General features: G+C 46.7%; 59 protein-coding genes, 1 tRNA gene and 1 other RNA gene (2 of these 61 cut by a window edge). 34 read left to right on the forward strand and 27 right to left on the reverse strand.

Going from position 1 to position 56,120, the window contains the following annotated elements:
• On the forward strand, nt 1-464 hold the end of the coding sequence (gene pyrC / locus CP950_RS00905; protein WP_096671984.1) for a dihydroorotase. 595 nt of this gene lie to the left of the window's left edge; 464 of the gene's 1,059 nt are visible here — the last part of the coding sequence; the start codon falls outside the window, past its left edge; the stop codon is at nt 462-464.
• Nucleotides 465-529: 65 nt separating this feature from the next.
• An RNA gene (rnpB, locus tag CP950_RS00910) (RNase P RNA component class A) lies at nt 530-836 on the forward strand.
• Here rnpB and CP950_RS00915 read toward each other — a convergent pair.
• The gene (locus tag CP950_RS00915; RefSeq protein ID WP_096671985.1) at nt 837-1,259 is read right to left on the reverse strand and encodes an OsmC family protein; all 423 of its coding nucleotides are present in this window, start codon (nt 1,257-1,259) and stop codon (nt 837-839) included.
• A gap of 406 nt (nt 1,260-1,665) precedes the next feature.
• On the opposite strand from CP950_RS00915, the gene rplM reads away from it, so the two are divergent.
• The 4 genes from rplM to erpA all read left to right on the forward strand — a co-directional run bounded on the left by rplM (nt 1,666) and on the right by erpA (nt 4,181).
• A complete protein-coding gene (gene rplM / locus CP950_RS00920; RefSeq protein ID WP_096671986.1) occupies nt 1,666-2,094 on the forward strand; it encodes a 50S ribosomal protein L13 in 429 nt (142 codons plus the stop codon).
• Between the two features lie 9 nt (nt 2,095-2,103).
• Nucleotides 2,104-2,505, forward strand: a complete 402-nt coding sequence (gene rpsI / locus CP950_RS00925; protein WP_096671987.1) for a 30S ribosomal protein S9 — start codon at nt 2,104-2,106, stop codon at nt 2,503-2,505.
• A 148-nt stretch (nt 2,506-2,653) separates the two neighbouring features.
• Nucleotides 2,654-3,712: an N-acetyl-gamma-glutamyl-phosphate reductase gene (gene argC / locus CP950_RS00930; protein ID WP_096671988.1), complete on the forward strand. Its 1,059-nt coding sequence runs from the start codon at nt 2,654-2,656 to the stop codon at nt 3,710-3,712.
• A gap of 94 nt (nt 3,713-3,806) precedes the next feature.
• Nucleotides 3,807-4,181 carry an iron-sulfur cluster insertion protein ErpA gene (erpA, locus tag CP950_RS00935; RefSeq protein ID WP_096671989.1) on the forward strand — a complete coding sequence of 125 codons (375 nt, stop codon included), beginning with the start codon at nt 3,807-3,809 and terminating at the stop codon, nt 4,179-4,181.
• Between the two features lie 23 nt (nt 4,182-4,204).
• Here the strand turns inward: erpA and CP950_RS00940 are convergent, their stop codons facing one another.
• Nucleotides 4,205-5,335 carry an anhydro-N-acetylmuramic acid kinase gene (locus CP950_RS00940; protein ID WP_096671990.1) on the reverse strand — a complete coding sequence of 377 codons (1,131 nt, stop codon included), beginning with the start codon at nt 5,333-5,335 and terminating at the stop codon, nt 4,205-4,207.
• A gap of 102 nt (nt 5,336-5,437) precedes the next feature.
• Between CP950_RS00940 and tyrS the strand changes: the two genes are divergently transcribed.
• The gene (tyrS, locus tag CP950_RS00945; RefSeq protein ID WP_096671991.1) at nt 5,438-6,670 is read left to right on the forward strand and encodes a tyrosine--tRNA ligase; all 1,233 of its coding nucleotides are present in this window, start codon (nt 5,438-5,440) and stop codon (nt 6,668-6,670) included.
• Here the strand turns inward: tyrS and ruvB are convergent.
• The 10 genes from ruvB to CP950_RS00995 form a co-directional block, all read right to left on the reverse strand.
• Nucleotides 6,667-7,671, reverse strand: coding sequence for a Holliday junction branch migration DNA helicase RuvB (ruvB, locus tag CP950_RS00950; RefSeq protein WP_096672387.1), 1,005 nt, complete (start codon nt 7,669-7,671; stop codon nt 6,667-6,669). The two genes, tyrS and ruvB, sit on opposite strands and share 4 nt — an antisense overlap.
• Nucleotides 7,672-7,772: 101 nt before the next feature.
• On the reverse strand, nt 7,773-8,354 hold the full coding sequence (ruvA, locus tag CP950_RS00955; protein WP_096671992.1) for a Holliday junction branch migration protein RuvA: 582 nt from the start codon (nt 8,352-8,354) through the stop codon (nt 7,773-7,775).
• A gap of 25 nt (nt 8,355-8,379) precedes the next feature.
• Entirely contained in the window at nt 8,380-8,907 is a 528-nt protein-coding gene (gene ruvC / locus CP950_RS00960; RefSeq protein ID WP_096671993.1) for a crossover junction endodeoxyribonuclease RuvC, read from the reverse strand.
• A gap of 15 nt (nt 8,908-8,922) precedes the next feature.
• On the reverse strand, nt 8,923-10,503 hold the full coding sequence (gene purH, locus CP950_RS00965; RefSeq protein WP_096671994.1) for a bifunctional phosphoribosylaminoimidazolecarboxamide formyltransferase/IMP cyclohydrolase: 1,581 nt from the start codon (nt 10,501-10,503) through the stop codon (nt 8,923-8,925).
• Nucleotides 10,504-10,559: 56 nt separating this feature from the next.
• Nucleotides 10,560-10,799, reverse strand: coding sequence for a helix-turn-helix domain-containing protein (locus CP950_RS00970; RefSeq protein WP_096671995.1), 240 nt, complete (start codon nt 10,797-10,799; stop codon nt 10,560-10,562).
• Nucleotides 10,800-10,816: 17 nt separating this feature from the next.
• On the reverse strand, nt 10,817-11,833 hold the full coding sequence (dusB, locus tag CP950_RS00975; RefSeq protein ID WP_096671996.1) for a tRNA dihydrouridine synthase DusB: 1,017 nt from the start codon (nt 11,831-11,833) through the stop codon (nt 10,817-10,819).
• Between the two features lie 106 nt (nt 11,834-11,939).
• Nucleotides 11,940-13,109, reverse strand: a complete 1,170-nt coding sequence (locus CP950_RS00980) for an FAD-dependent monooxygenase (RefSeq protein ID WP_096671997.1) — start codon at nt 13,107-13,109, stop codon at nt 11,940-11,942.
• A gap of 18 nt (nt 13,110-13,127) precedes the next feature.
• Entirely contained in the window at nt 13,128-14,492 is a 1,365-nt protein-coding gene (locus CP950_RS00985; RefSeq protein WP_096671998.1) for an aminopeptidase P N-terminal domain-containing protein, read from the reverse strand.
• Complete coding sequence (gene murU / locus CP950_RS00990) at nt 14,485-15,204, reverse strand: N-acetylmuramate alpha-1-phosphate uridylyltransferase MurU (RefSeq protein ID WP_096671999.1); 720 nt, start codon at nt 15,202-15,204, stop codon at nt 14,485-14,487. Before murU ends, CP950_RS00985 begins: the two co-directional genes overlap by 8 nt.
• The gene (locus CP950_RS00995) at nt 15,191-16,201 is read right to left on the reverse strand and encodes an aminoglycoside phosphotransferase family protein (protein ID WP_096672388.1); all 1,011 of its coding nucleotides are present in this window, start codon (nt 16,199-16,201) and stop codon (nt 15,191-15,193) included. Before CP950_RS00995 ends, murU begins: the two co-directional genes overlap by 14 nt.
• A gap of 33 nt (nt 16,202-16,234) precedes the next feature.
• On the opposite strand from CP950_RS00995, the gene CP950_RS01000 reads away from it, so the two are divergent.
• Genes CP950_RS01000 through rsmA form a run of 4 tightly spaced genes read left to right on the forward strand, consistent with a single transcriptional unit; the run spans nt 16,235 to nt 21,969 of the window.
• Entirely contained in the window at nt 16,235-18,757 is a 2,523-nt protein-coding gene (locus CP950_RS01000) for an LPS-assembly protein LptD (RefSeq protein ID WP_096672000.1), read from the forward strand.
• Nucleotides 18,754-20,199, forward strand: coding sequence for a peptidylprolyl isomerase (locus CP950_RS01005; protein WP_096672001.1), 1,446 nt, complete (start codon nt 18,754-18,756; stop codon nt 20,197-20,199). The genes CP950_RS01000 and CP950_RS01005 overlap by 4 nt, the downstream gene beginning before the upstream one ends.
• Nucleotides 20,174-21,193, forward strand: coding sequence for a 4-hydroxythreonine-4-phosphate dehydrogenase PdxA (gene pdxA, locus CP950_RS01010; RefSeq protein ID WP_096672389.1), 1,020 nt, complete (start codon nt 20,174-20,176; stop codon nt 21,191-21,193). Before CP950_RS01005 ends, pdxA begins: the two co-directional genes overlap by 26 nt.
• Nucleotides 21,193-21,969: a 16S rRNA (adenine(1518)-N(6)/adenine(1519)-N(6))-dimethyltransferase RsmA gene (gene rsmA / locus CP950_RS01015; protein WP_096672390.1), complete on the forward strand. Its 777-nt coding sequence runs from the start codon at nt 21,193-21,195 to the stop codon at nt 21,967-21,969. Before pdxA ends, rsmA begins: the two co-directional genes overlap by 1 nt.
• On the opposite strand, the gene CP950_RS01020 is transcribed toward rsmA, so the two are convergent.
• The 9 genes from CP950_RS01020 to CP950_RS01060 are packed head-to-tail and all read right to left on the reverse strand — an operon-like array spanning nt 21,966 to nt 31,994.
• The gene (locus tag CP950_RS01020) at nt 21,966-22,703 is read right to left on the reverse strand and encodes a lysophospholipid acyltransferase family protein (protein WP_096672002.1); all 738 of its coding nucleotides are present in this window, start codon (nt 22,701-22,703) and stop codon (nt 21,966-21,968) included. The genes rsmA and CP950_RS01020 overlap by 4 nt on opposite strands.
• Before the next feature lie 6 nt (nt 22,704-22,709).
• Complete coding sequence (gene gmhB / locus CP950_RS01025; protein ID WP_096672003.1) at nt 22,710-23,282, reverse strand: D-glycero-beta-D-manno-heptose 1,7-bisphosphate 7-phosphatase; 573 nt, start codon at nt 23,280-23,282, stop codon at nt 22,710-22,712.
• Nucleotides 23,279-25,417 carry a glycine--tRNA ligase subunit beta gene (gene glyS, locus CP950_RS01030; protein WP_096672004.1) on the reverse strand — a complete coding sequence of 713 codons (2,139 nt, stop codon included), beginning with the start codon at nt 25,415-25,417 and terminating at the stop codon, nt 23,279-23,281. Before glyS ends, gmhB begins: the two co-directional genes overlap by 4 nt.
• A complete protein-coding gene (glyQ, locus tag CP950_RS01035) occupies nt 25,414-26,319 on the reverse strand; it encodes a glycine--tRNA ligase subunit alpha (protein WP_096672391.1) in 906 nt (301 codons plus the stop codon). Before glyQ ends, glyS begins: the two co-directional genes overlap by 4 nt.
• A gap of 57 nt (nt 26,320-26,376) precedes the next feature.
• Nucleotides 26,377-27,942, reverse strand: a complete 1,566-nt coding sequence (gene lnt / locus CP950_RS01040; protein ID WP_243391875.1) for an apolipoprotein N-acyltransferase — start codon at nt 27,940-27,942, stop codon at nt 26,377-26,379.
• Between the two features lie 8 nt (nt 27,943-27,950).
• Nucleotides 27,951-28,790, reverse strand: a complete 840-nt coding sequence (locus tag CP950_RS01045) for an HlyC/CorC family transporter (RefSeq protein ID WP_096672005.1) — start codon at nt 28,788-28,790, stop codon at nt 27,951-27,953.
• Nucleotides 28,791-28,844: 54 nt separating this feature from the next.
• Complete coding sequence (gene ybeY / locus CP950_RS01050) at nt 28,845-29,327, reverse strand: rRNA maturation RNase YbeY (protein ID WP_243391876.1); 483 nt, start codon at nt 29,325-29,327, stop codon at nt 28,845-28,847.
• The gene (gene miaB / locus CP950_RS01055; protein ID WP_096672007.1) at nt 29,320-30,663 is read right to left on the reverse strand and encodes a tRNA (N6-isopentenyl adenosine(37)-C2)-methylthiotransferase MiaB; all 1,344 of its coding nucleotides are present in this window, start codon (nt 30,661-30,663) and stop codon (nt 29,320-29,322) included. Before miaB ends, ybeY begins: the two co-directional genes overlap by 8 nt.
• Before the next feature lie 41 nt (nt 30,664-30,704).
• A complete protein-coding gene (locus CP950_RS01060; RefSeq protein WP_096672008.1) occupies nt 30,705-31,994 on the reverse strand; it encodes a putative Na+/H+ antiporter in 1,290 nt (429 codons plus the stop codon).
• Between the two features lie 82 nt (nt 31,995-32,076).
• On the opposite strand from CP950_RS01060, the gene CP950_RS01065 reads away from it, so the two are divergent.
• The 3 genes from CP950_RS01065 to CP950_RS01075 all read left to right on the forward strand — a co-directional run bounded on the left by CP950_RS01065 (nt 32,077) and on the right by CP950_RS01075 (nt 34,872).
• The gene (locus tag CP950_RS01065) at nt 32,077-32,481 is read left to right on the forward strand and encodes a rhodanese-like domain-containing protein (protein ID WP_096672009.1); all 405 of its coding nucleotides are present in this window, start codon (nt 32,077-32,079) and stop codon (nt 32,479-32,481) included.
• A 100-nt stretch (nt 32,482-32,581) separates the two neighbouring features.
• Nucleotides 32,582-34,486 (forward strand): molecular chaperone HtpG, encoded by a 1,905-nt coding sequence (gene htpG / locus CP950_RS01070; RefSeq protein ID WP_096672010.1) that lies wholly within the window; start codon nt 32,582-32,584, stop codon nt 34,484-34,486.
• Complete coding sequence (locus CP950_RS01075) at nt 34,483-34,872, forward strand: OsmC family protein (protein WP_096672011.1); 390 nt, start codon at nt 34,483-34,485, stop codon at nt 34,870-34,872. Before htpG ends, CP950_RS01075 begins: the two co-directional genes overlap by 4 nt.
• 31 nt (nt 34,873-34,903) lie before the next feature.
• On the opposite strand, the gene CP950_RS01080 is transcribed toward CP950_RS01075, so the two are convergent.
• Together CP950_RS01080 and CP950_RS01085 are read right to left on the reverse strand one after the other, a co-directional pair.
• Nucleotides 34,904-35,191 carry a glycine zipper domain-containing protein gene (locus tag CP950_RS01080; RefSeq protein ID WP_096672012.1) on the reverse strand — a complete coding sequence of 96 codons (288 nt, stop codon included), beginning with the start codon at nt 35,189-35,191 and terminating at the stop codon, nt 34,904-34,906.
• Nucleotides 35,192-35,238: 47 nt separating this feature from the next.
• Nucleotides 35,239-35,598: a Rap1a/Tai family immunity protein gene (locus CP950_RS01085; RefSeq protein ID WP_096672013.1), complete on the reverse strand. Its 360-nt coding sequence runs from the start codon at nt 35,596-35,598 to the stop codon at nt 35,239-35,241.
• Nucleotides 35,599-35,735: 137 nt separating this feature from the next.
• Between CP950_RS01085 and CP950_RS01090 the strand changes: the two genes are divergently transcribed.
• The 3 genes from CP950_RS01090 to CP950_RS01100 all read left to right on the forward strand — a co-directional run bounded on the left by CP950_RS01090 (nt 35,736) and on the right by CP950_RS01100 (nt 38,723).
• Entirely contained in the window at nt 35,736-36,260 is a 525-nt protein-coding gene (locus tag CP950_RS01090) for a gamma carbonic anhydrase family protein (protein ID WP_096672014.1), read from the forward strand.
• Between the two features lie 39 nt (nt 36,261-36,299).
• Nucleotides 36,300-36,929, forward strand: a complete 630-nt coding sequence (locus tag CP950_RS01095) for a trimeric intracellular cation channel family protein (protein ID WP_096672015.1) — start codon at nt 36,300-36,302, stop codon at nt 36,927-36,929.
• A 123-nt stretch (nt 36,930-37,052) separates the two neighbouring features.
• Nucleotides 37,053-38,723, forward strand: coding sequence for an MFS transporter (locus CP950_RS01100; RefSeq protein WP_096672016.1), 1,671 nt, complete (start codon nt 37,053-37,055; stop codon nt 38,721-38,723).
• Nucleotides 38,724-38,794: 71 nt separating this feature from the next.
• On the opposite strand, the gene CP950_RS01105 is transcribed toward CP950_RS01100, so the two are convergent.
• Nucleotides 38,795-39,340 carry a GNAT family N-acetyltransferase gene (locus CP950_RS01105; RefSeq protein WP_096672017.1) on the reverse strand — a complete coding sequence of 182 codons (546 nt, stop codon included), beginning with the start codon at nt 39,338-39,340 and terminating at the stop codon, nt 38,795-38,797.
• Nucleotides 39,341-39,448: 108 nt separating this feature from the next.
• Complete coding sequence (locus CP950_RS09895; RefSeq protein WP_165766385.1) at nt 39,449-39,610, reverse strand: hypothetical protein; 162 nt, start codon at nt 39,608-39,610, stop codon at nt 39,449-39,451.
• Between the two features lie 209 nt (nt 39,611-39,819).
• Between CP950_RS09895 and CP950_RS01110 the strand changes: the two genes are divergently transcribed.
• From CP950_RS01110 to CP950_RS01185, 16 genes are all read left to right on the forward strand, one after another.
• Nucleotides 39,820-40,065, forward strand: coding sequence for a hypothetical protein (locus tag CP950_RS01110; protein ID WP_133092074.1), 246 nt, complete (start codon nt 39,820-39,822; stop codon nt 40,063-40,065).
• A complete protein-coding gene (locus CP950_RS01115) occupies nt 40,065-40,754 on the forward strand; it encodes a CDP-diacylglycerol diphosphatase (protein ID WP_096672019.1) in 690 nt (229 codons plus the stop codon). The genes CP950_RS01110 and CP950_RS01115 overlap by 1 nt, the downstream gene beginning before the upstream one ends.
• A 175-nt stretch (nt 40,755-40,929) precedes the next feature.
• On the forward strand, nt 40,930-41,727 hold the full coding sequence (locus CP950_RS01120) for a bacteriorhodopsin-like (protein WP_096672020.1): 798 nt from the start codon (nt 40,930-40,932) through the stop codon (nt 41,725-41,727).
• 68 nt (nt 41,728-41,795) lie between these two features.
• Nucleotides 41,796-42,764 carry a polyprenyl synthetase family protein gene (locus CP950_RS01125; protein ID WP_096672021.1) on the forward strand — a complete coding sequence of 323 codons (969 nt, stop codon included), beginning with the start codon at nt 41,796-41,798 and terminating at the stop codon, nt 42,762-42,764.
• Between the two features lie 11 nt (nt 42,765-42,775).
• A complete protein-coding gene (gene crtI / locus CP950_RS01130) occupies nt 42,776-44,251 on the forward strand; it encodes a phytoene desaturase family protein (protein ID WP_096672393.1) in 1,476 nt (491 codons plus the stop codon).
• Nucleotides 44,248-45,192, forward strand: coding sequence for a phytoene/squalene synthase family protein (locus tag CP950_RS01135; protein WP_096672022.1), 945 nt, complete (start codon nt 44,248-44,250; stop codon nt 45,190-45,192). Before crtI ends, CP950_RS01135 begins: the two co-directional genes overlap by 4 nt.
• Complete coding sequence (locus CP950_RS01140; protein ID WP_096672023.1) at nt 45,182-46,327, forward strand: lycopene cyclase family protein; 1,146 nt, start codon at nt 45,182-45,184, stop codon at nt 46,325-46,327. Before CP950_RS01135 ends, CP950_RS01140 begins: the two co-directional genes overlap by 11 nt.
• Nucleotides 46,328-46,352: 25 nt before the next feature.
• The gene (locus tag CP950_RS01145) at nt 46,353-47,213 is read left to right on the forward strand and encodes a Brp/Blh family beta-carotene 15,15'-dioxygenase (protein ID WP_096672024.1); all 861 of its coding nucleotides are present in this window, start codon (nt 46,353-46,355) and stop codon (nt 47,211-47,213) included.
• A 122-nt stretch (nt 47,214-47,335) separates the two neighbouring features.
• Nucleotides 47,336-47,412, forward strand: a tRNA-Met gene (locus tag CP950_RS01150).
• Between the two features lie 53 nt (nt 47,413-47,465).
• Complete coding sequence (locus CP950_RS01155) at nt 47,466-47,999, forward strand: DUF2878 domain-containing protein (RefSeq protein WP_096672025.1); 534 nt, start codon at nt 47,466-47,468, stop codon at nt 47,997-47,999.
• Between the two features lie 123 nt (nt 48,000-48,122).
• The gene (gene recA / locus CP950_RS01160) at nt 48,123-49,208 is read left to right on the forward strand and encodes a recombinase RecA (RefSeq protein ID WP_419185564.1); all 1,086 of its coding nucleotides are present in this window, start codon (nt 48,123-48,125) and stop codon (nt 49,206-49,208) included.
• A gap of 4 nt (nt 49,209-49,212) precedes the next feature.
• Nucleotides 49,213-49,752, forward strand: coding sequence for a RecX family transcriptional regulator (locus tag CP950_RS01165; RefSeq protein ID WP_096672027.1), 540 nt, complete (start codon nt 49,213-49,215; stop codon nt 49,750-49,752).
• A gap of 166 nt (nt 49,753-49,918) precedes the next feature.
• Nucleotides 49,919-51,088 (forward strand): ADP-forming succinate--CoA ligase subunit beta, encoded by a 1,170-nt coding sequence (gene sucC, locus CP950_RS01170; protein ID WP_096672028.1) that lies wholly within the window; start codon nt 49,919-49,921, stop codon nt 51,086-51,088.
• Nucleotides 51,089-51,103: 15 nt separating this feature from the next.
• A complete protein-coding gene (gene sucD, locus CP950_RS01175; RefSeq protein ID WP_096672029.1) occupies nt 51,104-51,997 on the forward strand; it encodes a succinate--CoA ligase subunit alpha in 894 nt (297 codons plus the stop codon).
• A gap of 67 nt (nt 51,998-52,064) precedes the next feature.
• A complete protein-coding gene (locus CP950_RS01180; RefSeq protein ID WP_096672030.1) occupies nt 52,065-52,769 on the forward strand; it encodes a TerC family protein in 705 nt (234 codons plus the stop codon).
• A gap of 121 nt (nt 52,770-52,890) precedes the next feature.
• On the forward strand, nt 52,891-53,394 hold the full coding sequence (locus CP950_RS01185; RefSeq protein WP_096672031.1) for a pilin: 504 nt from the start codon (nt 52,891-52,893) through the stop codon (nt 53,392-53,394).
• 79 nt (nt 53,395-53,473) lie between these two features.
• On the opposite strand, the gene moaC is transcribed toward CP950_RS01185, so the two are convergent.
• The gene (moaC, locus tag CP950_RS01190; RefSeq protein ID WP_096672032.1) at nt 53,474-53,950 is read right to left on the reverse strand and encodes a cyclic pyranopterin monophosphate synthase MoaC; all 477 of its coding nucleotides are present in this window, start codon (nt 53,948-53,950) and stop codon (nt 53,474-53,476) included.
• A 29-nt stretch (nt 53,951-53,979) separates the two neighbouring features.
• Here moaC and CP950_RS01195 point away from each other — a divergent pair, with 29 nt between their 5' ends.
• Nucleotides 53,980-55,692, forward strand: coding sequence for a M48 family metalloprotease (locus CP950_RS01195; RefSeq protein WP_243391877.1), 1,713 nt, complete (start codon nt 53,980-53,982; stop codon nt 55,690-55,692).
• Here the strand turns inward: CP950_RS01195 and CP950_RS01200 are convergent.
• Nucleotides 55,689-56,120, reverse strand: the 3' portion of a protein-coding gene (locus tag CP950_RS01200; RefSeq protein WP_096672034.1) for a DUF2946 family protein. It continues 183 nt past the right edge of the window; only the last 432 of its 615 coding nucleotides appear in the window; its start codon lies beyond the right edge, outside the window; it ends in the stop codon at nt 55,689-55,691. The genes CP950_RS01195 and CP950_RS01200 overlap by 4 nt on opposite strands.

Here is a 56,120-nt window from a genome sequence, read left to right on the forward strand (position 1 = left end):
CTTTAGCCGCAACACTTACACCACAGCATTTACTTTTGAACCGCAATGACATGCTTGTTGGCGGTATTCGTCCGCATCATTATTGTTTGCCTGTACTCAAGCGTGAGAAACATCGAGTGGCTTTACTTGAGGCAGCGACTAGCGGTAATCCTCGTTTTTTCTTGGGCACAGATAGTGCGCCGCACGCCAAGGGCGCAAAAGAGACTGCGTGTGGATGTGCTGGTTGCTACAGTGCCTTTAACGCTCTAGGCTTGTATGCCGAAGCTTTTGAAAGTGTAGGTAAGTTAGATAAATTAGAAGGCTTCGCAAGCTTCTTTGGCCCTGATTTTTATTCTTTACCGCGCAACACCAAGGAAATTACTTTGCTCAGGCAGACTCAAGCCGTGCCGCACGAGCTTCCCTTGGGCGGAGATACGATCGTACCTTTGCGTGCTGGTGCAACTATCGCGTGGTCGCTAGTCTAAAGTTTCACGACCTATTTAATTCAATTCTGAGCCAAATTTCTGTGACTGCGTTAGACTTGCGTCGCAGAGTCAATTAGGCAATCGCCGCCTCTTTATTGAGGGGGAGGAAAGTCCGGACTCCACAGGGTAGGGTGTTGGCTAACAGCCATCCACGGCGACGTGCGGAATAGGGCCACAGAGACGAGCGTATTTAGTTACGGTGAAACGCGGTAACCTCCACCCGGAGCAATCCCAAGTAAGCAGACGATGAGGCGACCCGCTGAGTCTGCGGGTAGGGAGCTTGAGCCGTCAGGTAACTGCCGGCCTAGAGGAATGATTGCCCCTAGATGAAAATCTGGGCGACAGAATCCGGCTTATCGATTGACTCTGCACTTATTCTGCAATGACTTCCACGCTGTAAGTCAGTTCCGCTGTTTTAGACAGCATCATGGTCGCTGAACAGTACTTTTCATGAGAAAGCTTGACAGCGCGGTCTACCTTGGCGGGGTCGAGGTCTTTACCTTTTACTTGGAAATGCAAATTAATCTTGGTAAACACTTTAGGGTCTTCGCTAGCTCGCTCCGCTGTAAGTTGAACCTCACAGCCAGTAATGGCTTGCCTAGAGCGCTGTAGGATTAAAACCACATCAAATGCGGAACAGCCACCAGCCCCGGCTAAGAGCAATTCCATTGGTCTAGGGGCTAAATTTCTGCCGCCTGCCTCTGGTGCACCATCCATATTGACCAAGTGGCCACTGCCTGTTTCAGCCGAAAAAGCCATCCCATTACTACCTAACCAACTCACTTTACATTCCATCGGCTTAAATCCTATTTAGACAAATTATCAATAATATCAATAGTTTACCAACATTTTAATAAGCTCTTGAATGATTTGATGCTGAGAATTATTGATTTAGATCAATTTTCTTGCATTGCACCATATTGTGTGTAAGAATGACCATATAGACAGTCAGCCCAATACATAAGCTTTGACTTGTCGCCCAGTGTCTCCTCCACTTAAACATCAGTGGATTCCAACCCAGGACTCGTTCCTGGGTTTTTTTTGGGTTACAATTCAAGGCTTTACTGAATTACCGACTTAGTCAGCGGTAGTTGCTTTACCAGTCGATTGCAGAATCTGCGAGCTTGCAAACATAAGCAGGGCCAAGGTGGACGTAGTTTGATTGGGGTACTTTTTTTTGACTATAACAATTTGAGAAATCATGAAAACTTTTTCTGCAAAATCCCATGAGGTAACGCATGAATGGTTCGTGATTGACGCTACGGACAAAGTCCTCGGTCGTGTCGCCAGTGAAGTGGCACACCGTCTACGCGGCAAGCACAAACCCGAATTCACGCCACACGTTGATACAGGCGACTTTATCGTTGTCATCAACTCATCTAAGCTGCGTGTCACAGGCACAAAAGGCTTGAATAAAATTTACTACCGTCACAGTGGATACCCAGGTGGTATTAGCTCGACTAACTTCGACAAGATGCAAGACCGTTTTCCTGGTCGCGCATTAGAGAAGGCTGTCAAAGGTATGTTGCCTAAAGGCCCACTCGGCTACGCTATGATTAAAAAATTAAAAGTCTATGGCGACGCTACTCATCCACACTCGGCTCAACAGCCTAAAGTGCTAGAGATTTAAGGAATTCATATGGCTATTAATTACGGAACTTGGAATTACGGTACGGGACGTCGCAAGAGTTCAGTTGCGCGCGTATTTATTAAATCTGGCAAAGGCGAAATTACTGTAAACGGTAAGCCTATTGACGCGTATTTTGCTCGTGAAACCTCACGCATGATCGCGCGTCAGCCTTTGGCTCTCACAGCCCACTTAACGACCTTTGATATCAAAGTAAACGTTTCTGGTGGCGGTGAAACTGGTCAAGCTGGTGCGGTTCGTCATGGCGTTACACGCGCTTTGATGGATTACGACATTACTTTGAAGCCAGCCCTGTCTAAAGCAGGTTTGGTTACACGTGATGCACGTGAAGTTGAGCGTAAGAAGGTTGGTCTGCACGGCGCGCGTCGTCGTAAGCAGTTCAGCAAGCGCTAATTTCTTTCAGTCGCTTAGTAATATTGAAAAAGGTCGCGCAAGCGGCCTTTTTTGTTTCTACAATCTAGGTTGTGAGTAGATGTTGCTAAGGCGCTGCTGAGGTCCTGAAGCAATGCGTAATAAGTAATTCGTAATTTTGGAGAATGAAATGATCAAGGTTGGTATTGTTGGCGGAACGGGATACACAGGAGTGGAGCTTTTGCGTTTGCTGGCGCAACATCCTGAAGTCAAAATCCAGGCAATTACTTCTCGTACCGAGGCGGGCATGTCGGTCGCTGAAATGTTCCCTTCTTTGCGTGGTCGCATTGATCTGAAATTTACAAGCCCTGCTGAAGCGAAGTTACAGGAGTGCGATGTGGTTTTCTTTGCCACTCCCCATGGTGTCGCTATGGCGCAAGCAAAAGAACTGTTAGCCGCAGGCGTCAAAGTATTGGATCTCGCTGCGGACTTTCGCCTAAAAGATACTGCCGAGTTTACAAAGTGGTACGGCATGGAGCATGCTTGCCCGGAAATTCTTGCTGAAGCGGTTTATGGTTTGCCTGAGATCAATCGCGAGGCGATTAAAAAGGCCCGCGTGGTTGGTCTTGCAGGTTGTTATCCCACTTCTGTGCAATTAGGTCTTGCGCCTCTTTTAGCCTCCGCATCTACCGGCGGAAAAGCGCTGATTGATGGCACACATATTATTTCTGATTCCAAATCGGGAACCTCAGGGGCTGGTCGTAAAGCCGAAATCGGCACGTTACATGCGGAGTCGAGTGATAACTTTAAGGCGTATGGCGTCAAAGGACACCGTCACTTACCTGAGATTGTGCAAGGCTTAAAAGCGATTGCAGGCCATGACCAGATTGGTTTAACCTTTGTGCCGCACCTCACGCCGTTGGTGCGTGGCATTCATTCGACCTTGTATGTGCGCTTAACTGAGGCGGGTTTAGGGGTGGATTATCAAAAGCTCTATGAAGATTTTTACCAAAATGAACCGTTTGTTGATGTGATGCCTGCAGGTAGTCATCCTGAAACTCGTTCCGTAAGGGGTAGCAATGGTTTGCGAATTGCCGTACACCGTCCCGGCAATGGCGACACCTTGGTGATCTTGGTGGTAGAAGACAATTTGGTCAAAGGCGCTTCTGGTCAAGGGGTTCAGTGTATGAACTTGATGTTTGGGCTGCCGGAGACTACTGGCTTGACTCAAATCGCCTTGTCCCCTTAATTGGGTCTTAAAAGAGGGCCCGATAAAGACCTTTCAGCAACATGGGCATTAAAAGCCTAAAATAGGGTATTGCCTTTTGAATCAGGAGTAAACCATGACCGAATTAGCTACGCAAGCAGTAACCGACTTGGCAGAGCCACCAACCCCCTTGGTGTTTACGGAAAGTGCTGCCGCAAAGGTTGCTGATCTGATCGCTGAAGAAGGAAATCCAGAGCTCAAGTTGCGCGTGTTTGTGCAGGGCGGCGGTTGCTCAGGTTTTCAGTATGGCTTCACATTTGATGATGCTGTAAACGAAGACGACACTTTGTTCGAAAAGAACGGTGTGACGTTGTTAGTTGACTCCATGAGTTTCCAATACTTAGTTGGCGCAGAGATTGATTACAAAGAAGACATCAATGGTTCTCAGTTTGTGATTAAGAACCCTAATGCAACTACTACCTGCGGTTGCGGATCTTCGTTCTCTGCTTAATGGATTTTGTATTGACTCCGCATTTAAGCGGGATAGCAAGCGCCTAAAATTCTAGGACCTTTCGCACCCGTGACGGCCGGCAAATTTGCTGGCCGTTTTTCTTTATGAGCCCATGCTAGCCAAGCGAATGCTAGGCCTTCAACAAGTTGCGGATCAATGCCAAAGGCATCACTAGTAACAATGTTGAGGGGCGCTTTAAATACATCACTGGCATGGGCTTTAAAGGCACCTATCAAGGCAGTATTACGCGCACCTCCACCACAAATAATTAGTTGGACAGTTTGAGGGGCATGAGTTGCAAGGGCTTGCAGCGCAGTCATTGCCGTGAGATGGAGCAAGCTGGCTTGGACATCTTCTGCATTGATATTGTGACCACCAATTTGGTCTTTTAACCAATCTAAGTGAAAGTCATCGCGCCCCGTACTTTTAGGCGGCTTTTTAGAAAAGAACGCCTCTGAGAGCATCTGATCCAGTAGGGCTTGATGAACATTTCCTTGTGAAGCCCAGGTGCCATCATCATCAAAAGCAAAACCCTGTTGATCAGCAATCCATGCATCCATCAGCATATTGCCAGGACCACAATCAAACCCGAGCACCGCACCGTTAGTAGACAGGATGCTAAGGTTGGCTATGCCACCAATATTTAATACGGCCACCGCTTGATCAGATGCAAATTGCTGCGCATGAAAGCTAGGCACTAAAGGCGCTCCATGACCACCTGCCGCCACATCTCGACTTCTAAAGTCAGCAATCACATCGATTGCGGTAAGCTCGGCCAGCAGGGCTGCATTGAGAGTTTGGTGGGTAAAGGCTAAGTGACCCGCTAGATGAGCTTGGTGACGAATGGTTTGGCCATGGGCCCCTATGGCGCTAATCTGCTTTGGTTCTAGTTCTGCTTTTTGGAGTAATTTGTGGGTTATCTCGGCATATGCCAAGGCTAAGGCATTTGCGGCTTGATTCTCTCGCTGAATTTCATTATGCCCAGGAGCTTGCAGGTCAAGCAGCGATTGACGTAATTCAGGTGAAAATGGCAAGCTAACAGCTTCCATGAGGATTGCCTCTCCTGAAGATGCGATGCTTGCTAAGACCGCATCGATCCCGTCTAAGCTGGTGCCAGACATCAGTCCAATATATAGGGATGTAGGTTTGTTCATTGGTTCTAGGCTCAGGGATGCGACAATAATACTTTGGAAAACTAAACGTTAATTTAACTGCTAATTTAACTGACACCCAGCACACACTCTAAACCCATCAGCATGACGGCTAAATCAGAACACCCCTATCCTCTTACTCCTGAAGTATTTGCAGCCCTTGAAGTGACTAAAAGAGGCTGTGACGAGTTATTGGTCGAAGTCGATTGGATTCAGAAGCTGGCTCGTAGCCAAGCTACGGGCGTGCCATTACGTATTAAGTTGGGATTAGATCCCACTGCGCCAGATATTCATCTGGGTCACACAGTGGTTCTGAATAAGCTTCGCCAACTGCAAGATTTGGGCCATACCGTCATTTTCTTGATTGGTGATTTCACCAGCATGATTGGTGATCCATCTGGTCGCAATGCCACACGCCCCCCTCTGACCGCAGAGGCGATAGCCATTAACGCCCAAACCTACTATCAACAAGCAAGCATGATGCTAGACCCTGCCAAAACTGAGGTGCGCTATAACAGTGAGTGGTGCGATCCCTTGGGTGCCCGCGGCATGATTCAGTTGGCGGCTAAATATACGGTAGCGCAGATGTTAGAGCGTGATGACTTTACTAAACGATACCGCAGTGGCATTCCTATTTCAGTACATGAATTTCTCTATCCTTTGATGCAAGGTTATGACTCAGTAGCCTTAAAGAGTGATTTAGAGATTGGTGGAACAGATCAAAAATTTAATCTTTTAGTCGGTCGTGAACTCCAGCGCGAGTTTGACCAAGAACCCCAGTGCATTTTGACTATGCCTTTGCTGGTTGGGCTCGACGGGGTCGAGAAAATGAGTAAGTCCAAAGGCAATTACATTGGCATCAGCGAACCAGCTAGTGACATGTTCGGTAAGCTCATGAGCATCTCGGACGACTTGATGTGGGACTACTATACGCTCTTGTCTTTCCGCCCCATGGCTGAGATTGATCTCATGAAGCAAGAAGTGGCTGCTGGACGTAATCCGCGTGATTGCAAAGTCATGCTTGGTCAAGAGATTGTGAGCCGCTTTCATTCTGAGGCTGCTGCCGAGAAAGCTTTGGAGGATTTCAATCACCGTGCTAAAGGGGGTATTCCAGAGGATATTCCTGAGATCAGCTTAGAAGGCGCCCCGATGGGAATTGCTAATTTTCTCAAAGTTGCAGGCTTAAGCCCTTCTACCTCGGAAGCTAATCGCAACATCGAGCAAAATGGCGTCAAGATTGACGGCGTCACTATCGCCGACAAGCAATTAAAAATAGAAGCAGGAACTTATGTAGTGCAGGTTGGTAAGCGTCGATTTGCTAAGGTAACGCTGGGCTAATCAGTGCTGTCAAGGCTGCTAGGGGGCTTTAAGCCAAAGTGCTCATAGGCTTGACGGGTAGCTACCCTGCCGCGCGAGGTTCTCTGGAGATAGCCTTGCTGAATTAAATAAGGCTCCAGGACATCTTCAATCGTATCGCGCTCTTCACCAATAGCCGCGGCTAGATTATCAATACCCACTGGACCACCGTCAAATTTGTGCAGAATCGCTTCTAGCAATTTTCTGTCCATCACATCAAAACCACTGGGGTCAACATCCAGCATTTTGAGTGCGGCATCAGCCATTTCTTTGGTGATCGTACCGTCCCCTTTGACTTCTGCATAGTCACGCACTCGGCGTAATAAACGGTTAGCAATTCGAGGCGTACCACGGGCGCGTTTAGCAATTTCGACTGAGCCTAGTGGATCAATTTTTGCCTTAAGTAAGCTCGCTGAACGATTAATAATTTTGGTCAATTCTTCAGTCGTATAAAACTCCAGCCTTGCGACAATTCCAAAGCGATCACGCAAGGGGTTGGTGAGCATACCCGCACGGGTAGTCGCGCCAATAAGTGTGAAGGGTTTGAGATCAATTTTGACACTGCGAGCAGCAGGTCCTTCGCCAATCATGATGTCAAGACTGTAGTCCTCTAAAGCGGGATAAAGAATTTCTTCTACTACCGGTGATAAGCGATGGATCTCATCAATGAAGAGGACGTCATTGGTTTCTAAATTAGTCAGTAAGGCGGCAAGATCACCAGGCCTGTCGAGAACGGGACCACTTGTTTGACGAAGATTGACCCCGAGTTCACGCGCAATGATGTGAGCCAATGTAGTCTTACCGAGACCAGGTGGCCCAAATAGTAGGACGTGGTCAAGGGCTTCTTGGCGGCCTCTAGTGGCGGTAATGAAGATTTCTAATTGGGCGCGGGCTTTGGTTTGACCAACGTATTCATCTAGCTGTTTGGGGCGCAGGGCGCGTTCAAAGACTGCTTCGGCATTACCTGCTGTGCCACTCACCATGCGGTCGGAGCGATCAGAGCCACCCTGCGGTAAGTCTTCAGGAATAGAGCTGAGATCTTCTGTATGAATTGCCATGCTGCCAGTGTAGTGGGTATTGTTTATTAAGACTTAGAGAGGTACTTTAGACCCATCCGAATGCCGTCAGAGACAGTACTGTCGGGTGGGATTTGTTTGAGGGCGAGCAGTGCTTCTTTCTCGGAATAGCCTAGGGCTAACAACGCCTGTAGGATTTCACTGCTGGCTTCAATCACGGGTGGTTTGCCACCAGCAATACCAAGGTCTGGGGCCAGCTTACCTTTGAGCTCTAAACACAGACGCTCTGCTGTTTTTTTACCGATGCCAGGAACTTTGGTGAGAAGGTCTGCTTCTTGCATAGCAATTGCTTGAACCAATTCATTGACGCTCATGCCAGACAGCACTGCTAAGGCGGTACGCGAACCGACGCCGCTAATTTTGATTAAAGCTCTAAACGCTTCTCGTTCAGTTTCAGTGGCAAAACCAAAAAGCTGTTGCGCATCTTCGCGCACCTGAAAATGCGTCAAGAGGGTGATCTTTTGATTCACCTCAGGCAGCTGATACAGCGTGCTCATCGGGACATCAATTTCATAGCCTACGCCTTGGCAATCTACCAAGAGACGGGGAGGGTGAACCGACACTAAGGTGCCTTGTATGCGACCAATCATGAGGAGATCTTAACCTGTGATGACATTACTTGCTACGTTTAGTGAGTGTGAGTGCTGCGCTTAATGCTTGCGGCATTTGTGCGTGGTGAGCTGCGCAAATAGCCACGCCTAGTGCATCGGATGCATCTGTTCCGGGTGCACGATTTAACCTGAGAAGACGCTTGACCATTTCTTGTACTTGGGGTTTTGTAGCGCGACCAGTTCCCACAATCGACTGTTTGACTCTGAGAGCGCTGTACTCTGCCACGGGTAATTTTTCCGAGACGAGTGCGGCAATTACGGCTCCTCGGGCTTGACCCAGCATGAGGGTGGAGCGAGGATTGACATTTAAAAAGACTTCTTCAATGGCTGCGGCTTGCGGATGATAGGTTTCCAATACCTCTTTCACTCCGGCATACAGCGCACCCAATCTTTCCGGCAGGCCCTTTGCTGGATCACCACTTTCTATTGTTCCCGAAGCAATATAAGTGAGCTTCTGGCCATCCACATCAATCACACCAAAACCAGTGGTTCGGAGGCCTGGGTCAATACCTATCCAGCGTGTGAGTGCCATACAGTAGCCGAGATCTTAATGGCGGAAATGGCGCGTGCCAGTAAAGATCATTGCGATGCCATGCTCATTGGCTGCGGCAATGATTTCATCATCGCGCATACTGCCCCCTGGCTGAATGACACAGCTTGCGCCACCTTTTACGACTACATCCAAGCCATCACGGAAAGGAAAGAATGCATCGCTTGCTACTGCCGAGCCTGCCAGGCTTAAGCCAGCATTTTCAGCCTTAATACTGGCCATGCGCGCAGAATCGACGCGACTCATTTGACCTGCACCAATACCTAAAGTCACGCCGTCTTTGCAATAGACGATCGCATTCGATTTGACGAACTTAGCTACACGCCATGCAAACAGCATATCGTTCATTTCACTAGGGGTAGGGAGTCTTTGACTAACGACACGCATTTCATTTTGAAGGACATTTTTTGCATCGGGTGATTGCACCAAGAGGCCTCCCCCAACGCGTTTGAAATCAAAGGTATTAAAGTCATGGCCTAAGGGAATTTCTAATAAGCGCACATTCTGCTTAGCTGCGAAGATGGCTTTGGCTTCATCGGTAAAACTAGGTGCAATAAGTACTTCCACAAATTGTTTTGCAACAGCTTCAGCCGCTGCACCATCACAAGTCACGTTAAAAGCAATGATGCCGCCAAAGGCTGAACTAGGATCAGTTTTAAATGCCTTTTGGTAGGCCTCTACAGGGCTGATACCCACTGCCACTCCACAAGGATTGGCGTGCTTAATGATGACGCAGGCAGCGCCAATTTCTGTTTGGTTTGAGAAACTCTTCACACATTCCCAAGCAGAATCTGCATCGGCAATATTGTTGTAAGACAGCTCTTTACCTTGCAACTGTTTGTAATTAGCCAAGGCACCAGCAACTAAATCAGTATCTTTATAGAATGCGGCAGACTGATGGGGATTTTCACCATAGCGCATTTCTTGTACTTTTTCAAAAGCCAGATGTAGGGTCTCTGGATAAGCTGAACGGGTCTTGTGCGCTAAATCATCCCCTAAGGCGCTCAGGTAGTTGGCAATTGCGCCGTCGTACTGAGCAGTGTGGGCGAATACTTTTTTAGCAAGCCTCAAGTTTGTCTTATAAGAAACCACGTTTTGATTTGCTTTCATTTCCGCTAGGACAAGGGCGTAATCCTCAGGAGAAATTAACACGGTGACATCTTGATGATTCTTCGCAGCCGCACGTAACATGGCAGGCCCACCAATATCAATATTTTCGATTGCTTCCTCAAAGGTGCATTGCTCATTGGCCACTGTTTCGTTGAATGGGTAGAGATTAATCACCAGCATGTCAATCGTATCAATCCCATGCTCTTTAAGGGCCGCCATATGTTCTGGAAAATCCCTGCGAGCTAACAGGCCCCCGTGCACCATTGGATGCAAGGTCTTGACGCGGCCATCCAACATCTCCGGAAACTTAGTTAAAGAAGTTACCTCGACGACAGGCAGGCCATTCTCCGCCAATAGCTTGGCTGTCCCCCCAGTAGAAATGAGTTTTACTCCTTGCTCATGGAGGGCTTTGGCAAAAGGCACAATGCCATTTTTATCGGAGACGGAAAGCAGGGCTGTACGGATCATAGGTTCTTTGTGAGGTAAATCGAGTAATGCACGTGAAAGATAAAGCTTACTAATAGTTACTTCAGTAGTTGATGTTCAACTAATTTTTTGTGTAAGGTATTGCGATTAATACCCAAGTATTGAGCGGCTAGGGATTGATTGTTCTTGGCATGTTGCATGACCAATTCAAGCATGGGCTTTTCTACTACGCCTAAGACCATTTGGTAAATATCAGACGGAGGGGTGCCTTTCAGGTCTTCTAAATAACGCTGCAACTGGGTTTCAATACATTCTGTAATGGGGTGTTTATTTGTCATAGATGAATCTGGAGAAATTAAGCTGCTTCTAAAAAAAGTAATCGCTCTGAGTGAGACTTCATCTCATCAAAAAAGTCATTCACCATTTGCAATTGGGTCTTGCAATCATCCGCGGTATTCATTCTTTGGCGGAAAGCGTGAGAATCGCGCAAACCTTTGCAGTACCAGCCAATATGTTTACGCGCAGTACGCAGGCCAGTGTATTCACCATAGAACTCATAGTGGTCGAGTAAGTGCGCATTCATAATCTCTTGAATTTCATTGATTTGGGGAGTTGGAAGTTTCCCCCCAGTTTCAAGATAGTGGGCAATTTCACGAAAGATCCAAGGACGCCCCTGAGCGGCTCGACCAATCATGATGGCATCTGCACCCGTCAGTTTGAGAACCAGCCCCGCTTTTTCTGGAGTAGTGATGTCTCCATTTGCCACCACTGGAATACCCACACTATTTTTGACGGCAGCAATCGTTTCGTACTCGGCCTCGCCGTGATACAAATCAGCGCGCGTTCTGCCGTGCACGGTCAGCATGGAGATCCCCATCTTTTCTGCTAATTGAGCAATCGCAATCGCATTCTTGTGCTCACGATCCCAGCCAGTCCGAATCTTTAAGGTGACAGGTACCGCATCGGGACCTATCCCGACTGCCTGGACCACGGCTGCCAAAATATTCTGAACGAGGGGCTCATCTCTCAGTAAGGCGGAGCCAGCAGCAACATTGCAAACCTTTTTCGCTGGGCAACCCATATTAATATCGATCACCTGCGCACCTTGATCCACATTGAGCTTTGCGGCAGCCGCCATCATGGCAGGATCAGCGCCGGCAATTTGTACCGCAATTGGTTTGAATTCACCTTGGTGGTTGGCGCGCCGTTGGGTTTTTTCACTCTTCCATAACAGGGCATTGGAAGCAATCATTTCAGAGACCGCATAGCCAGCACCCAACTTTTTACAAAGCTGGCGAAATGGACGATCAGTAACACCAGCCATTGGAGCTACAAATAGTTTATTTGCGAGAAGGTGAGGGCCAATCTTCATTAAGGTATTTTGGTGTACGCCTGAGTCTAAAGCTGCCTAGGAAAGGCTGACACTTTAGCACAATTTACGACTTCTCTGCCTATTTTTTAAGCAGAATTTAGCGGCCCTAACGGCGCCCAAACATCATTTGACGTGCTAAGGCTGTCTTGACTGGTGGAAGCCATTGAAGGGCTGTTAAGGCGAGTCCACGAGCCAAAACTACCGGCAATAAGTTTGATGTGAAAATCCGCGCCATCGTATCTGTCAGGCCAATAGTAGTGGTTCGATCGAGTTTACGGCTGAGGGCATATTCCGCAAGTTTTTGATGAACCTGCGCAAGCGTGATTTGCTCCTCGGGCCTGGCAAACAGAGTACTTAGTTTGTCAGCCAGCAAATAAGCATCGCGTAATCCTAGATTAAGACCTTGCCCTGCGACAGGATGCAAAGTTTGCGCGGCATTACCAATCCAGACCTCATTGACTTGGACGATTTCTTTGCGGTAATTGAGGCCCAGTGGATAGAGTCGGCGATCTTGTATTTTTAGAAACGCACCAACGCGCGAGCCAAAGGCATCGCGCAAGCTCTTTAAGAAGTCAGTCTCATTCATTTCCAATCTAGCTTGGGAAGATTCCGGAGATCCGCACCAAACGAGATTAAGAATATTGGGCCCATAGTGGCTAGGTAGTACTGCCAAGGGACCTTCGGAAGTAAAGCGCTCCCAAGCTTGATGGGGTTCGGCAGATTCTACTTCTACCAACCCCACTAAAGCAGATTGCTCATAGTCTCGACCGGACTCAACCCAATCCTGCTTTTTAAATAAGCCACCCTCGGCATGAACAATACATTGCGCAATGATTGCGTGGGCGGTAGCCTCTATATTTGCCCTAGGATCAATATGGCGCCAAACGAAATTCGAACTATTTTTTTGTAGTTCTCGCAAGGTCTTGCGTAAAGTCAGGTGAATGTCACGGTAGCGTACGATATGACCTAAGGCCTCTTGTCCAAGTTCTTCGCGCGTCATTAAGGTGCGACCAAAACGGCCTGCTTGTGAAACATGTACTCGATGAATATCAGCGCACTCCTTTGGCCAAGCGCCAATCGTATCGAGTAAGAGTTTGCTGCCGTGGGAGAGTGCAGTGCCTCTGCTATCAAACTCTGCAATCTCAGCATCATCCATTGGATTGCGATCCAGCAAGATGATTTTGGCATCGGGTAGTTTTTGTAAGCACCATGCTGCACAGGCTAGACCAACTGGTCCACCTCCCTGAATCAAAATATCACAATGCATTGGGCTCATCTTGAAAACGTTTGATGCTTAATGCTTCATGAGGGCTTGGATTTCATCAACAGAAACTGGCACCCCTCGAGAAATTAATTCGCAGCCAGTATTGTTAATAACGGCGTCATCTTCAATCCGAATTCCAATATTCCAAAAGGCGGGATCAATATCGTCGGCAGCTTGTACGTAGAGACCTGGCTCGATAGTGATGACCATACCCTCTTGTAAAACACGCCAAGGTTTTTCATCCATTGGCGTAGTGGCGTTTAGTTCGCGATACGAGCCGACATCGTGGACATCCATCCCTAACCAGTGGGAAGTGCGATGCATATAAAAGCGGCGGTAGGCAGCGGTTTCAATCGCATTCTCAAGTGAGCCTAATGCAGAGAGTTTCAGTAACTTCTCATCTAACAATCCCTGAGTAAGCACTTTAAGCGCTGCTTCGTGAGGCTGTACGAAGGTGTTACCCACCTTAGTCACGGCAATGGCAGCCTCTTGTGCAGCTAGAGTAATTTCATAAAGCGCGCGCTGCGGTCCGGAAAATACGCCATTGACTGGAAAGGTGCGCGTGATATCTGAAGCATAGCCATCAAGTTCACAGCCTGCATCAATTAAACAGAGTTCGCCACTGCGTAATTCAGCGGCACCTGCACGGTAATGCAATATACAAGAATTGGCGCCACTGGCTACGATGCTGTTGTAAGCCACACTCTGCGAGCCGTTTTTTCGGAACTCATGAAGTAACTCAGCTTCAAGTTGATATTCCCGCATGCCCGGTCTACACATTTGCATGGCACGAATATGTGCCTGAGCAGAGATGGCAGCAGCACGGCGCATGATTTCGAGCTCATGACTATCTTTCAGCAAGCGCATCTCATGAATCAACGCCTCTACATCATGAAATTCAGAAGGAGGATTTACGCCAGCGCGACTTTGTTGACGCACCTTCTTCATCCAATGACGCACGCGGCGATCTGACTCTGCGCTCTCCGCTAGTCGGAGGTAAACCGCACTCTCATTTGCTAATAGCACGCTCAACTTTTCATCGAGCAGTTCGTTGCTATGTGCAAATTCAAAGCCGAGTACTTCAGGAGCAGCCTCTGGTCCCAAACGAATGCCATCCCAAATTTCTCGCTCTTGATCTTTAGGTCTACAAAAAAGGTGAGATTCAAGCTGAGTTTGCTGACTAGTGCCACTAACACGCATGACTAAAGTGGCCCCAGGCTCATCAAAGCCAGTGAGGTAATAAAAATCACTGTCATGGCGATACGGAAATTCACTATCGCGGTTACGCAGCGCCTCAGGAGCAGTATTGACAATTGCAATTCCGCCGCCCGATTTAGCCAGTATCTGCTTTGCTAATCGTAGGCGTCGTTCTTGGTACAAGTTGGTTTTATTCATCAACTGCGTTGAGTTCTTTTAATCGTTGGGGCGTACCGACATCATGCCAAGGGCCACTGTATTTTTCGCCGGTAACACGGTTTCTTTGCATTGCTTCGCGTAGGAGTGGTGCTAGTTTAAATGGTACTCCGATTTCTAGATCCATGAATAGGTCACGGTGGTAAAGTCCGATGCCTGAAAAAGTCAGTTTTTCTGCATCCCTAACGATGCCATCGGAAATTTGCACCCCCTTGAGATAAAAGTCCCCCGTGGGATGTTGCATTGGATTGGGAACCATCACCAAATGCGCCAAGCTGTGAAGATCGCTTCGTAGATTAGGTACTTGATTTAGCAGGGCGCTGATGGGAAAGTCCGGGCAAAAAACATCACCGTTGATCACTAAAAAATAGTCATGCGCTTCCATTAACGGAAGTGCTTGACGAATACCGCCCGCAGTTTCTAAAGCCTTCACTTCTGGTGAGTAAGTAATGTGAAGTCCAAATTGACTACCATCCCCGAGCGCATCCTCAATCTTTTGACCAAGCCAAGCATAATTAATTACTACCTTATCAATGTGTGCTTTTGCCAGTGCTTCTAGATGCCAAGCTAAGAGAGATTTGCCCTGAACTTGTAGAAGTGGTTTTGGGAGTTCATCTGTTAATGGACGCATGCGCTCACCGCGTCCAGCAGCCAATAATAGGCAGGGAGGAGTTAAATCATTAGCTGATTGCATCTGATGATTGACGGGTAGATTCCAAAATACGGGCCAGTGGTTTTAGCTCAATGTAGCGATTTGCGGTTGCAATTGCATACTGTAAAACCAAGGGAATATCTTTGAGATACGCTTCTTTGCCATCACGATAAAAGAGTCTAGCGAAAATACCCAGTACCTTCAAATGGCGCTGCAGACCCATCCATTCAAAATCTCGGTAGAACTGACCAAAGTCTTCTGTCATGACTAAGCCACGCTTGCGACCCTGCTCCCAGTATTTAATGACCCAATCAATCACTCTTTCTTCGGGCCATGCGATGTAGGCATCGCGCCAAAGTGATGCTGCATCATAAGTAATTGGCCCAAACACGGCATCTTGAAAATCCAATACACCGGGATTATTTTGCGCGGTGACCATCAGGTTACGCGAATGAAAATCCCGATGAACATACACTTGCGGTTGCGCCAGATTATTGCGAATGAGGAGTGCAAATGCTTGCGTTAATTGTTGTTCTTGAATCTGACTTAGGTTCAGTTGCAAATGTTTTTTTAGATACCAATCTGGAAATAAATCCAGTTCACGTTGCAATAGGGCCTCGTCATAATTTGGCAAAACATGGGGCTCACTTGCTAATTGCATTGCTATTAATGTGTTGGTAGCCGCCTGATAAAGTGAGTCCGCATTTCCTTCGGTTAGATCCGCAAGATAGGTTTGATTGCCTAAATCACTGAGTAAAAGAAAACCTTCCTTTTCATTTTTTTCTAAGATCTGGGGCACATGTAGACCCGCTTCTCTTAGCAGTAAATCCACCCGAATAAACGCCTCTAATGGCTCATGTTGAGGAGGGGCATCCATCACAATAAAAGAGCCAAATTGGGGATTCTGGGTCTGAATGCGGAAGTAGCGCCTAAAGCTGGCGTCGGCTGAGGCGGGGGCTAAAGTGGCCAAGTCTAATTGCCAATGGGGCTGGAGGCCCATTAGCCAGTGGCGGAGTATGTCTAAACGAGAGTCATTCATGGTCGATTCGTATAATAAGGCGGGTCTGGATCTATGAGTCATTATCGCCGTCGTGCCGGCCTTTGCGCCCCTCTTATTTTAGCTGTCTCCCTGCGGATTATGTTGGGGGCTGTATTGTCGCAATTTGCCTTTAATGCTGCTGCACAGGCACCTCCTCCTTTACCAGCCCTCTCCGATCCAAATAAAGCAGAAAACACAGTCTTGATACCTGATCGAGGTCAAGTCACGATCTTAAAGTTGGATGATCAGCTGCGGGTTGGAAAACCGATTGGTGATGGCGATGCGTTGACCTTTACTTCCAGCGATGCCATCGATGGCGTAGTTGATCGCGAAATGAATCTTAAAGGGCGAGCGCAAATTCGTCGCAATGGCGCGGTGATGAAAGCGGATGAAATTAAGTACGATCCCGATTCTGATATTGCCCGCTTAGTGGGTAATGCGCAGTTGCTAAAAGGCAATGTGGTTTTTACCGGCCCGACTGCCGAATTCAAAGTGGATGCGCGCGAAGGGAAAATGGATCACCCAAGCTATGAATTGCGTGACAACCGTGCAAGTGGTGTGGCACAGAAACTCACCATTGAGTCATCCGACATTTTTGTTTTTGATAAGGCGACCTACACCACCTGTACGCCACAGAATTTAGATTGGTATTTCACCGCCAACACCTTAGAAATAGATAACGAACAAAAGGAAATGGTTGGTACAAATGGGGTGATGCGGTTCTTTGATGTCCCGATCGCTTACGTACCTTATTTTTCTTTACCTACCTCTAGTCAACGCCGCTCAGGAATTCTTTCGCCAATAGCTGGATACAACTCTAATAATGGTATTGATGTCACCCAACCTTATTATTTAAATATCGCACCCAATCGAGACCTCTTATTAGTTCCTCGAGTGATGGGTCAGCGCGGAGTGCAGCTTGGTGCTAAGTACCAATTCTTGGATCCTCTGTATGCGGGTGCGCTGGGCGGGGATTATTTACCTTATGACCGCAAGACCGGCACCAACCGTTGGCGCTATGACTGGCAGCAGCGTCAGTCATTTACCGGTGGGCTGGCGCCTGGAGGTATTCCTCTACCAGGTGCATGGACTGGCTATGCCAACGTAGCCCGCGTATCGGATAGTCAATATCCAACCGACTTTTCACAAAGTATTGCAGGGGCAGTAACAAGCCAGTTCCGCCAAGAAATCGGCACGACTAAAAATCTAACAGACAGTTTAGGAAACTGGAATATTTCCGCGAAAGCGACCACTTTCCAGACTTTGCAGCCAGATCCTACGAACATTGTTCAGTCGCCTTATAACGTTCTGCCAAATATTAATGCGAGCTACAGCAATCGCCTAACGCCAACGGTGACTGATGCCAGTGGAAAGTATTTGGAGCAAGCCTCTGGGCCAGTAACTACCTTTTCTACTGATTTAACACGCTTCGCTTACAACGTGAACGGCAACCCATCGGCGGCGCCTGCTGGTTATCTTTATAGTCAAGCGGATAGAACGGTGCTTAAGGGGGCGATTTCCTTGCCTCAGGTCACTCCAGGCTACTACCTAACCCCAAAATTAAGCTTTCAGGCTAATAACTACAATGCCACTTCTCTTACTGTGGGCGCACCAGTAGCTCAGGGATTTCTTTTGCCTACTTTAAGTGTGGATTCTGGACTGGCCTTAGAGCGTGAGGCGGCTGAACTGAAAGGCTTTTTTGGGCGCGATATGCTGCTAACCATGGAGCCAAGAGCGTTCTATGTTTACACGCCCTACCAAAGCCAGGCAAATACCCCATTATTTGATACTGCGGATGGCGGATTTGGCATGAGTCAAATCTTTAGTGAAAATAACTTTATTGGTAATGACCGTATTGCGGATAACAATAAGCTCACAGGAGGCATCACTAGCCGCATGATTGAGGCTGGCTCAGGAGCTGAGCGAGCTAGCGTGACTCTGGCCCAAAGACAGCAATTTACAGCACAAAGAGTGGGCTTAAATGGCAATATTACTAATCCAACCACCTATTCAGATACCTTAGGCTCTGGAACCGTACGTTTGCTAGGCAACTTTAGCGCAGATGTCTTTGGGGACTACAACACCCAACTCAATCGATTTGTACAAACCACCGTAGGTGGAAGCTGGCGCCCTACTCCTGGCAGAAGCCTGAATTTTGGCTACCGTAACGTTTGGAGCCCCCCAACGCAGGCGCTTGGACCAACCCCGGCTACTTTGGCCCAAACTACTACTGATCAATACAATGTCTCGGGTCAATGGCCTCTTACTAGAGAAGTATCAGTCCTCGGTCGCTGGGGTTACGATGCGCTCACTACGAAGACCTTAAATACTTTGATGGCCTTAGAGTGGACTAGGGATTGCTGGACGCTACGTGGGGCTTATTCTCAATATCTGACAACCTCTCAGATCACCACCACCCAAGTACTCTTCCAAATAGAATTTAGGGGCTTTGGTAGTGCAGGTAGCAATCCAGTTGATATCATGAAGCTAAATGTCCCAGGATATATGCCCACTTCCAAGCCAATCCCACCATCTACATTTGAGAACTATCAATGACGCGTAGAAATTCTTTTAGAAACCTATTGGCTTGCCTAGCCCTAGTTGGGATTGGTATTTTTCCAGTGATCGCTCTCGCGCAAGATGCCGTAAAGATATCCACAACAGATACCAAGATTCGCAATATTGATGGCGTAGCCGCAATCGTCAATACTGGATACGTCACGCGCAAAGAAGTGGATGACCGAATTGCAGCACTACAAAAACAAGGCAACAAAATGCCGAGTGGTACTGACTTACGCAAGATGGTGATGGATCGACTCATCATTGAAAAAATTCAGCTACAAAATGCTGAGCAAGAAGGCGTAGAAGTAACTAATAAAGAATTAGACAAGATCATTGACGATATTGCGGCAAAAAATAAAATGAGTCGCGCAGAACTCAAAGTCAAAATAGAAGCAAGCGGCACGACCTATGAGCGATACAAGCAATTGTTACGGGAAGACATTGTGATTAGTCGTTACCGTGAGCGTGAGGTAGAGGGGAAGGTTAAGATTTCTGATGCAGAAATTGATAACTATATTAAGGATCGCAATTTAGCTGCTCCAATGGGTGGTGTGGTCGCATCTACGCCAGTTGCGAATGGGGCTCCAGAAGAAATTGACGTAGCGCAAATTTTTATTCCCGCTGAGGCAGGAGCGGCAGCGCAAGCAGATGCAAAGAAAAAGGCAGAGTCTCTATTGGTGCTGGCGCGCGGTGATGCGGACTTCTTACAGTTGGGCGCTATGGCGGCTAAAGATAATCCAAAAATCAAATTTCAAGAATTAGGCTACCGCACTCCAGATCGCTTGCCGCAACTATTTTATGAGGCCGTTCGTAATATCGGCAGTGGTCAAGTAGCGAATGTGGTGGTTAAAAGCCCAGCTGGTTTTCACGTCCTCAAGGTGTTGGATCGTCGTGCTTTGGTCGCAAATGCACCAGAATCACGACCTGCACAGTCAGCACAGGCCGCGCCAAGTGCGCCCCAAAGCATCATGATTACCCAAACACTCTCGCGCCATATTTTGTTGCGCAGTCGTCAAGGGTTGTCTGATCAGGATGCGGAAAGACGTTTGGCTGGATATCGCGATCAGGTGCGAGCAAAAACAGTCGATTTCGGAGATTTAGCGAAAAAATATTCTGAAGATGGAGCGGCAGCTAATGGCGGTAATTTAGGTTGGATGAGCTCAGGTGATCTAGTGCCCGAGTTTGAGCAAGCCATGAATCGTTTGCAAATTGGCGATGTGAGCAATCCCGTCAAAACCCAATTTGGTTGGCATTTAATTCAAGTCCTAGATCGACGTGAAGCGCAGTTGACAGTCGAGAAGCAGCGTGAGTTTGCGCGCGCTGCGATACGTGAGCGTAAGTTTGATCAAGCTTATCAAGACTGGTTACGAGAATTGCGTGATACCGCAACTGTGAAGATCATTAATGCAGATGATCCAGCATCCAGCCCCCGTTAATTTAGTCATTAGCTCTGGAGAGCCGGCAGGTATTGGCCCAGAGGTCTCTGTTGCAGCCGCCCTCAGTTTTCTGGGGGAGCAACCGGATGCGCATGTCACTCTAGTTGGTGATCCTCAGGTACTACAGCTGCCGCATATAGCGGATGCAATTGCACATCGCTTAACAATTGATGCGGTAAAGTTGGCTGCACCCAGTATCTCAGGCCAGTTAAATCCTGTTAATGCCCGTTATGTTTTAGATATGCTCGATATAGCGATCGACGGTTGTCTAGAGGGTCGATTCGATGCAATGGTTACTGCCCCTCTGCAAAAGAGCGTTATCAATGATGCGAAGCTTGGAGCGGATGCTATCTTCACTGGGCATACTGAATACTTAGCTAAACGTTGCGGTGTGAAACATGTGGTCATGATGTTGTGCGCCGATTTACCGCAGGGCTTTCTTGGTCTAAATAAAGCAGCTACTCTAAGGGTGGCCTTGGTAACGATTCATTTGCCTTTGAGAGCAGTTGCATCCGCCATAACCCAAGAGCTCATCTTAGAAACAATTCAAATAGTGAACCAAGACTTGCGCCATTACTTCGCTATAGAAAACCCAGCAATAAGAATAGCTGGATTAAACCCTCATGCTGGAGAAGGTGGCTATTTGGGGAGCGAAGAAATTGAGATCATTGCACCAGCTATCGAGATGGCTAGGGGTATGGGCATTGACGTAAAAGGTCCCTATCCTGGTGATACCATGTTTGATGCACATTCCTTAGGGCATGTGGATGCCTTTATTGCCATGTACCATGATCAAGGGCTTGCGCCATTTAAGTTTGTGAGCTTTGGCGACGGTGTGAACGTTACTCTAGGTTTGCCCATCATTCGCACCTCAGTGGATCATGGGACTGCACTCGATATTGCTGGTAAAGGCTCTGCCGACCCCGGCAGCATGCTTGAGGCTTTACGCTTGGCATATCAAATGGCTGTTAATCGCAAGGGTCTACAACCATGATGCATCGCGCACGTAAGCGATTTGGCCAGAACTTTCTGCAAGACTCTGGAGTTATCTATTCCATTATTGCTTTAATTAACCCTAGTACCAATATGCACGTAATAGAGATTGGTCCGGGACTCGGCGCATTGACGCGACCGCTATTGACCAATCTTGAGCATCTTGATTTATTAGAGATTGATCGAGACTTGGTTGCTTATTGGATACAAGAAAATTTATCAGGTTTAAATGTAATTGAGGGAGATGCACTCACCTTTGACTTTTTAGAATGGGCTAAAAGTCGTCCTGAGAATAGTGGCTTGTGTAAGGTGGTGGGTAATTTACCTTACAACATCTCTTCGCCTTTGCTGTTCCATTTAGTTTCAGCGGCGCACGTCATTGATGAACAAGTATTTATGTTGCAGGCCGAAGTGGTTGAGCGCATGGTGTCTAAAGCGGGTGGTTCAGAATTTAGTCGCCTTACAGTGATGATGCAGGCTCGCTACGATATGGAGCTTGTCTTGGAGGTTCCGCCAGAAGCATTTGATCCCAAGCCCAAGGTGAACTCGGCTGTGGTTCGCATGATTCCAAGAAAAGACTTTAATTTAAATAGCGCCCAGTGGGCTGCATTAGAAAAAGTAGTTGCTGCTGCATTTTCCCAAAGAAGAAAAATGTTGCGGACTAACTTAGCTGCTTATAGCGAAAGGCTTTCATTGACTGAGTCGGAATTGAAAGCCCGTGCTCAGGATATTTCGGTAGAGCGTTATATTGAATGGGCTAAAACGATCGCCGCTTAATTCTGATATGCACTGGGATCTATTGCATGCATTTCAGACTCAATCCACGCTTCCACTTCTTGGTGGAGTTGCCCAGGCGTTTTGCCCGCAGACAGAATGGCAGGCCCAATCGAAAAAATAACCTTGCCGGGATATTTTAAAAAGCTATTTTTAGGCCAGCATCTGCCCGCATTGTGGGCGATGGGTATGACAATTGCGTGTGTGGCACTGGCCAATCTAGCCCCGCCCTTTCGGTAGGGGACATGGCTACCAGTGGCTATTCTTGTCCCCTCTGGAAATAACATAATCCACTTGCCTTCACTCAAGCGTTTACGACCCTGACTGGCGACCGAAGTTGCTGCAGTTTCACTCTTAGCGCGATTGATATGAATCATTTTGAGCAACGCTAAAGCCCAGCCGAAAAACGGAATCCAAAGCAATTCACGTTTGAAAACAAAGCAGAGTTGCTTTGGCAGCAAAGCAATATAAGCGATGGTTTCATATGCCGATTGGTGCTTGCTCAGAACCACCACGGGTTGATCTAGCGCGGCCAGCATATGCTCCATACCTCTAATTTCATACTGAATTCCGCATAAATGCCACAACAACCAAATAACAATCTTATTCCACAGGCCAATAAAGCGGTAACGATTTTCTGGATTCAAAAAAGGAAAGGCCAAGAAACATAGTACCGCCCAAACGGGAGTGAAGATAAGTAAAAACAGTGCAAACAAAGTTGAACGTAAATAAATCATGTTGACCTATATCTTTTCTTGTAAGAGGGCATGAGCGAAGGCGAGCAAGTCAGCGTGTATTTGAGTACCTTCCGGCAAACCGGCGGCAGCCAAAGTTTTTTGTCCCTTACCAGTTAAGACTAAATGTGGTGTGGCTCCTAAGGCAACGCCAGCCTGCAGATCACGCAAAGAGTCACCCACCACTGGGATGCCCAGTAGGGGTGTGACACTGTCATTTTTTTTGTAACGCAAGGCAATTTCTTTCATAAGCCCAGGTTGCGGTTTCCGACAATCGCAGGCATTGGCATCAATGTGAGGGCAAAAGAAAATACCATCAACATGACCACCTAATGGCTTGAGTAATTTATCCATTTTGTTATGCATAGCATGTAAATCATGAATACTGAAATAACCTCTAGCTAATCCGGATTGATTTGTGGCGATGGCAATTTGATACCCAGCCTGATTGAGAAGTGCAATCGCCTCCAAGCTCCCAGGTAAAGGAATCCACTCTGCACTAGATTTGACATAGTCATCCCGATCTTCATTAATCACGCCATCGCGATCTAGGATGACTAATTTGACGGGATTAGAGCTCATGCTAATTTACTAAGATCGGCAATCAAATTCATTTTTTGGTGGAGTTGTTGCAAGAGAGCAAGACGGTTATCGCGCAATTCGGGGTTAGGATCCATCACCATGACATCAGCAAAAAATTGATCAATGGGTGCACTTAAGGCGACTAGTGCTTGCAGAAGCTCCACATACTCATGCTTCTCGTATGCTGAGTCTAGCTTGGGGGAAATGCGCTCAAGGGCTTGATAAAGCGCAATTTCTGCTGGATCTTGTAACGCCTTGCTAGAGCAGGCCTTAGGAATAATTTCACTATTCTTTTTAAGAATATTGCTAATGCGTTTATTAGCGGCAGCAAGTTGTGTAGCTTCTGTGAGCCCGCTAAATTGCCGAAGCGCAGTAAGTCGCTCGATAAGATCGTTTAAGCGGGCAGGAGACTGGCTCAATACCGCATCAATTTCAGCACTGGTAAAGGGAACGCTATTAACGGATTGGTCGCGCAAATAAGCGCGGAGGCGGTCCAAGATGAAGGCGTAAATATCCTCCACCTTCGCATTGTCTTGCACGCCTGCTTGAGAAAACTGGTGACGCGCTAAATCAATTAATACGGGCAAATTAAGGGCTAGCTTCTTTTCTAGGAGGAGGCGACAAACTCCTAAGGCATGACGACGAAGCGCGTAGGGATCTTTATCTCCGGTAGGGGCCAATCCCACACCCCAAATACCGATTAAGGTTTCGAGCTTATCGGCAAGGGCAAGAATAGTGCCAGTTTGGGTCTGCGGCAAAGCATCACCTGCAAACCGTGGCATATAGTGCTCGCTACAAGCAGCGGCAATTTCTGCAGATTCACCATCGTGGAGGGCGTAGTAGCGGCCCATAATTCCCTGAAGCTCAGGAAACTCTCCAACCATATCGGTTAACAAATCTGTCTTGGCAATTTCTGCCGCTCTGCTAACTACTTGTGGGTCAGCGTTCAATGTCTTTGCAACCTCTATAGCAATCGCTTGCACACGCTTCATGCGGTCCAGTTGATTGCCCAATTGATTGTGGTAAATCACTTTACCTAAGTCTGCAACACGAGATGCCAAAGGACGTTTTTGGTCTTGCTCAAAGAAAAAGCGGGCATCGGATAGGCGCGGACGCACAACCCGCTCATTCCCGGAAATAATAGCCTCTGGGGTATTCGTCTCAATGTTGGAAACAATCAGAAAGCGATTGCGTAGCTTGGCTTGCTTGTCCGTTAAAGCAAAATACTTTTGATTGGTTTGCATCGTTAAGATCAAGCACTCTTGCGGAATTGCCAAGAACTCTGGGTCAAAGTGGCACTCATAAATTGCCGGCCACTCGACAAGGGCAGTCACTTCATCTAGCAGGCTATCCGGCATGAGCACTAAATCTTCCCCGGCTGCTTTGAGAAGGGCGTTCTCAATATGAGCGCGACGCTGTGCAAAGTTCGGTATCACTTTAGCTTGAGTTTTTAGATCTTCCTCGTATTGCTTAGCTGATGCAATGGTCAAAATACCCGGAGCTAAGAAGCGATGCCCCTCTGTCTGATTACCAGCATCAAGCCCTAGGGCGTTCATCGTCAGAGTATGGCTACCATGCAGAGCGAGGATACGATGTGCTGGACGCGCGAACTCAACATCAACGAGCTCACCATTCTTTTGCAGCACTTGGTAATGCATCATTTTAGCAATCGGCAGCTTATTCAGGGTATGGCTGAGAGCCGCTTGAGCACTAGACTCCAGGGCAGCACCCTTGGCGAGCACATTCAGAAAAAGTGCTTCATTTTTACCTTCCCCTGATTTCTCGAGGGTGGATAAGTCAATATCACCGTAACCTAAGGCAGCTAATTTCTTGAGTAAAGGAGCGGTGGCATTGCCTTGAGCGTCAAAGGCAATGCTAGTGGGTAATAATTTTTCACGCACAGGATAATCTGGTGCCTGACTTAAGACATCAGAAATCACTACCGCTAGACGTCGGGGTGTGGCGTAAGAAGTTGCTACTGAGTTCTTGCTCAACAAGCCGACTGCTTTCAAAGAACTAAAGATCCCATCACTAAATGCCTCACCCAAACGACGCAGTGATTTCGGTGGGAGCTCTTCAGATAAGAGCTCGATTAATAGTGGCGCTGATTGTTCAAGCGAATGGGATGTACTCATAAATTGGTGTGAGGCGCTGTTGCGCTTGAAGGACTCTGACACATAGGAAAGCCCAGTTTTTCTCTGGACTCGTAGTAAGCCTGCGCTAATGCTCGTGAAAGATGGCGGATACGCCCAATATAAGCGGCACGCTCTGTAACCGAGATGGCGCCACGGGCATCCAATAAGTTAAAGGTATGGGCGGCTTTGAGAACCATTTCATAAGCGGGCAGTGCCAAGGGGATTTCCATGAGCCGCTTCGCTTCGCTTTCATAATTCATGAAGTTGGCGAAGAGCAATTCTGCATTGGAGTGCTCAAAGTTATAACTCGACTGCTCCACTTCATTTTGGTGATAAACATCACCATAAGAAATGCCATCAGCCCAAACAAGGTCATACACATTGGAGCAGTTTTGAATATACATTGCGAGGCGCTCAATACCGTAGGTGATTTCACCGAGCACGGGTTTGCAATCCAGCCCACCGACTTGCTGAAAGTAAGTGAACTGGGTTACTTCCATACCGTTTAACCAGACTTCCCAACCCAGGCCCCATGCTCCTAAGGTTGGGTTCTCCCAGTCATCCTCAACAAAGCGGACGTCATTTTTTTGGAGGTCCAAGCCTAAGGCGGCGAGTGAGCCAAGGTAAAGCTCAAGAATATTTTCTGGCGCAGGTTTTAGTACGACCTGAAACTGGTAATAGTGTTGGAGCCGATTGGGGTTTTCACCGTAACGGCCATCTTTTGGTCGGCGGGAGGGCTGAACATAGGCTGCTTTCCAAGGCTCGGGACCGATAGCCCGTAAAAAAGTAGCGGTATGGGATGTGCCCGCGCCAACCTCGAGGTCAATAGGCTGCAATAGGGCGCAACCTTGTTGGTCCCAGTAGTCTTGGAGTTTAAGAATGATTTGCTGAAAAGTAAGCATGATTAACCTAGCTAAGCCCTTGATTTTACATGGCTCGTGCATAAGCCCATTAATTAACTACTTAAAGCGTTTTTGACGAATTATCCCGAGAATGAGCACGAGGCAAGAAATAGTCAAAATAGGGATATTTCCCCAAAGCACATAGGGCGTCTTGCCTGAATACGCTTGCACCTGTGCACTCAGAATACCTTGGGTAAATTGGGGTAACTGACCTAACACTTTGCCGTCCGCTCCCAATGCCGCAGTGATACCAGTATTGGTAGCCCGAATCGATGGCAGACCGGTTTCAAGCGAGCGTAACTGCGATAGGCGTAATTGTTGCGCTGGTGCTTGTGAGGCACCGAACCAAGCTAGGTTAGTAATATTGATTAAAAGATTCGCAGGCTCGGAACTATCTCTTAAGCGGCTAGCTAATTCCCCTCCAAACACATCCTCATAGCAAATAGTGATAGCTGCGTAGAGCGGCACTTGCGTATTTCGATTGATTAAGAAGAAAGGTTGATCAGTACGGCCGCGGGCAAAGTCACTCAAAGGCACGCTGAAGGCCTCCACAAACCAACGAAAACCCGGAGGAATAAATTCTCCGAAAGGAACAAGATGGGATTTGTCGTAACGATAGGGTGGATTGTTCGGGCTCAATCCTAGCGCGCGGTTAGAAAACTCCCTGCCATCTGCTGGATTGAAATGTCGGCCAATCACTCCAAATAACAAAAAGCTCTGATGGGTTGTGGAAAAATCTTGCAGCGCCTCAAGCGTACCGGTTGGCAAATTGGGTTCAGGCCAAGGTAGCGCTGTTTCAGGTGCAACGACTAGATCGGTATGAGATTGGATCATGGCGTTCTTGTAGAACTCAATTTGTCTGAGCATGCCCTCTGGCTTAAATACCAAGCTCTGTGCAAAATTGCCTTGCAGCAATTCGACGCTAAGGGGCTCTCCTGTTGGCTTGGTAAAGGTCCATAGGTTGAGAAGCTGACTAAAGCCAAGCAAACACACTATCAGTGCCGCAGAGCGCTTCCCATGGTTGCGCAAAGAAAGTGCCAACCAAGATAACCAAATAACAAAAAAGGTGCACCCTAAGCCTCCTAGGTAAGGCGCTAAGGGAGCGAAGGGCCCGTGAACCTGAGCTTCAGCAAGACCCATCCAAGGAAAGCCAGTAAAGATTGTGCCGCGGAGATATTCAATCAGTGTCCAGCAAGCAGCAAGCAATAAACCTGTTTGGGGCGCGCGTTTAAATAGGGGGATGGCTAAACAGGCGCCGGCAAAAAATAGGGCGAGAAAGCCTGCCAGCAAGAAAACAGCCGCACACGAAAGCACTGCATTCATACCGCCCACGTCATGCAGGGTGATGTAGATCCACCAAAGGCCCAAAGTAAAGTAACCCAAACCAAACAGCACCCCAGGAAGGAGATGGCGTTTTAGTGGAGAGTCTTTATCAAGGCTGAGTAAGTACCAGACTCCGCTGAGAAGGGGAATTTGTAGCCAGCCACCAAAAGGTAGTTCGGCAACGCCAGCCAAAAGAGCGCCCAAAATAAATAAAAACAGGAGGCGAGCGCTACGATGAAGCTGATGTATCTCTTGGTTCTTCAAGGTAAGCCACGCACTCAATGTATCCCAATTAGCCAAGGGCAATTTCAGCCAGCTTTTTTGGAGAGTTGACGGGCTAACAAAATATGGATTTGTCGTGGGTCTGCACGTTGCACTTCAAATTGAATGCCGCCAATATCAACAAGTTCACCAATTTTCGGCACACGACCAAGATGCTGAATCACCAAGCCGGCGACGGTATCAATATCCTCGACTTCAAAGTGGGTGCCGACAGTTTCATTAAATTGCTCTAACTCGGTAATCCCTTTAACGCGAATATCGCCGTTATCTAATGCAATGAGGTTATCCGCCTCCTCATCCACATCATGCTCGTCCTCGATATCACCCACGATTTGCTCGAGCACATCCTCAATCGTAATAATGCCGGCGACGCTGCTGTATTCATCGACCACAATCGCCAAGTGGTTGCGGTTGTCCTTGAAATCCCTCAATAAAACACTCAGGCGTTTGGATTCGGGAATAAATACGGCAGGACGTAACCAGTCACGCACTTGAAAATCTTTTTCAGAGGAATAGCGTAATAAGTCTTTTGCCAACAGGGTACCAATGACATTACTGCGACTCCCCTCAAATACTGGGAAGCGCGAGTGAGCCGCGTGAATCACGCTCTTGATCATCTCCGACAGCGGAAGGTTGATATCAATCCAGTCAATTTGAGCGCGCGGCACTAAGATGTCCCTAGCGCACAATTGACCCACTTGAAATACACCTTCGATCATGGATAGTGCATCAGCATCAATCCAGCCATCCACCTGCGCTTCTCTTAAAGTTTCGATGAGCTCTTTACGACGCTCTAGCGGGCTGCTGGGCTCAGTGCTTAAAAATTCAGTTAAGCGTTCTAGTAGGGATTTTTTGGGGTCAGGCATATTGCAAGAATAGCGTAGAAAAAAGTAATCGAAGGGAATCTAGCCATCAATAGATTAAAAATCTTGATAGGGATCATCAAAGCCAAGGGCTTTAAGAATGGCAATTTCCCTTTTTTCCATCTTAACTGCGTCTTCCGACCTCTCATGATCGAGTCCTTGCGCATGCAAACAACCATGAACGATGAGATGCGCTAGGTGGGCTTTGACTGTCTTGCCTTGCTCACGCGCCTCTTTAAGGACTACAGGTAGGCAAAAAATGATATCGGCTACTACTATTTTTTTGCTAAGTTCATAGGAAAAGGTCAGCACATTAGTAGCTTTGTCCTTTTGACGAAAACCCATATTGAGGCGCTTAGCTTCGGCTGGATTGACAAAACGCAGCGTCAGAAGTCCACTTTGCTTAGTTACTTCCTTCACCCATTTTTTGATGAGGGCTGGTGATGTAATTGTAGACAGCGATTTTTCGACGGCTACGCTGGCAAACTGCAATTCAATTTGCAGCTTAGGAGGTGCTGTGGGATTTAAAGACTTAGGCATGGGCATGCACTAACTCACCACGCAAGGTGTAGTTCAGGACCTCAGTAATCCGTAGTTCCACCATCTGCCCCAGTAGCGCCTCATGATCGGCAATAGCTGCTGAAAAATGGATTACGCGATTATTCGCTGCACGTCCTTGCAAATTCTCACCATCTTTCGCTAGGCCTTCAACTAAAACCTGTTCTACATTACCCAGCATATTTTGACTAATCTGATTGGCCTGTGACTCTACTAAGGCTAGCAAAGTCTGTAAGCGCTTGAGTTTGACTTCATATGGTGTGTCATCACTTAAGTTAGCGGCAGGAGTACCGGGTCTAGCACTGAAGATAAAGCAAAAGCTATTATCAAAATTAAGCTCTTTTACCATCTTCAGTAATTTCTCAAAATCCGCATCCGTCTCACCAGGAAAGCCAACGATAAAGTCGCTCGACAAAGTCAAGTCAGGACGGACTACCCGCATTTTGCGAATGATGCTTTTGTACTCTAATGCAGTGTAGCCGCGCTTCATGGCAGATAAAACGGAGTCGGAAGCGTGCTGAACGGGTAGGTGTAAATGGCTTACTAACTTAGGTATCTTTGCATAGGCGTCAATTAAGCGCTGCGTAAATTCTTTAGGGTGACTGGTGGTAAAGCGAATGCGCTCGAGGCCGGGAATTTCGGCGACGTATTCCAATAAGAGCGCAAAATCTGCAATCTCTTCACTATCCCCCATTTTCCCCAAATAGGCGTTCACATTCTGCCCTAGCAGGACTACTTCTTTTACCCCTTGCGCAACTAGCCCAGCAACTTCAGTAAGTACATCATCAAAGGGGCGCGAGACTTCTTCGCCGCGCGTATAAGGGACAACGCAATAACTGCAATACTTAGAGCAGCCTTCCATGATGGAGACATAAGCCGAGCCCCGAGTTTGGCGGGAAGCTGGCAGATGATCAAATTTTTCAATTTCTGGAAAGGAAATATCTACTTGGGGTCTGCCTGTTTCACGTCTTTGGGATAGCAAGTCAGAGAGGCGATGCAGGGTTTGGGGACCAAATACGACATCGACATAAGGTGCTCGGCTGATAATTTGCTGGCCTTCTTGGCTGGCAACACACCCACCGACACCAATTAATAAATTAGGTTTATTTTTCTTGAGCTCTCTTAAGCGTCCCAAATCAGAAAATACCTTATCTTCGGCTTTTTCTCGAATCGAGCAGGTGTTGAGCAGGACAACATCTGCGTCTTCTGGGCTATCTGTCATGACCATACCTTCATTTTCATGAAGTAGGTCGGCCATCTTGCCCGAGTCATACTCGTTCATTTGACAGCCAAAGGTTTTAATGTAGAGCTTTTGCATATGCCGTTCTCAGGTTTACAGCTGGGGGCGAAGCAAAGATTTTACGGCATAAGGAAACTATGCAGACGATAAGCCAAAATGACTACAAAAGTAGGCGGGAGCGCCCATAGAAGAAGGCGAATGGTTGAGACAGAGCCATTGGGGAAATGATTGCGCAAAATAGCGACGCCCGCTGGATTCGGTGCATTCGCAATGACCGTCAGCCCTCCTCCAGCCACAGCGCCACCCACTAAAGCAAGCTTAAATTCTGGGGTGGTTCCTGAGACTAGCGATCCTAAGTAGGTTAAAGCGGCATTGTCCGTAATGGCAGTCAGGGCCAAGCTGCCATAAAACACGGCTGTTGGACTCATATTTTGCAGAACGGGTTGCAACCACCATCCTTGCAGTGATCCTAAGACTACTAGGCCGGCTAAGAAGAAACCTACCAAGAGTGCCTCTTTTAGAATTAAGGGGCTTTGATAGGTTGGATAAGCGGTGGTGTACCCAATAAAGAATAGCAGTAGCCACATACAAATGACGGGCTCATGGGCAAACACAACCACGCCTACTAAAAATGCTAAATGAACGAAGATGACGGTCGGGGGAATACTATCTTTTTTGGTTTCAGCTTTGGTTTGAGTTTTAGGCTCGACCAGTTGCCGATGGAAGAGTAGCGTGGCTCCTAAAGCGTTAATGAAAATAGCAATGCAGGATTCAAGGCCAAAATTGGCGAACATGAAGGCTGAACTCCAGTTCCAGGTGGTTGCTACCATTAATACAGGCGGAGCGGCAAAATTGGTGAGCGTTCCCCCAACCGAGATATTGACAAACAACACACCTAGCGTGCCAAAGAGCAGGGCGTTAGAGCATTTATGCCGGTAAACCAGATCTCGCAATAAGAAGGCGGCCAGGGTCATGGCGGCGGGTTCTGTAATGAACGAACCCAGCAAAGGTGTCAGGCCGAGCGTCAGAAAATACATCACGGGCGCACTGCGAGACTTCAGCAAGGACTGCAAAAGCGCAGCAATGGTTTTTAATAATTGCGTAGAAATATACAAAATGGGTTTGCTACCTGCCACCACCATAATGGCAAAGACAAATAGCGGTTCGGTGAAATTACGCTGGTCTGCAAATGATTTTGCTGAACTCAGGCCATCCAACAATCCAATATAAATCATGAGAATGGCTGCCCAAAACCCGAAGACAATTTCTACTTCGCCTAAGAGGTGCCAAAGACCTGCATGTTTTGGGTACTTCTGTGCGAGTATCTCGAAGTAGGTGGTGCTAAAGGTATGGATCACAGCAATTGCAAAAATAATGCTGGCGCCGAGCTCTGTAGGGGTAAAGTTCATAAGGTCATATTATCAGTCTGTTCTGACAGATAAATAACCTTAATACTAATAAGTAAAATTAAGTGAAATACAGGAGATTATTGTGAAACTAAAGCTAGGCTACCAAGCCCTCATCGATCAAGCAATGGCGCAAATTGAGACTGTTTCATTGGAGCAAGCTCAAGCCCTGCTATCTGATCCCAATACACTATTTGTAGATATTCGCGATGTGCGTGAGCTTGAGCGAGAAGGCATGATTCCCAATGCGCTGCATGCCCCACGAGGCATGCTTGAATTTTGGGTAGATCCAGAAAGTCCGTATTACAAGCCCGTATTCGGGGAAGGCAAGCGCCTCTTGTTGTACTGCGGTTCTAATTGGCGCTCTGCCCTTGCAACCGAAACACTCCAAAAAATGGGCGTTCCGGAGGTTTGTCATCTCGAAGGTGGCTTTAGCGCCTGGAAAAAGGCCGAACTTCCTGTAGCAGAGAAGCCCGTTAAGCCGTATTGATTCTAAAAATAGGGCCATTGGGGTATCTTGAAATGATCAAAATAATCCCCATCTGTGCAATAGCAAATTAGGCAAACACTTTTATCACGAGGGTAAGCGCATGACCGTAGCAAGCAAAGAAACCTTAGGCTTTCAGGCTGAAGTAAAACAATTATTGCAATTGATGATCCATTCCTTGTATTCCAACAAGGAAATTTTCTTGCGCGAGCTGATCTCCAATGCCTCCGATGCCTCTGACAAACTCCGCTTTGAGGGTATTGCGCATCCAGATTGGTATGGTGATGACCCTGAGCTCAAAATTACCGTCGGTTTTGATAAGGCCGATAGAACCCTGACCATTGCTGATAACGGCATCGGCATGAGCCGAGAAGAGGTGATTTCTAATTTAGGCACAATTGCCCGCTCAGGTACTAAAGAATTTTTCTCAAAACTGTCCGGTGATCAGCAGAAAGATGCAGCTTTGATCGGACAGTTTGGTGTCGGTTTTTATTCTGCTTTTATTATTGCCGATCGGATTACGGTTGAAACCCGTCGCGCTGGTTTACCTGCGACTGATGGCGTCCGTTGGGAATCCGACGGCTCCGGAGAATTTACCGTAGAAAGTATCGATCGTCCCCAGCGCGGCACATTGATCAAACTGCATTTGCGTGAGGGGGAGGATGATTTTCTCTCCAGCTATAAATTAAAGTCGATTATTCGCAAATACTCAGATCACATTTCTTTACCTATTCAAATGAAAAAAGAGGCGTGGGATGAGGAGAAGAAAGAACAAGTCGTTACAGATGAGCTAGAGAGCATTAATCAATCTAGTGCTTTGTGGGCGCGCGCCAAATCCGAAATTACGCCAGAACAATTCGACGACTTTTATAAGCATCTATCGCATGATTACGAAAACCCGCTGTGCTATTCCCTAAATCGGGTTGAAGGACGTAGCGAATTTACACAATTACTTTACGTACCTGCTAAAGCCCCTTTTGATTTATGGGATCGCAATAAGCGGGGTGGAATTAAGTTGTACGTCAAACGCGTTTTCATCATGGATGACGCGGAGCAGTTGATGCCAATGTATTTACGCTTCGTTACTGGCGTGGTCGACTCCGTGGATTTGCCACTGAACGTTTCCCGCGAAATTCTGCAAGAGTCGCGGGATGTAAAAGCCATTCGTGAAAGCTCAACCAAACGCGTGCTCAGCATGCTCGAAGAGCTGGCTAATAGCGAGGATGCAGCTAAAAAAGAAAAGTACCATACCTTCTGGGCTCAATTTGGTCAGGTATTAAAAGAAGGTATTGGAGAGGATCAAGCCAATCAAGAGAGGATCTTAAAACTCTTACGCTTTGCTAGCACGCATACTGATTCAACCGACCAAAATGTTTCGTTGGCTGAATATGTATCGCGCATGAAAGAAGGCCAAGATAAGATCTATTACGTCACTGGTGACACCTTTAATGCTGCTAAAAATAGTCCGCATCTAGAGATTTTCCGCAAGAAGGGCGTAGAAGTCTTGTTGCTCACTGACCGTGTAGATGAGTGGATGTTGTCTTTCTTCACCGAGTTCGATGGCAAGCAAGTAGCCTCGGTTGCCAAAGGCGGTCTAGACTTAGGGGCTTTGAGCGATGAAAAAGAAAAGCAAGAGCACGAAGAAACTGAGAAAGATTTTAAGGATCTGCTCGAGCGCATGAAGACGGTATTAACAGATAAGGCGAAAGATGTGCGGGTGACTTTCCGTCTTACGGATTCACCTGCTTGTTTAGTTGCCGATGAAAATGAATTGTCTGGTAACTTGTTGCGGATGTTAAAGGCCGCAGGTCAGGAAGCGCCAGATACCAAACCCATTTTGGAAATTAATCCAGAGCATCCTTTGTTATTAAAACTAAAGACCAATGACGCTCAGTTTAATGAATGGACTAATGTATTGTTTGATCAGGCTTTATTGGCTGAAGGGGGTCAACTGAATGATCCGGCTGGTTTCGTAAAACGTATTAATCACTTATTGCTAAGCTCATGAGAACCGTTCAATCCCAATTTGGTGAAGGCGCTTTACAGCAGAAAATCTCGGTAGGAGATTTGTCTTTATTGGCCGATACTGAAATCACTCGCGGGGGCGCTGATAGCGGCCCTTCGCCTCATGAATATCTTGCCGCTGCCTTGGCAAGTTGCACGAGCATGACTCTCAAGATGTACGCGCAGCACAAAGGATGGAACTTACGGAATGCCCTTGTTTCTGTGCTGGTGACGCGTGATAACGACGTTGAGAGCTTCTCGCGAGATATTCAATTGCAAGGTGAGCTAGATGTTGAGCAACAGACGCGCTTGCTTGAGATTGCAAATAAATGTCCGATTCATAAAGCACTCACGGGGCAGATCCAAATAAAAACCCAGCTGATAAGCTAGTTAGCAGCTGGGTTTATAGGGTGATGGTTATTTAATTTGGTGCGTTGTTTTGCTGGTTATTTTTGCCAGCGTTATAGCCGGCATTGTAGTTAGCAGCTTCATTTTTCTTATAGGCATCGTAGACATAGCCTGATGCCGCTCCAACTGCCGCTCCACCTACCGCACCCCAAATAGGGTTGCCGTGGAAAATCGCTGTGCCGACCGCACCAGCAGCTGCGCCAATACCAGCACCCGATAATGTACGTTGCTCGGTGTTACTCATATTGGAGCAGCCGGCAATTGCTAAAACGGTTGCTGTGATGATGATAGTTTTTTTCATATCAACGAATCCTTATTTAATTTGAATGGGCCAAATATCGAGCTTGCTTACTTGGCGCAAGGAAAGCGTTCAGCCAAAAAGCCAAGAAATACTCCAGCAGCGGGCTTATCAGACAACATGGTGTTTGCTTGGGCAAATTGAACGAAGTCAGCAATGACCACATCGCGCTTGGGGGCGGGCTGCTTGACGCAAATGAATGGCTTTGCGCGCTTTGGATGACGTGTTGCTAAATAGGTATCGTAAATAGCAGTTGTATAACCTACACAAAAACTACGCGACTCCGGGCTAGCAGGGAGCTTGCAGTCTGATGCGAGTTCTTGAGTGCTTAGAACGGGAACCTTTTCCTGTGCCTGAGCGACGCCGCAAAGGCTGCTGAGCACGGCTAAAACAATGAATAATTTCTTCATAAAAACTCCTTAGGTGTTAATAATTAAATCATAATCGAAGTTAATTGCTGCTGTTGTAAATCAGTGGCAAAAAAGCGTATGGCAGGCCTATTTAATAGTGATAAATTGTGAAGAGATGACCTTACTTATAATGACTTATGGCTACTTATGAACTGGATGGGGTTGCTCCGCAGATTGGGTCTGGCGTTTGGATCGCCGATAGTGCGGAAGTCATTGGCAGAGTCGAGCTTAGGGACTCTGTTAGCGTGTGGCCGAAAGTGGTTATTCGTGGTGACAACGATCTTATACAGATTGGGGAGGGCAGCAATGTGCAGGACGCCTCCATTTTGCATGCTGATCCTGGATACCCACTCCTCATAGGTAAACGGGTGACGGTTGGACATCAGGTAGTGTTGCACGGCTGTCAGATTGGTGATGATAGTTTAATTGGTATAGGAGCCGTCATTCTTAATGGCGCTAAGATTGGACAACACTGTTTAGTAGGCGCCGGTTCGCTTGTGACTGAAGGAAAAGAATTTCCAGATGGCTCGATGATTCTTGGTTCGCCTGCTAGGGTAGTGAAGATGCTTAGCCCAGAGCAAATTGCAGGCCTGCAAGATATTGCTGGTAAATATGTCCTCAATGCGAAGCGTTATCAAAAGACGTTCAAGCAGATTGCTTAAGCTCGGCATGTCCCAGCACAAGAATTAAGACAGCAGGTCATGGATCAAATCAATTTTTGGATCGGCATTATCGCCACCATTGCCTTTGCTGTTACTGGAGTGCTCGCGATTGCAGACCGAGGGGTTGATCTTTTTGGCGTGCTTGTACTGGGTGTCATCACCGCAATTGGAGGTGGCACATTACGCGACATCATTTTAGGGGTGCCTGCTTTTTGGTCTCTTTCGCAAATTTACGTCTGGCTTGCTTTGGGTGCATGTGTTGTCACCTTTGTGGCGGAAGCTTTTTTTACACAGCCGCAGATTTATCGCTGGATGCTTTATATAGATGGCTTGGGCGCAGCCTTATTTGGAATTCAGGGGGTAGATAAGGCTTGGACTTTAGGGTTCGGCCTGCCTGTTGCACCAGTCATTTTAGGAGTTGTGACGGCGATTGGCGGAGGTCTATTACGGGATATTTTGGCGGGTAAAAAAACCCTGTTTATGTCCCATGAACTTTATGCAATTCCGGTGACTTTAGGTTGTTTTCTCTATGTACTGGTTCTTAATTTCCTTCCGCAATACACTTTGGAAGGATCGGTCGTGTGCATGCTCACTATTTTTGGAATACGGGTGGCAGCTATTCGCTGGAATCTGCGCGTCCCAATCATGTTTATTACCAAAACCCGCTAAATCGGGAAAACCCCGAGGTGATTTTGTGGGTAATTACCCTAAGTGATGGATTTCTTTGCTTTTTTTCACAGCATAATTGCTCGGTTGTTAATTCTTTATAAAAAAAATAGTTAGGAGCTTCTGATGTCAACATCAACCAAAGCAGCCCCAATGACCGCCGAAGAACGCAAAGTTATTTTTGCTTCCTCATTAGGTACGGTTTTTGAGTGGTATGACTTTTATCTATATGGTTCATTGGCTGCGGTTATCGCCAAGCAGTTTTTCTCAGGCTTAGATGCTGGCTCCGCCTTCATTTTTGCTTTATTGGCTTTTGCCGCTGGTTTCCTGGTGCGTCCTTTTGGCGCATTGGTATTCGGTCGCTTAGGCGATTTGATCGGGCGCAAATACACCTTCCTGGTCACTATCTTGATCATGGGTGGCTCGACATTCATCGTAGGAATGCTGCCCTCTTATGCAACTATCGGCGTGGCTGCTCCAGTGATTCTGATTGCCCTGCGCTTATTACAAGGTTTGGCCTTGGGTGGTGAGTACGGTGGTGCGGCAACCTACGTTGCTGAACATGCCCCCAATGGACGACGCGGTGCCTATACTGCCTGGATTCAGACCACAGCTACTTTGGGCTTGTTTTTATCGCTCCTAGTTATTCTGTTCACTCGTGAATTTACTGGCGCTGACTTTGATGTGTGGGGCTGGCGAGTTCCCTTCCTCATGTCGATCTTGCTTTTGGCAGTTTCAGTTTGGATTCGCTTAAGCATGAGCGAATCTCCTGCCTTCAAGAAAATGAAAGAGGATGGCAAGCTTTCTAAAGCACCATTGACAGAATCTTTTGGTCAGTGGAAAAACTTGAAGATCGTCATCATTGCCTTATTCGGTTTGGTAGCTGGTCAGGCTGTGGTTTGGTATACAGGCCAGTTCTATGCCCTGTTCTACCTCACGCAAGTGATGAAGGTGGATGCGAAAACTGCGAATCTTTTGATCGCTGCCGCATTATTGGTTGGCACACCATTCTTCGTTGTCTTTGGTAGCTTGTCCGATAGGATCGGCCGAAAGGTCATTATTATGGGTGGCCTGTTATTGGCGATCATCACCTACATTCCTAATACTCCGGTGTCTGTGTTTAATGCGCTTACGCATTACTCCAACCCCGCGTTGGAAAAGGCGATGGAGAACTCACCTGCAACGATCACTGCTGATCTGAGTGAGTGTACTTTCCAGTTCAATCCAACTGGCACGGCAAAGTTCACCAGCTCTTGCGATATTGCAAAGCAAGTGATGGCATCGAATTCTGCTAGTTACACTACGGTTGCGGGGCCTGCTGGTAGTCCAGCTGTTATCAAAATTGGTGACACAGAGACTATTGGTTACTCGGCTAAAGGCTTAGCTCCAGCAGATGCGAAAGCGAAAGATGCTGAGTTCAAGAAGTCGATTCGGACTGCATTAAATGATGCGGGTTATCCAGCAAAGGCCGACCCAGCGGCAATTAACTATTTTGCTGTCTTCTTGTTATTACTCTTCTTAGTGATTTTGGTCACCATGGTGTATGGTCCAATCGCAGCGATATTGGTAGAGATGTTCCCAACCCGTATTCGCTATACCTCCATGTCATTGCCTTATCACATTGGTAATGGCTGGTTTGGCGGCTTATTGCCAACGATTGCTTTCGCCTTGGTTGCGCAAAACGGCAACATTTACTATGGTCTTTGGTACCCAATCATCATTGCAGCAATGACTTTGGTTATCGGCGTACTCTTTGTGCGTGAGACAAAAGATGTCGATATCTACGCAAAAGACTAATTAGTTTTACGCTTCACAAACAAAAAACCCGATCACTTAGTGGTCGGGTTTTTTTATTGCCTAAAATTAACTCAGTTGTGCTTAAGGCTTAATCGGGGCACCTGAAACAGCGCCATCCAATTGCGCTGCGCTATTGCTTGCTCTTTCAGGAAGCTAGCGGGCGAGGGTGGCTGCAGTTGCAGATTGGCTTCTGAATCGCCCATCATATTGCGCGGGGTGAGCCCATGCTTTTTGCATAAATGCTTGATGGGAAGATTCCAGCTAATACAGTGCATAAAGAGATCGGTATAAAAACGGTTTCTGGCCCAAGTAATGGCCTCATCCATCATCACATTTGCGATACCCTGCTTACGATATTGGGCGGCGACAATTACGCCGAACTCTACCTCTTTGCTATGGGTAGCAATATGGATGGTTCCGGCCCATTGCCCGTCGATTTTCGCGATCAAGAAATGGTTCCGTTTCGGATCTTTGGAAAACTTTTGCACCAAAGTATCTATTGATTCAGGTCCGATGGCGCAGCCAAAATAATTGTGCAGCGTTTGTGGGTCCTGAGCCTTCAACCAAGTGCCGTATTCCAAAATCTGATCCTTGGATAAGAATGTAGTTGTCAGCATGTCTTTAGTCCCAAGATGTGCTCAGGATGGAGCGCTTGGTCTACCATTCTTTTGCAGTTTTCGAAGGCTGGGCTCGATTCCCAGTCGAGACAGTGAAGAATTTCATCATTAGACTTCTTCGGAACCGTTAGACTGGTAAAGGTAGCCGCGGGTTAGCTCTTCGACGTCTTTAGCGTTGTTTGGGCTATGGGCATTGATGTATTGCTCTAAATCGCGGCTGTTGCTGTGGTGAGCAAAAACCTGGTTTAAGAGGCTAAATAATTGTGTCATTTAAGGCTCCTTAATTAGTGGGTTAGGGTTAATACCTAGTAATTATGATCCTTTTTTATGAATGCTGCATGACAACATGAATCTTTTCTATGGGGTGCTTGATTAATCCACGCACCTTAAATAGCTTAAAAGCAGCCATTCATGGGCTTGTCATATAAATGGAAGAGGATCAATACCCAGTTCATTGGCAAATTGGAGGGATGCAGAAAATGCATGATCAAAGCGTAATAGACGAAATTATTAACTTGCGCAGAGGCGCGGCCGAGTGCTTCCAAAAAGCGGCCTGGAATCAGTTGCTGGCTTTGGATCATTACCGCGAAGGGAACTTTGACGCTGCTGAGCGCTTTGCTCAACTCTCTTTCGAGGATCAAATGAAGGCAATGGAGCTAGCCGAGCTAGCCGATGCCGAGTCAAGCATCTCTTTGGAATTAGAGCTTGCAGAGGAAAGTGCATAGTGCGTAAGCAAATAAGGCAATTATTTCTTTCTTGCATCCTTGTGGCTGGCGTCTGTGGCGCTACCCATTCAGTCATTGCTGGAACGGTTGCTAAGAGCGATATTCTTTTACACATCGTGACTCAGTGTGTTGAGCCAGCGAAGGAAAGTTATTGCAACAACTGCATGATGCCGCGTTTGGATGCGAACTGTGGTTCAGAGGCATCCTGTAAAAAAACCACTGAGGTATGGGCGCAGAATGATAAATACACCGTCATTCGTGACATTAAGATGTGCGGTTGCCCTGCGGAGTTTGTGCATGGGCTAGCGATGCCACGAAATGTAGTCACTGGGGTTGAAGATGCCAATCGTCCTGAAGCAATCTGGCAGTTTGCTTGGGATAGCGCAATAGAGAAAATCGACGTGGAGTCTTTGGCGCTTGTCGTCAATCCTCGAGGACAAAGATCGCAAAATCAGTTGCATATTCATTTGTTACGCTTAAATGCGGGTGCTCGTGAAAGATTTGACCAGTACTCCGGTGTGTATGTTCAAAACTTAGAGCACGTTTGGGCCGAGGCCGCTAAATCGGCTAAAGCAAAGGGCCTAAATGACTATGGCGTACTGGTAGCCCGGGTACCAGGCAATCAATACCTCGTCATTGCAATTGCTGATAGCCCTGAAGCCTTATTAACGAAGTGGTCGTGCAATTAGTGTAATAAAGCGTAAGTGAAAGCAAGAGATTTACTAGGATTTACCCTTAAAAAAATGAAGTATCCTCATTTGCGATAGAAAGAACAGGGTTTTGTTCCTTACGTATGTGTGGTGCGACATGAAATATTTTAAAAAATTGTTTATATTAAGGTTGTTTTACAACATAGGAGACGTCATGCAATTTAACGCCATATCTTCCAAGGTGAAGTTCTGCCTCGGTTCCATCTTTGCTTTAGCAATTACCAGCACCCCTGTTTGGGCTTCTTCCGCTATTTTGAAACCAGATGACTTCGTTGGCATCAGCTTTTGGTTGATCTCTATGGCGTTAGTTGCGTCGACAGCATTTTTCTTTTTAGAAAGAGACCGTGTTTCTCCTAAATGGAAAACTTCCTTAACAGTATCTGGTTTAGTAACTTTAGTTGCGGCAGTCCACTACTTCTACATGCGTGAAGTATGGGTAGAAACTGGTTCAACACCAACCGTCTATCGCTATATTGACTGGTTAATCACAGTACCTTTACTCATGATTGAGTTCTACTTAATCTTGTCAGCAATCGCTAAAGTACCAGCTGGTGTTTTTTGGCGCTTAATGGTTGGTACTTTGGTAATGCTTGTAGGTGGTTACGTTGGTGAGGCTGGCTATGTTGCAGTAATGCCAGCATTTATCGTCGGCATGATTGGTTGGGCATTTATTCTGTATGAAATTTTCGCAGGCGAAGCCAGCAAAATTAATGCAACAAGTGCACCTAAATCAGTACAGTCTGCATTTTCAACAATGCGTTGGATCGTCACCATCGGTTGGGCAATTTACCCAATCGGCTACTACTTTGGTTATTTGACGGGTCATAGCCCAGCTGATTCTGCTGGCACATTGAACATCATCTATAACCTAGCTGACGTATTGAACAAGATTGCATTTGGTTTGATTATTTGGACTGTAGCGGTAACAGAGTCTGAGAATTCAAAACACTAATCTTTTTCTGATCAACATAAAAAATCTCCGGTCTATGCCGGAGATTTTTTTTAACAGACTCAAATCCAGTGACGTATAACGCCCAGCAGCAAACTCAGTATCAATTTGAGGGTGAAAGTAATCACCCAAACTATTTAGTTAGCAAGCCAAATGCCTTGCTAGCAAAGGTTGAGAATTGCATGTCGAACGCTTTTGAGAGCGATGCAATCATGCAACTAGACAATGCCAATATTGTTCGTGAGGCAGCCCAATATCACCTAAGCTCGGGTGGCCAGCGCCTCAGAGCAAGACTGGCATTAAGTGCGGGGCAGGCTATTGGCCTGAGTGATCAGGACAGCGTATTGATCGCGTCCGCTGTCGAGTTATTACACAATGCCTCCTTAATTCATGATGATCTTCAAGATGGAGATCAATTTCGGAGGGGGCAAGAATCTATTTGGAGTAAATACGGCAATAGCATCGCTATTTGCTGTGGAGACCTTTACTTGTCAACGGCCTATGGCGTTATTTCGCAAGTCAGTCAAGCAGCGCTAATTCCGCAACTGATTCAGTTAATGCATCAACGGATTGCTAAAGCGGTGTACGGGCAATGCGCCGATTTGACGATTAACCCCGATCAAATCACACTGGCTACTTATATTGAAATTGTTAAAGCGAAATCCGGCGCTCTCTTAAGTCTACCCCTTGAATTGGTTTTAGTATTAGGCGGTCAAAGCCAAGGGCTTCCATTGGCACAGGCTGCCTGCAATGACTTTGCTGTTGGCTTTCAAATCTTTGATGATTTGCGGGACGTTACTTCAGATTCAGCACACACCACCGCTTCGCAACTAAGTGATCGATTAAATATTGTTTCAGTATTTGAATACCTCAACCGAGATTTGGATATCTCCTGTGATGCCATAGTGGCTTCAAAAGAAATGGCAATACAGCACTTTCAAAGCGCCAAAGAGGTGCTGTCACAATTGCCGGCGCAATCTGGCTTGCTCTTGGAGGAGTGCACTCTCAACCTTCGCAGTCTTATTAATGAACTCAATTGAAAAATAGTGATATGCATGCATTAGTAATTGGTGCCGGATTTGGTGGTATTGCTAGCGCCCTAAGACTGAAAGCCAAGGGCTATAAAGTCACCTTGATTGATCGCTGTGAGCGTTTGGGGGGTCGTGCCCAATCCTTTGAACGTAATGGGTTTCGCCATGATGCCGGGCCCACAGTCATTACTGCACCATTTTTGTTTGAAGAGCTCTTCGAACTATTTGATGAGCAAATGTCAGACTATGTCACTCTAGTTCCCCTCAAGCCCTGGTATCGCTTTCATTTTGCAGATGGAGAGCATTTCGACTATGGGGGAACCTTAGAAGAGACCCTTGCTGAAATCCATCGACTGGAGCCCGAGGACTGTGAAGGCTATCGTAAGCTCTTAAAACATTCTGAACGAATTTTTAATGTTGGGTTTACAGAACTTTCAACGCAGTCATTCGATCGCTTTTCTGTCATGCTAAAGCAGATCCCAGGACTAATTCGTTTGCAGAGCTACAAAACGGTTTGGCAATTAGTCACTACCTATCTCAAAAATGAAAAGTTACGACAAGCATTTTCGATTCAGCCTTTATTGGTGGGCGGCAACCCATTTGACACCACCAGTATTTATGGTTTGATTCATTTTCTAGAGCGTGCCTATGGCGTACATTTTGCAATGGGTGGTACCAACGCAATTATTGTCGCCTTAGAAAATCTCATGATTCGTCAAGGTATTGATATTCAGCTTGGCAAATCAGTGCAATCCATTTTGATTGAATCAGGCACGGCAAAAGGAGTTGTACTTGAAAACGGTCAGCAAATTCAAGCTGACTTAGTTGTATCCAATGCCGATCCAGCCTATCTTTACCGTCATATGATTGAGCCTAAAAAGCAATCTTGGATGACGCGCTTCAAGGCCAAGAAACCGAAATTTTCTATGGGTCTTTTTGTGTTGTACTTTGGAACAACACAAATCTATTCGGAGGTTGCCCATCATACAATTTGGTTAGGTAAGCGCTATCGAGAGTTATTGGAAGATATTTTCGATAAGAAGATCTTATCGGATGATTTTTCTTTATATCTGCATCGTCCAACTGCTACTGACTCGAGCTTTGCCCCTGCAGGGTGTGATAGTTTTTATGTTTTATGTCCAGTACCCAATTTACTTGGTGGGCAGGACTGGTCTGTAGAGGGGCCAAAATTGCGTGATCAAATTGTGACTGCACTTGATCAAACAATTTTGCCTAATCTCAAGCAGACTATTACGGAGGACTTTTATATGACTCCTCAAGATTTTTCGAGTAATTACTTCAGTGAGCATGGGGCAGGTTTTTCAATTGCCCCTTTATTTACTCAGTCAGCTTGGTTCCGCTTTCACAATCGTGCAGAGGGGCTTAAAAATTTGTATGTGGTGGGCGCGGGTACGCATCCTGGTGCAGGATTGCCTGGTGTGATTTCCTCTGCTAAGGTGATTGACTCACTGATTCCGGAAGCAAGTAGGGCATGAGTAAGCATTCCAGTCGCCATAGTGCCGATGCAATCCTTGCCACTAAGGGCAAGAGTTTTCATTGGGCTAGGCGTCTATTGGGTAAAGAGTACGCTTTGCGCGCTACTCGGCTTTATCGATTCTGTCGCTATATCGATGATTTAGTGGATGAGGCGGAGTCATCTGAGCTAGCTGAAAAAGGCTTGGTAGAAGTGAGTCAAGCGATCCTCTCTGGACAATCAAATCATGAGGTGGTTCGGGATGGCTTAAGTCTCATGAAGGAGTGCCATATTCCGCAGGCGGTCGTGCTCGATTTAATCGCGGGAGCGACCTCGGATATAGCTCTAGTTCGTATACAGGATCAAGATGCGCTTCTGCGCTATTGCTATCAGGTAGCAGGGACGGTCGGGCTAATGATGTCCAATGTGCTTGATACCCATGAAGATGCCGCTAAACCTTATGCTGTAGATTTGGGTATGGCAATGCAGCTTACCAATATTTGTCGTGATATTAAAACGGATGCCTTATTAAATAGGCGCTACGTGCCAGGGGATCTGGTAAAAGATCTCGAGCCAATTTCCTTAATTTATCCTAACGAACAACAAAAGCAGATTGTCAGTGAGGCCGTGGCTAATTTGCTAGATTGCGCAGAAAAGTATTACAGTAGCGGTGAGAGGGGTCTCTCTTATCTCCCCCTTAAAGCAAGACTATCCATCTTAGTAGCTGCTAGAGTCTATCGAGAAATTGGCCGAGAATTGAAAAAACAACATTGTGAATACTGGCATCGACGTATTGTTATTTCAAGCCCTCGTAAGGTAATCATCACCTTACAAGCCCTTCTTTCTGTTTGCTTTAATTTGCAATTTTGGCGTCATCCTAAAAGCCATGACTTAGGATTGCATCGCGCATTACTAGACCCACAAACGCAAGCGCCTTTATCCATCAAGAGTTATGCAGGCTGATTTTGACTTAGTCATTATTGGCGGAGGGTGTGCGGGGCTTAGTTTGGGGATGTATCTCGCTCAATTAGGCCACACCGCTCCGCAGACGCTTTTGCTGGAGCGCCGAAAATACTATGAGAATGATCGTACATGGTGTTTTTGGGGGCTTGATCAAGCGCTTCATACCGACTTAGCAAGTAATCAGTGGAACCAGTTTAAGGTGCAAGCAAACGAACAAAGCGCATTGATAGATTGTGCCTTTGCACCTTATCAAATGATTGCTGCACAAAATTTTTATGACCATGCGCAGGGCAAAATTAGCAAAAATTCCCGCCTTGACTTAAGAATGAATGCCGCCCTTTTAGCTGAGCCTCAGTTTATTGAAGGTCGGTGGCGTATCCAGACTCAATTTGGTGAAGTCAGTGCAAAGGGGGTGGTCGATACCCGCCCCTTATCAATGACGCAGTTAAAGAATACAAAGCTATGGCAATCTTTTTTAGGATATGAGCTTGAGATTCAGGAAGAATTATTTGATCCTGAGGTCGCCGTCCTCATGGATTTTTGTGAAAAGAATGCTGAATATATTGGTTTTAATTATCTTTTGCCATTCTCTAAAACCAGGGCGCTGATTGAATTTACTGTTTTTGCGGAACGGCCTTTTTATGAGGATGAGTTATTAATCGAGTTAACGAAAGCGGTAGAAAAATATATACCTCACACTGATTTTAAAATTCATCGAACCGAGTTTGGCTTAATTCCGATGGGACTTGAAAGTCAGGTGAGTGCTAAGCATGGTGCAATTGATAAGGGCTATGTGCACGTTGGACTCACTGCCGGCTCTGCGAGATCCGCCACTGGCTATGCGTTTCAAAGAATTCAGCGTTGGGTTCAGGAGTGCACAGAGGCAATACAGGCGAATGGATTGCCGATTGCACCAAGCTTTGACCCATTCTTGTTGAGTACGATGGACTCTATCTTTTTAAATGTCTTGCGGGAACATCCTGAATTCGGCCCAGAACTGTTTATGAATTTATTCTCCAAGGTTGAGCCGCACCGGCTAATTCGGTTTTTATCTGATCAAGGTCATTTGACTGATTATGTGGCGGTGATTAGCGCTTTACCGTCCACCCCGTTTATCAAAGCAATTTTTAAATAAGCCCGGCTGAAATGATCAAGTCCAAATGAATCCAATTCAAATACAGGGTCTTGCTTTTAGTCTCATTGCCATTCTATTTGCGCTCAGCTCCTTATTTCTGGGCGCTATAGACCCTTATTTCTCTCTTCTTCTGGTGGCAAGCTCTATCTTTTTCTTGGGGGTTCCCCATGGTGCTTTGGATCCTATTTTTGCTCAAAAATTATTGGGGATAGGGGGTTGGAAGGCCTGGTCACAATTTGTTTTCGTATACCTCGCCTTGGCGATTACGGTGATTGGGATTTGGTGGCAATTCCCACTATTTTTTATGGCCAGCTTTTTAATCCTCTCAATGATGCATTTCTCAAGAGATCTTTCTATAAGTACGCCGAAAATCACTAGGCTACTCTATGGCGGATCTATGATCGTGTTGCCTACGTTATTTCATTTCACGCAAATGCAACAACTCTTTGCATTGATTCTGGGGGTAAGTGGTGGGTTGGAGTTAGCGGGCTTTCTACATTTCATTGCTTGGCCCTGGGCAGCCTTGACAATTGTGGCGATTGGTTTTGAAAGTCGACTGCGCTGGCGCACGGCATTAGAAATTAGTGCGGTTTGTTCATTAGCCACACTAGCCCAGCCGCTAATAGCCTTCACCGTCTATTTTTGTGCAATGCATAGTCTCAGGCATATCTTGCGCACTAAGCAGTATGCGCAGATGCGCTTTGCCCAGTTATTTTTTGTTGCTTTGGCGCCAATGCTGGGGGTGGCTTTAATGGCAATACTAGCCTGGATATATCTTCCGCAAACTGCAAATGTTGAACGCATTTTGCGGTTTGTATTCGTCGCCCTTGCAGCCCTCACAGTCCCGCATATGATATTGATTGATCGAGTGCATTATCAAAATTAAAGGGAGTTGCACGAGCATAGGGTTGCTTATGCGACCCTTGCGGACTTTCCCCTGGGTTTTTATCTCCATATAGTTTGGCAGGAGTGGCCCTCAAGTCGGTTTGACCTTATAATCATTAACTCGGCGAATTAGCTCAGCTGGTTAGAGCGACGGAATCATAATCCGCAGGTCCGGGGTTCAAATCCCTGATTCGCCACCAATTCAAAAGCCATTGCCAGCCGGCAGTGGCTTTTTCCTTAGCGGGGCTACTCGATGGCTAAATTTTGGAACTTTGTATTTTTCCAGGCTGGCTGGTTTGCCTGTATTTTAGGCGCTGCGCACCAAGAGGTCTTTTGGCCGGTACTGGCCAGCTTTGCCTATATTGGCATCGTCATTCGGCGTGCAGACTCCCCTTTATTTGAAGCAAAGTTCATTTTCAAAGTGCTCTTGTTGGGAGTGAGCGTTGACTCACTTCTTTATCATTTTGGTTTTATGAACTTTCATGATGCCTGGCCCAGTAGTTATTTATCTCCTATGTGGATGTGGGTTTTATGGGTCTTATTTAGTAGTACGGTAAACCAATCCTTATCATGGTTGCAGGGAAAACCTCTCCTAGGAGCGGTTTTAGGGGGCATTTTCGGTCCGATATCGTATGAAGCGGGTATCCGAATGGGAGCAGGGTCATGGGGTCCTAGCGGCCAATTAGGCGGTCTTGCGGCAGTATCTGTAGTGTGGGTAATCGCCATTCCACTCATTTTCTATTGGGCTAAAAGAGATTCAGGAAGTAACTTAATAGCAAATCAGTAAATTCTTATGAAAAGCTACTTGCAAATAGTACTGTTTTTATATACAGTAACTTTCAAGTCGTAACAAAGCATTAAAACTTCGGGAAATAGCCCAACACATTGCGAAAAGGAAATAAAAATGGCCTTGGATGATAAGAAAAAATCAGCCTCATCAGAGTTTGAAGGAATGAGCGGAGACAAGCAAAAGGCATTGACAGCAGCCTTGGCGCAGATTGAAAAGCAGTTCGGTAAGGGCTCAATCATGAGATTGGGTGACGCCGAAATTAATCAAGATATTCAGGTGGTCTCTAGTGGATCTTTGGGCTTGGATATTGCCTTAGGAGTAGGCGGCTTGGCTCGCGGTCGTGTCATTGAGATTTACGGCCCTGAATCATCTGGTAAAACCACGCTTACTTTGCACGCTATTGCGGAAATGCAGAAATTGGGAGGCACTTGTGCCTTTATCGATGCGGAGCACGCATTGGATGTTCAGTACGCCTCACGCCTGGGTGTAGATGTGAATAATCTTCTCATTTCACAGCCCGATACGGGTGAGCAGGCCTTAGAAATTGCTGATGCCTTGGTTCGTTCCGGCTCAATTGACCTGATCGTAATTGACTCGGTAGCCGCATTAGTGCCAAGAGCAGAGATCGAGGGCGATATGGGAGATTCATTACCAGGCCTTCAGGCTCGTTTAATGAGTCAGGCACTGCGTAAATTAACAGGGGCAATCAAGCGTACAAACACTACCGTGATCTTTATCAACCAGATCCGGATGAAGATTGGTGTCATGTTTGGTTCTCCAGAAACCACTACTGGTGGTAATGCATTGAAGTTCTACGCCTCGATGCGCTTAGATATCCGCCGTATTGGTAGCATCAAAAAAGGCGATGAAGTAGTGGGTAATGAAACCCGCGTTAAAGTTGTAAAAAATAAGGTATCCCCTCCATTTAGAGAGGCTATTTTCGACATCATGTACGGGGCTGGCATTTCAAGAGAAGGAGAAATCATTGATATGGGTGTTGAAGCCGATTTGGTCGATAAATCAGGCTCTTGGTACAGCTATAACGGTGATCGCATTGGGCAGGGCAAGGACAATGTCCGTGAGTTCTTAAAAGAAAATCCAGCGATTGCGAAAGACATTGAAGCAAAGATTCGCGCCAAGTTGGGCGTGAAGGCTGGCTCAGCAGTCGTCAGTGATGTATTGAGTGAAGCAGAAGAAATCGAATAGTACGATGTCTGAAGCTGGCAGCAATAGCAAACAAGGCCCGAGTCTAAAAGCTCGGGCTTTGCGGCTTTTATCCCTGCGAGAATATAGCCGCAAGGGATTGGGTGCAAAACTAGAGGAAGCGGTCGCTCGATCAGCCCAGTTGAACAAAAAAAGAAATGTAGGCGCGCTAGACCAAACCCCTATATCTAGCGAACAAATAGCCGCAGTGTTGGATGACTTTGAGGCGCGCGGTTGGTTGTCTGATGAGCGCTTCGCTGAATCCTTAGTGCGCCGTAGAAGCGAGCGTTTTGGCGCGCGAAAAATACAGGATGAGCTGCAGCGAGCAGGGATAGATTCTTCAAAAACTCAAGAGCTTGTTCAAACCCTCCGTGACACTGAATTACAAAGGGCATATGAACTGTGGCTGAGAAAGTTCGGGCAGCTTGCGCAAGAGCAAAAAGAGCGTGCTCGTCAATATCGTTTTTTAGTCTCCAAGGGCTTCAGCTCAGAGATTGTTTCTAAAGTCGTAGCTGGACGCTTAGGGCAATTGCGGAGTGAGGAGTAACAAATGTCGCGATGCACCATGCTAGACTTCGAGAGTCGATTAAACCTTTGACGTTAATTCTCCTAATGACAGCGTTTTTAGCTAGTTTTTAGGTGGATATACGGCTGAGGCAAGATCAGTCACTCAGCCTCATTGCCTGCTAAAAAACATTGTTTCTGGAGTAATTATGAAAATTCACGAGTACCAAGCCAAAGAACTTCTTCGCCAATTTAATGTGCCTGTCCCCAACGGCATCCCGGCATTTAGCATCGATGAGGCCATGCAGGCCGCTGAAAAATTAGGTGGCCCAGTCTGGGTTGTAAAAGCACAAATTCATGCAGGTGGGCGCGGCAAGGGTGGCGGCGTCAAATTGGCCAGAAGTATGGATGAAGTGAAAAAATACGCTTCAGAGATATTGGGAATGCAGCTCAAAACCCATCAAACTGGGCCAGAGGGTCAAAAAGTGAATCGCCTCTTAATTGAAGATGGCGCAGACATTAAAAAAGAGTACTACTTTAGTATCGTTACCGATCGTGGGACACAAAAAAACGTCATCATGGCTTCCAGCGAAGGTGGCATGGACATCGAGGAAGTGGCTCATGCCACTCCCGAAAAAATTATTAAAGTCTTTATAGATTCTGTAGTGGGTTTAACCGACGCGGATTGCGATATTGTTGCTAAGGGTATCGGTGTTCCAGAGGCTTCCATACCGATGGCGCGAGAGGTATTTAAAAGTCTTTACAAAACCTATTGGGATACAGATGCTTCATTGGTAGAAATTAATCCCTTGATTTTGGAAGGTAACGGCAAGATTAAGGCGCTCGATGCCAAGTTCAATTTTGATCCAAATGCACTCTTTAGGCATCCTGAAATTGTGGCTTATCGTGATATCGACGAAGAAGACGCTGCGGAAATTGAAGCATCAAAATTTGATCTTGCTTACATTTCATTGGATGGCAATATTGGTTGCTTGGTCAATGGTGCTGGTTTGGCAATGGCAACAATGGACACGATTAAATTATTCGGCGGTGAACCAGCAAACTTCTTAGATGTTGGTGGTGGCGCGACCGCGGAAAAAGTAACAGAAGCTTTCAAGATCATGCTTAAGAACAAGAGCGTTAAAGCGATCTTGGTAAACATCTTTGGCGGCATTATGCGTTGTGATGTGATTGCTGATGGGGTAGTGACAGCCTGTAAGGCGGTTAATTTGACAGTGCCTTTGGTTGTGCGTATGAAGGGGACCAACGAGGATCTGGGTAAGAAGATCCTTGCAGATTCTGGTTTACCAATTATCAGCGCTGACTCCATGGCCGAAGCAGCTACCAAGGTAGTAGCAGCCGTAGCCAAAAATCAATAATCAAGGAACCCAAACATGTCTATTTTGATTGATAAAAACACCAAAGTTATTACACAAGGTATTACCGGCAAGACGGGTCAGTTCCACACTGAAAAGTGCCAGGAATATGCAAATGGAAAAAATTGTTTCGTCGCAGGCGTAAATCCTAAAAAAGCGGGCGAATCTATATTCAATATCCCGATTTTTGGTACGGTGAAAGAGGCTGCACAGCAAACCGGCGCAACCACCTCAGTGATTTACGTACCACCTCCTGGAGCGGCAGCAGCAATTTGGGAGGCAGTCGAAGCGGATCTCGATTTTGTAATTTGTATTACAGAGGGCATTCCCGTGCGTGATATGTTGGAATTGCGTAATAAGATGAATGCAAAAGAAGCGGCAGGTGGAAAAAAGACCTTGTTGTTAGGGCCAAATTGCCCAGGCATCATCACGCCTGATGAAATTAAGATCGGCATTATGCCGGGCCACATTCACCATAAAGGGCGTATCGGTGTAGTGAGTCGTTCCGGTACGTTAACTTATGAGGCAGTTGGGCAATTAACTTCAATTGGTTTAGGTCAATCTACCGCAGTTGGGATTGGCGGAGATCCGATCAATGGCCTGAAGCACATCGACATCATGAAATTATTTAATGATGATCCAGAAACTGATGCTGTCATCATGATCGGTGAAATTGGTGGTCCTGATGAGGCGGAAGCAGCGCTGTGGTGTAAAGAGAATATGAAAAAGCCAGTGGTCGGTTTTATTGCCGGAGTTACAGCTCCTCCAGGAAAACGCATGGGTCACGCTGGTGCGTTGATCTCTGGAGGCGCAGATACGGCAGATGCCAAACTTGCAGTGATGGAAGAGTGCGGCTTTAAGGTCACCAGAAACCCATCTGAAATGGCTAGCTTATTAAAGGCCATGCTGTAATTTAAGGTTGTTGATCGCTAGCATGTTTCTCTGATGTGAGAGGCATAAAAAAGGGTTGGGAGACGGTATGGATTTTTCTGTGTATTCAGGGGCGCCTTTTTGGGCTGCCCTCTTGTCTATTATTGTGGCGAACATTTTATTGTCAGGTGACAACGCAGTAGTGATCGCTTTAGCCTCCCGCAACCTGCCGCCTCATCAGCAAAAGAAAGCTATTTTTTGGGGTAGTGCTGCTGCGATTATTTTGCGTGTGGCGCTTACCGTGACTGCCGTTCAGTTACTGACCCTGCCTTATTTAAAGATTGTTGGCGCTATTTTGTTGCTTTACATTGGGGTGCAGTTGCTGGCTGATAGCGGTGGAGAAGAGGAGATGCACGGCCACTCCAATATTTGGGGCGCTATACGGACAATCTTAGTAGCGGATTTAGTGATGAGCTTGGACAATGTAATCGCTGTAGCCGCAGCTGCTCAAAAAGGCCCAGAAGAAGCGCGCTTAGCTTTGCTCATCATTGGCCTGGGGCTTTCCATTCCTCTGATCATTTTTGGTAGCACCATGCTCTTAAAGGTAATGGATCGTTTCCCAGCCATCATTACTTTGGGTGCGGGCCTATTGGGCTTATTAGCTGGGGGGATGTTGGTAGAAGATCCTGCAATCAAGGAGTCTATTCATGCTGTTATGGAAGATGCCCATATGCTTTTTGAGGGGACTGGCGTTGCGATTGTGATTTTGTTGGGAACGTATTTAAAGAAAAAGAACGCTAGCAAAGCGGCATAAGTTCTTACAGAAAAATCAGTCAAAGCCAGCCTTAAAAGCTGGCTTTTTTTACATGCAGATTTCTTGAAAAGACGAGGTATAGACTGGATGATGGGGAATTTCACCTCAGGAGCTAGAAGACATGCAAAGACAAGTTCAAGATACAGAACAGGATGCCGGTTTTACTTTAATTGAAGTCATGGTGGTGGTAGCCATCATTGGTATTTTGGTGGCAGTAGCCGTTCCTCAATACCAAGACTATATAGCGCGAAGTCGCATTGTTGAGGGTATGAATTTAGCTTCCAGTGCAAAGCTAGCTGTGACAGAGGCCTTTGCCAGTCGAGGGACTGTCGCTATGGATGACGCAACACAAGGCTCATTTACTTTTGTACCAACACGTAGCGTGAAGTTGATTGAGGTCACACCCTCGGGAATGATTGCAATCGACTTTCAAAATAATGTGGCACCGTCAGGCAAAAATTCACTGCATTTAGTGCCTACGAATGAGCCGGATGCCAATATTCCTAAGCTGATTGATTTATCAAAGCCGGAGGGTGCAACATGGGCTGGCGGATGGTCATGCCGTTCGCCTGAGACCAACCTCTTACCTCAATTACTGCCATCTGAATGTAGGATGGTCAAGTAAGAAAAAAGCAATTGTAAATAGGTAACATTAGTACGCAGTAGAACCTGAGTTTTGAGCCACCGTAGCGTGGCTCATTTACTTACTGCGATACCCAATCACCAGATTTACCCCCACTCTTCTCCAAGAGTTTGATCTCTCCCATTACCATCCCCCGGTCGACCGCTTTGCACATGTCATAGATTGTGAGGAGAGCGACTTGGACTGCGGTCAGGGCCTCCATTTCAACGCCAGTGGGACCAGTAGTTTCTGCCTTTACTTGGCAGCGGATTTTGCTTTGAGATTGATTGGATTCAAACTCTAGGCTGACGTGAGTCAAGGCAAGGGGATGACACAGAGGGATCAGTTCGGCTGTTTTCTTGGAAGCCTGAATACCGGCAATTCTGGCAATTCCAAGGACATCGCCCTTTTTGAGGCCACCTGCGGCAATCATGTCGAACGTTGCGGGAAGCATCGATATGCTGCCCGAGGCAATGGCAATTCGAAGGGAATGGGGCTTGTCGCCGACATTAACCATGTGAGCCTGACCGTTGTCATCAAAATGAGTTAGTTTGTTCATGGGATAAGTTTTACCATAGAGGGATGCAAGTGCAAAAGATAACTACTAATCCCACTTTATTTCAGCGAATTTTGGCTATTCAAGTCGCCTTGGCATTGGGTCTTTCTGGCGCGGGCTCCGCATACGCTGCAGGCAATACGAACTTAGCGCTACCTGGGGATGTTTCGGTTCAAGGGGATTCCGCGGCTTTACAAAATTTGGGTAGAGCGGTGCAGTCTCCCGATGCTAGATCCTCAAATCTGCCAGCGCGTCCTCAAAATTTAAGTCAGCCTAATTATGTACTGCCTGATATGGGTGATCCAGGCGGAGGAAGTCTAAGCCGTTTAGATGAGCGTAAGTATGGCGAGCAAATCATGCGAGAGATTCGCCCAGATCCCGACTATTCCAATGATTTACCCCTCTACGACTTCCTCAATCAAATGGAGCGGCGTTTATTACAAGCTGCCAAAAAGCAGCAACTAGGGGGCGCTAACGAGCAAGGTAGCGGTGCTTACAACTTTGAAATATTTGCCGTAAAAGACACCAGTATTAATGCCTTTGCCTTACCGGGAGGGTTTATTGGCTTTCATACAGGGCTGATTACGAGTGCTGAATCTGATTCAGAAGTAGCTTCAGTCATGGGCCATGAAACGGGTCACGTCCTACAAAGGCACTTGGCTCGCCAAATGGATCAACAAACAACGAATACGATGATTGCATTAGCCGGTTTCGTTTTGGGGGCTTTAGCAGCCTCACGCAACCCAAGCGCCGCTGCGGGTTTAATGCAGGGCGGTCAGGCAGTAGCGGTGAATAACCAATTGTCTTATTCCAGAGATGCCGAGCGCGAAGCGGATCGAATTGGATTTCAGATATTGTCAGCAAGTGGTTACGATGTAAATGGCGCGCCTGGCTTTTTTCAACGCTTGCAAAAAGCGACGGGGATCATGGATAACGGCGTGCCAGCGTATGTGCGCACCCATCCCTTAACAACGGATCGAATTGCGGATATGCAAGATCGGGTCCGTAATATACCTCCAAGAACAGTACCTACCGCAGTCGAGTTTTATTTTATAAAAGCACGTGCACGCATGGAGCAATCGGGCACTACGAGTGGTATGTATGATCTAAAAAATGTCTTTGATGGACTTAGCAAACAAGCTGCTGCTGGTAAGCAGATGGAAGGCTTTTATGGCCTCGCACTGATAGCCCAAAAGCAGGGGCATATTGATCAAGCTGAATCCTACTTGCAACAAGCTCGGAACTTGGCTAATGCCACCAGTGCGCCAGGCTCGCCGATTGTGAGGCAAAGCCTGTCTTTAGAGGTTGCGGCATCGGAGCTTGCTTTGGCCAAGGGTAAGAATGAAGAGGCCCTTAGAATCGCTCAAAATGCTTTACAGGCCTATCCTCAATCTTATGCGGCGGGTGTTGCGATGATCAAGGCTGAACTCAAACTGGGACGTACAAACGACGCTACTACATGGCTAAAAGCACGCACCCGTTCTCAGCCCAATGAAATTTTATGGTGGGGATTACTATCGCAAGCTTACGATCAGGCGAAAAATGTTCCTATGCGCCACTATGCTTTGGGTGAAAAATATGCGCTTGAAGGATCGTGGCCTTCAGCGATTGAGCAATTGAAAATTGCTAGAGAAGCAGGCGGCGCTGATTTTTATCAGTCCTCCATGATTGATGCACGCTTGAGGGAGCTCCAAAAACAGTATCGTGACGAGCTTAAAGATCAGGGCAAAAAAGTTCCTAATTAATGGTCGGGGCTTTTTACGAAGTGAAAGCGTTCACTTAATTCTTTAGAAAGAATGGGATCTAGCGGGAGCCTTTGGCCGTTCCAGTTCCAAGAACCTTCAAAGCTACAAGCGGATTCGCGAAGTTCAGCTAATTCACTAAATTGGTCTAAATCATGATCTAGTAATAGGCACACACTCAGATGATTTCTTTCAATAAAGACACCCTCATGTAACTTTTCAGAAAACAAGCATGGTACGTGTCCGATGATGTAAATATTACCTCGCTCATCGCTAAGCGCACCCTGAGGGTTAATAGAAGTGTGGCATTGCGTCAGAAGCTCCAATCCAGTTTCGGTTGGCGAGAATCTGGCGATCCAGGGTGCCACTTCTAGGAAGATAAAAACCCGCTGTGGACCATTTTGAAAAAAATATCTGCCCTCACTATCGCA

The sequence above is a fragment of the Polynucleobacter meluiroseus genome (assembly GCF_900205755.1).
Classification (GTDB): Bacteria; Pseudomonadota; Gammaproteobacteria; order Burkholderiales; family Burkholderiaceae; genus Polynucleobacter; species Polynucleobacter meluiroseus.

Coding starts and splice junctions, on each gene's coding strand:
- CP950_RS00915 (WP_096671985.1), bottom strand. CDS start 1,259: ATGGAATGTAAAGTGAGTTGGTTAGGTAGTAATGGGATGGCTTTTTCG.
- rplM (WP_096671986.1), top strand. CDS start 1,666: ATGAAAACTTTTTCTGCAAAATCCCATGAGGTAACGCATGAATGGTTC.
- rpsI (WP_096671987.1), top strand. CDS start 2,104: ATGGCTATTAATTACGGAACTTGGAATTACGGTACGGGACGTCGCAAG.
- argC (WP_096671988.1), top strand. CDS start 2,654: ATGATCAAGGTTGGTATTGTTGGCGGAACGGGATACACAGGAGTGGAG.
- erpA (WP_096671989.1), top strand. CDS start 3,807: ATGACCGAATTAGCTACGCAAGCAGTAACCGACTTGGCAGAGCCACCA.
- CP950_RS00940 (WP_096671990.1), bottom strand. CDS start 5,335: ATGAACAAACCTACATCCCTATATATTGGACTGATGTCTGGCACCAGC.
- tyrS (WP_096671991.1), top strand. CDS start 5,438: ATGACGGCTAAATCAGAACACCCCTATCCTCTTACTCCTGAAGTATTT.
- ruvB (WP_096672387.1), bottom strand. CDS start 7,671: ATGGTGAGTGGCACAGCAGGTAATGCCGAAGCAGTCTTTGAACGCGCC.
- ruvA (WP_096671992.1), bottom strand. CDS start 8,354: ATGATTGGTCGCATACAAGGCACCTTAGTGTCGGTTCACCCTCCCCGT.
- ruvC (WP_096671993.1), bottom strand. CDS start 8,907: ATGGCACTCACACGCTGGATAGGTATTGACCCAGGCCTCCGAACCACT.
- purH (WP_096671994.1), bottom strand. CDS start 10,503: ATGATCCGTACAGCCCTGCTTTCCGTCTCCGATAAAAATGGCATTGTG.
- CP950_RS00970 (WP_096671995.1), bottom strand. CDS start 10,799: ATGACAAATAAACACCCCATTACAGAATGTATTGAAACCCAGTTGCAG.
- dusB (WP_096671996.1), bottom strand. CDS start 11,833: ATGAAGATTGGCCCTCACCTTCTCGCAAATAAACTATTTGTAGCTCCA.
- CP950_RS00980 (WP_096671997.1), bottom strand. CDS start 13,109: ATGAGCCCAATGCATTGTGATATTTTGATTCAGGGAGGTGGACCAGTT.
- CP950_RS00985 (WP_096671998.1), bottom strand. CDS start 14,492: ATGAATAAAACCAACTTGTACCAAGAACGACGCCTACGATTAGCAAAG.
- murU (WP_096671999.1), bottom strand. CDS start 15,204: ATGCAATCAGCTAATGATTTAACTCCTCCCTGCCTATTATTGGCTGCT.
- CP950_RS00995 (WP_096672388.1), bottom strand. CDS start 16,201: ATGAATGACTCTCGTTTAGACATACTCCGCCACTGGCTAATGGGCCTC.
- CP950_RS01000 (WP_096672000.1), top strand. CDS start 16,235: ATGAGTCATTATCGCCGTCGTGCCGGCCTTTGCGCCCCTCTTATTTTA.
- CP950_RS01005 (WP_096672001.1), top strand. CDS start 18,754: ATGACGCGTAGAAATTCTTTTAGAAACCTATTGGCTTGCCTAGCCCTA.
- pdxA (WP_096672389.1), top strand. CDS start 20,174: ATGATCCAGCATCCAGCCCCCGTTAATTTAGTCATTAGCTCTGGAGAG.
- rsmA (WP_096672390.1), top strand. CDS start 21,193: ATGCATCGCGCACGTAAGCGATTTGGCCAGAACTTTCTGCAAGACTCT.
- CP950_RS01020 (WP_096672002.1), bottom strand. CDS start 22,703: ATGATTTATTTACGTTCAACTTTGTTTGCACTGTTTTTACTTATCTTC.
- gmhB (WP_096672003.1), bottom strand. CDS start 23,282: ATGAGCTCTAATCCCGTCAAATTAGTCATCCTAGATCGCGATGGCGTG.
- glyS (WP_096672004.1), bottom strand. CDS start 25,417: ATGAGTACATCCCATTCGCTTGAACAATCAGCGCCACTATTAATCGAG.
- glyQ (WP_096672391.1), bottom strand. CDS start 26,319: ATGCTTACTTTTCAGCAAATCATTCTTAAACTCCAAGACTACTGGGAC.
- CP950_RS01045 (WP_096672005.1), bottom strand. CDS start 28,790: ATGCCTGACCCCAAAAAATCCCTACTAGAACGCTTAACTGAATTTTTA.
- ybeY (WP_243391876.1), bottom strand. CDS start 29,327: ATGCCTAAGTCTTTAAATCCCACAGCACCTCCTAAGCTGCAAATTGAA.
- miaB (WP_096672007.1), bottom strand. CDS start 30,663: ATGCAAAAGCTCTACATTAAAACCTTTGGCTGTCAAATGAACGAGTAT.
- CP950_RS01060 (WP_096672008.1), bottom strand. CDS start 31,994: ATGAACTTTACCCCTACAGAGCTCGGCGCCAGCATTATTTTTGCAATT.
- htpG (WP_096672010.1), top strand. CDS start 32,582: ATGACCGTAGCAAGCAAAGAAACCTTAGGCTTTCAGGCTGAAGTAAAA.
- CP950_RS01075 (WP_096672011.1), top strand. CDS start 34,483: ATGAGAACCGTTCAATCCCAATTTGGTGAAGGCGCTTTACAGCAGAAA.
- CP950_RS01080 (WP_096672012.1), bottom strand. CDS start 35,191: ATGAAAAAAACTATCATCATCACAGCAACCGTTTTAGCAATTGCCGGC.
- CP950_RS01085 (WP_096672013.1), bottom strand. CDS start 35,598: ATGAAGAAATTATTCATTGTTTTAGCCGTGCTCAGCAGCCTTTGCGGC.
- CP950_RS01090 (WP_096672014.1), top strand. CDS start 35,736: ATGGCTACTTATGAACTGGATGGGGTTGCTCCGCAGATTGGGTCTGGC.
- CP950_RS01095 (WP_096672015.1), top strand. CDS start 36,300: ATGGATCAAATCAATTTTTGGATCGGCATTATCGCCACCATTGCCTTT.
- CP950_RS01100 (WP_096672016.1), top strand. CDS start 37,053: ATGTCAACATCAACCAAAGCAGCCCCAATGACCGCCGAAGAACGCAAA.
- CP950_RS01105 (WP_096672017.1), bottom strand. CDS start 39,340: ATGCTGACAACTACATTCTTATCCAAGGATCAGATTTTGGAATACGGC.
- CP950_RS09895 (WP_165766385.1), bottom strand. CDS start 39,610: ATGACACAATTATTTAGCCTCTTAAACCAGGTTTTTGCTCACCACAGC.
- CP950_RS01110 (WP_133092074.1), top strand. CDS start 39,820: ATGCATGATCAAAGCGTAATAGACGAAATTATTAACTTGCGCAGAGGC.
- CP950_RS01120 (WP_096672020.1), top strand. CDS start 40,930: ATGCAATTTAACGCCATATCTTCCAAGGTGAAGTTCTGCCTCGGTTCC.
- crtI (WP_096672393.1), top strand. CDS start 42,776: ATGCATGCATTAGTAATTGGTGCCGGATTTGGTGGTATTGCTAGCGCC.
- CP950_RS01135 (WP_096672022.1), top strand. CDS start 44,248: ATGAGTAAGCATTCCAGTCGCCATAGTGCCGATGCAATCCTTGCCACT.
- CP950_RS01140 (WP_096672023.1), top strand. CDS start 45,182: ATGCAGGCTGATTTTGACTTAGTCATTATTGGCGGAGGGTGTGCGGGG.
- CP950_RS01145 (WP_096672024.1), top strand. CDS start 46,353: ATGAATCCAATTCAAATACAGGGTCTTGCTTTTAGTCTCATTGCCATT.
- CP950_RS01155 (WP_096672025.1), top strand. CDS start 47,466: ATGGCTAAATTTTGGAACTTTGTATTTTTCCAGGCTGGCTGGTTTGCC.
- CP950_RS01165 (WP_096672027.1), top strand. CDS start 49,213: ATGTCTGAAGCTGGCAGCAATAGCAAACAAGGCCCGAGTCTAAAAGCT.
- sucC (WP_096672028.1), top strand. CDS start 49,919: ATGAAAATTCACGAGTACCAAGCCAAAGAACTTCTTCGCCAATTTAAT.
- sucD (WP_096672029.1), top strand. CDS start 51,104: ATGTCTATTTTGATTGATAAAAACACCAAAGTTATTACACAAGGTATT.
- CP950_RS01180 (WP_096672030.1), top strand. CDS start 52,065: ATGGATTTTTCTGTGTATTCAGGGGCGCCTTTTTGGGCTGCCCTCTTG.
- CP950_RS01185 (WP_096672031.1), top strand. CDS start 52,891: ATGCAAAGACAAGTTCAAGATACAGAACAGGATGCCGGTTTTACTTTA.
- moaC (WP_096672032.1), bottom strand. CDS start 53,950: ATGAACAAACTAACTCATTTTGATGACAACGGTCAGGCTCACATGGTT.